Genomic DNA, 57,671 nt, shown 5'->3' with positions numbered 1-57,671 from the left:
GGCCCGCGCCGCGAGTTCGAAGTGCGCAATTTTGCTGGCGACAAACCCCATATGCGCGGCCTCTTTATCTGGAATGAGACCTGTCGATGAGTGACTACAGCTTCAACCCGGCCCCGGTGCGTCGCGTCGCGATTATCGGCGGCAACCGTATTCCCTTTGCCCGCTCCAACACGGTGTATGCGAACGACAGCAACCAGGATTTACTGGTGGCGGCCCTGCAGGGCTTAATCGACCGCTACAACCTGCACGGCCAGCGCCTGGGGGAGTTTGCCGCGGGTGCGGTGATCAAACACTCGCGGGATTTCAACCTGGCGCGAGAATCCCTGCTGTCGACCACCTTGTCTCCCGATACACCCGCCTACGATGTGCAACAAGCCTGCGGCACGGGGTTGGAAGCCGCGTTGCTGGTGGCCAACAAAATCGCCCTGGGCCAGATCGACGTGGGCATCGCCGGCGGTTCCGATACCACCTCCGATGCACCCATCGGAATCAACGAATCCCTGCGCTATACGTTGCTGTCGGCCAACCGTGCCAAGGGCATGGGCGACAAGTTGAAGGCACTGCTGAAGGTGCGTCCCGGGATGTTTTTCAAACCGCTGCTGCCGCGCAACGGTGAGCCACGTACCGGCCTGTCCATGGGCGAGCACTGCGAAGAAATGGCCAAGCGCTGGAAAATCAAGCGCCTGGCCCAGGATGAGCTGACCCTCACCAGCCACCAACGCCTGGCAGCGGCCTACGCCCGGGGTTTCTTTGATGACTTGATCAGCCCCCATCGCGGCCTGGCCCGTGACAATAACCTGCGTGCCGACGCCAGCCTGGAAAAGCTCGCCGGCTTGTCCCCGGCCTATGACCGGCAGAACGGCACGCTCACTGCGGGCAATTCCACGCCGCTGACCGATGGCGCGTCAGTGGTGCTGTTGGCCAGCGAAGAGTGGGCGGCCGAGAACGGCTGGCCGGTGCTGGCCTACCTGCGCACGGGCGAAACGGCGGCAGTGAACTTCGTCGACGGCACCGAAGGCCTGTTAATGGCCCCGGCCTATGCGGTGCCGCGCATGCTCAAGCGCGAAGGCCTGAGCTTTGCGGATTTTGATTTCTTCGAGATCCATGAAGCGTTTGCCGCGCAGGTGCTGTGCACGCTCAAGGCCTGGGAAGACGCCGATTATTGCCGGGAGCGTCTAGGCTTGGACGCACCCCTGGGCGCTATCGAGCGCAGCAAGATGAACGTCAACGGGGGCTCGCTCGGTTGCGGCCATCCCTTTGCTGCCACCGGTGGCCGGCAATTGGCTGCCTTGGCCAAGACCATCCACGAGAACGGCGGTGGCCGTGGCCTGATTTCAATTTGCGCGGCCGGCGGCTTGGGCATTACCGCCATCGTCGAAAAGTAGCTCTATCAAAAACAACAACAAGGAGACTGCCATGAACGCTGTAAGCCTGGTACAAACCGAACGGATCTGGTTGAACGCTTACTTGCCAGGCGTTCCGGCCGACATTGATGCCGGTATCGAGGACTACCCGTCGTTGCGCGAGGTGTTCCTGGAGCACCTGGAGAAGTTTCGCGAGCGGGTCGCCTACGTCAGCATCGGCACCGAAATGACCTACGCCGACTGGAAAGTGCAGGGCGTTGCCTTTGCTGCCTGGCTGCAGGGCCAGGGCGTGAAGAAGGGCGACCGTGTGGCGTTGATGATGCCCAACTGCTTGCAGTACCCAATCTGCCTGTTGGGCACGATCATGGCCGGTGCGGTGGTGGTCAACGTCAACCCGTTGTACACCGCCCATGAGCTCAAGCATTTGCTCAAGGACAGCGGTGCCGAAACGGTGGTGATCTTCGAGAACTTCGCGCACACCCTGGAAAAAGTCGTGGCCGGCAGCAGCGTCAAGCGCGTGGTGGTGGCGGCTATCGGCGACTTGCTGGGCACCTTCAAGGGCGCGGCGATGAACTTCATCCTGCGCCGGGTGCAAAAGCAGGTGCCGGCCTTCAACCTGCGCGGTTCGGTGCGCTTCAATCAGGTACTGAAAGAGGGGCGCGCGCTCAACCATTTTCCGGTGGCCATGGCCCTGGATGACCTGGCCTTCTTGCAATACACCGGCGGCACCACCGGCGATGCCAAGGGAGTGATGCTCAGCCACCGCAACATCATCGCCAACCTGCTGCAAGCCAAGGCCTGGGTCGGTGACCAACTGGACCAGGACCAGCAGGAAACCAACGTCACCTTACTGCCGCTGTACCACATCTTTTCCCTGACGGTGAATTGCCTGATGTTCATGTGCCTGGGCGGGCGCAACATCCTGATCGCCAATCCGCGAGACGTGAAGCGCGTACAGATGATCCTGCGCAAGGAACGCTTCAACGGCATCGCCGGGGTCAACACCTTGTTCAACGGGCTGCTGGAAAACAAGGAATTCTGTGCGCGGGACTTTTCGGCGTTGCGCATGGTCATCGCGGGCGGCATGGCGACCCACACGGCAGTGGCCAAGCGTTGGAAGGAAGTCACCGGGTTGCCGATCATCGAAGGCTACGGCCTCACCGAGTGCTCGCCGGTGGTGAGCATCAGCCCGATCAACATTGCGCGCATGCGCGAGATGGAATTCACCGGCAGCATTGGCGTGCCCTTGCCGTCGACCTGGGTGCGCTTTGTGCGCGAGGACGGCGAACTGGCCGAGATTGGCGAACAGGGCGAGCTGCAAGTGCGTGGCCCGCAGGTGATGCAGGGCTACTGGAAACGCCCGGAAGCCACCGCCGAGGTGCTGGATGCCGAGGGCTGGTTGTCCACGGGGGATATCGGGGTGATGGACGAGCGCGGGTTCATCCGCCTGGTGGACCGCAAGAAGGACATGATCCTGGTCTCCGGTTTCAACGTGTACCCCAACGAGATCGAAGACGTGGTGGCGTTGCACCCGGGGGTGGGTGAAGTGGCGGCGATTGGCGTGGAAGATGCGGTGACCGGCGAGAAGGTCAAGATTATCGTGGTGCGCAAGGACCCGAACCTGACCCAGGAACAGATCCTCGCCCATTGTCGGGAATACCTGACAGGGTACAAGTTGCCCAAGTATGTGGAGTTTCGCACGACCGAGTTGCCCAAGACGACCGTGGGCAAGGTGTTGAGAAGAGCCCTGCGCTGATAGACCGCGTCAATGTCTCGAGAGATTGACGCGGCGTTGCCCACGGGTATCAGTCCCTATAAAAGAACAACCTGTGGGCCATGGCGGATGGGATTTTGCTTCGCCAGACGGCGATCACCTTGGCGCTGTTGTTCCGGTATTGCGCCAACTGTGCCTTGAACCCGATATTACGTTGATCGGCGCGTTTCAAATGCCCACTGGTATAGGCGGTTTTTGCAACCGTCAAGCTGGTGTAGTGAAAGTGGGCATACCACAGCACGTATCCGGTATCGCTGTCGCGGATTGCATATTCGCTGAGAAAGTCTTTGGCGTTTGTCGGTTCGCGTTCCTTTACCAGCCCGATGTTCACCGCTTTTTCGTGCCACAAATAGTCCACGATAGCCACCGTAGGCGCCTGCTTTTTGTAGCCCGTGATGCGGTATTGCTTGCCGGCAGCCTTCATTTGCACTGCTAGGGTTCGCCATTGATTGGCCGTAAGGGTCGTTTGATTGGAGGGGGCGGTGTGTTCCAGTTCTGTGGCCAGCGCCTCAAGCTTATCTGCCTCTGTCGTCAGCATGAATTCCCAATCTTTCGGCACCTTTTCGTCCCGCAGGATTTCGTCACGGTCCATTTGATTGAGTTCACGCTGTATCGTGCTTTCAATGCTCTCGCGCTTGGCTGCGACATCCTGTGCTGCGCTGGTGATTGCCCTGGCCGAACGAGCCAGTCTGGGCGGCGGCGTTTGAGTCGGGCCCTCTTCGATTTCCACGTAAACACCTTCTTCGGCATGTTCGTGGAATCGCTCGATCACTTCGCCGTTGGAGGGGTCGACAATTTCGATGAGTTGCGCGGTATCTCCTGGTGCAGCCTCTCGCAGATCGCCGACCAACGTGCCGCGGCTGCGCGTTTTGAATACCCGCTTGGTGGCGGGCTTTTGCCTGATGGCTTTGGGCGGTTGGTAGATAACCTTGTCTTCTTCGCTGTCTATGATCAGTGTTTTCAGGTCATTTTCGGCGCTTGCTCGGCCTTGCGTGATGTTGTCCAGAAAATCATCCAGGTACTGCGTACGAATGCAGGTCGGGTTCAGCCGCTTGAGGTTCTGCCCAATATGCTCGGCAGCGGTATAGCGGTCCACGACGGACCCGAGCACATCGATTCGCTCGGTCGTGCTGTAGCCGCGGCTGGTGGTCATCTCTATGTGAGCCGAAATGGTCGGGCGTAAGCGTATTTGCTCAAATAGATGGAAGAACAACGCTTCGATACTGTTTTGTGCGAGAGGAACACTGCGGTCAAGGCTGAGTTCTTGAACAATATCGATGCCCATTAAGCGTGTATTGTCCGGCAGATATTTTTCCGGCTGCGATAGCCGTGCAACCAGGTCGTCCCGGAAGCTCTTGCCGAAGGCTGATGCTCGGGCCATCTCGTCGAGGAGTTGTTCCTGGATGATTGACACGGCAACGATTTGATCATGGTAGGCGCGTGAGGTTTTCAGATCTTCCATCAACGCCTTGTAGTCTTCAGGCTCTCCCTGTTCGAGTTTGTCGTAAGCGATCGTGAATCGTTGTGTTGCGCTCATTCCACGACTGAACACCCCCGAACCCAGGCCGAAATGGGCCAGTTGGGTTCGCAGCGTGTCTTGCTGATCCCACAGGGCAAAAAAGTGAGTCGTGTGCTCGCGGTCATTGTTGGTTTGATGGTCGACAGCCTTGATGTCGTTAATCACGCTGATGACGTCCCTGTACGCCTGGGTCGCCTTGGCCGACTTCTCCCGGTAATCGATCAGGCTGATGCTGTAGAACGATCGCTGTTCCTGTGTCCTGTTCAGCTCCAACTGATAAGTGGGCGCTATCCGGGATTTCTGCTCAGTGGTTGCCGCATTCCAGATCGCCCAAGTACGCGTCAGCTTGCCGTTTTGTGTGGTGTATTGGGTTCTCGCGGTGTTTAAGGTGGCCAACGCGACAGTTTCATCGGTCACGCATTGCACAAGTGTTTGTTGCAGCTCGGCCTTACGGCTATTCAGCGCAGCGACCCTTTCGGCGTTGGCCTTACGCGCCTCGGCCACGCGGTTCTTTCGTCCACCGCCTATCAGTCGCAACCCTTCGTCGAGCGTCCAGTGCCCTTGGCCGTCGGTCCTAAGCTTGATCCCCGGGCGGTCAGGGTGCTCAGGGTGAACCACATACGCCTCGCCAAAACCGGGCACCACACTGACTTGAAACAGCCGGCCCCTGACGCTGGCGTGCCAGGTTGCGCCGATACGGTAAAGGCCTTTGAACGGACCGGTTGCTGTCGGCGGGGGTGGGTTTTCGGGCCAGTTGACGCGTATCTTGAGCAGCTGCTCAAACAGCCGCGCGCGTGAGGCTTCGCGGGCGGTGGACAGGTTGAAGTCAATCAGCGTGTGACCACTGCCGGGTGGCTGTGAAGGCAGGCCGACAGAGCCTTGCCGAACACGGGGTGGCGTGGCCTGCTGCGTTTGCGAGGTGCGGCGCAGGGGGGCAAGTGCCACCGGGCGTTGTCGGGTCTCACTCAGAGGGCGACTCGTTACGCTCGCGCCGGCATGTACCAACACCAGGCCGAGATTCAATAAAAGGTCGACCCATGCGAGTTCCCGCGCTTGCGGATCACTGCTTTCCAACGCCGGAATATCCTGCGCCAGCCCTGAGGCGATTTGCAGCATCCAACCCACCAGCATGGCGGGGCCCCTCAATAAAGGCAGCAGCAACGTATTGAACAGTAGGCCGGCGCCTTCCAGGAGGCTGGCCCAGCGGCTTTCGCGGTTGGACACCGATTGGCGGTCAGCCACTTCAACCAAGGTCCTGGCGTAGCTGCCGAACAGATACTGCATCAGGTTTCCCCTGCTCAGCGATTGCAACACCTCGGGCTGCGTCCCGCATTTTGCCAAGGTCACAGGCTCGGGGATTTCCGGGGTATCGAACTCCATGCCGATGCCGATTCGCACGTAATGGGGTTGCTGAAACCCGCCGTTGTCGTACACCGCCCGGGCACCGTCCGATAGCCACGTCAGCGCGCTTGCCTGCAGTGCTCCGGGTAAGGCGATGGCTTGCATCAACGCCTCGCGGGTGCTGAATTGCATGAGTACCGGTAAATACTGTGGGCGATAGAGAATCACCGGGCCGGTGGTACAGCCTTGCTCTTCGATCAAGAACATATCGGTCACGTGATCGGGCGCCGCGCCTGGCTTTCTCAAGAACCCCAGCGTGTGGATGACGATGTCTTTGTCGTCCACTCTACGGTCCGCCGCCGTGCTTTTGACCACCGCCGCCACCCTTCGATAACCTTCCCATGTCATCCCCGACTGCTGCCTTACGGCCAACTCCAGCGCGGTCATCGGCAAGTGAACGCGCAGCTGTTGGGCAAACAGGTTTTCGCGCTCACGCGACTCCTTTTCGTCGTTAAAAAATAGACGTTCAAGCAAGGCCGGGTAGACCGCTCCGATGTCAGCCCGAGTAACCAGGCCTTCGACATACTCGGGCGTGAGCCACGTAGCGAGTGCCTGGCCGTCCAGACTGCGCAGGGTCAGGCGACCGTTGGGTTTTCCTGACAGATTTTTCAGTGCCAGGTCCGTCAGCGTCATCCTCACGTGTTCGATGTAGCTGCTACCGATGTCTCCCACCGGTACCGCATAGGTCAGCTCCAACGCGTCAACGTTGTAGGTTGGCCCGGCGGGGTGATCCGCAACCATCAACGCCTGCAGCGTTTTGGCCGCAAAGGAACGAAGCCCGTCAATGCCCTCGAGGAAGCTGCGACCGTGGGTGCGCTTCTTGATGTTGGCTAATTCCACCAGATGACGGGAGTACGCACTGCGTTCGGCGGGTGTACCTTGCGCAAGCCAGTCGGGTAACGCCGCTTGCAGTTGGGTGAATGGCAGCGATGCACCGATAGGTACATTGAGTAATAGCGGGGCGGGGTCCATGACTCGGTCGTAAAGCGCCTCCAGTGCCTCTATGCCAACCTTGGCCGGCAGGTGCAGGGCTGCCAGGTTTTCAAGTTGCTGATTTAAAATCAGTGCTGCTTGGGTGTCGAAAATATTGCCGTCAGGTTCGAAGCGTTTCCACACGATCTGTTCAGCTTGATAGCGGCTTTTTATGGCGTTCGACCAGGCGCCGCCGAATGCATCGACGGTCGGGTAGGTACGGATGTTGCCTGATACGCCGCAAGAAACTACGCAGGTGCCTTGGACGAGCAGCAATTCGCTTGCCTGAACGCTGACCCGCAGATCGCCCTGAATAAGCGTGGTTTCCAGGGTGTACGCATGAATGGTTTCACCCGATAGGTTGAGCGTGCCGCGCTCGCGATTGTCGGGGTAATCCAGCACGTTGTTGAGGAGTTGCAGGTGTTCGTCGGTCAGGTCACTGCTGCGCTGGACGCTGTTGCGCAATGAGGTGCGCAGCAGGTCGCCCATCCACTGCCAGCGACTGATTCCTGTGCTGCCGTTTTGTTGCCAGAAGTCCGCCAGCGCGCTCTGCAATTCAATGAATAGAACGACGGGGAGTTCGTTGATCAGCGCGGCGATCACGTGGATGTCGATTGGCTCGTTGTTGACGGTGATGCGTTTTTGCGGTGTGCCGCTGTTGCACAGGTAATACTCAGACGCGTGCTTGTCCGAGAAATCGGCGGGCACACCGGTTGCCAGAAAATCAAGGGCAACGTCGATCAAAGGTTTGAGGTTCCAGGCTCCAGGGCGGCTGGGTTCCGCCACGCGCAAGGTGGCAGTGTCTACTGGCAGGGCCGGGAATTTTTCCTGAATACTCTCGTGCAACCGCTGGGACACGACTGAGCGAAGCGTCGGTCGCGCGGTGAATTGGGTATTGACCGCTTGGGCCAGTACCTTGCTCCAAGGGAGCGGGGAGGAAATGGTAGCCACAGGTTTAGTCCTTCTGAGGGAGGTGTTCAGGCCATGCCTGATCGCACCCTCAGAAAACCCTATGTTCGTACCCTGGAGGCGGTACTGGAGTAGTTCGTCTTGCCGGCGCACTCAAATGCTTTCAAGTGCGCCAAAGCAAGCGCGTTTAGAGCGAGTCCACGCTGACCCAGCGCTCTTCCTTCGCGGCGACACGAATCGCCGTCGCCAATCGCTCCACCGCCCAGGCGACTTCAAAGTCAGTGCCATCCCTGCCTTGCCCCGCCAGCGCCATGATCAATTCCTGAACCTCCAGGGTCTTCAACTCGTTGTAACCCAACTGATGCCCCGCCGCCGGGCTGAACGCCGCGTAGCCGGGCAGGGCGGGACCGGCGAGCAGGCGCTGGAAGCCGTCTTGGCCGACACGGCACAGGCGCAGTTCATTCAAGCGCTCCTGATCGAAGGCCAAGGTGCCCCGGGTGCCGCTGATCTCGAAACTCAGGTGGTTCTTGTAGCCATGCTTGAGCCAACTGCTGCTCACCGTGCCGCGGGCGCCATTGGCGAAGCGCAGCAAGGCGTGCACTTGGTCGTCCACGGCGATGGACTTAAGCTCGGCGCTGCCTTTAACGGCCGGGCGTTGGGCATGCACGGTTTGTGTATCGGCGCACACGCTGACCACATCTCCCACCAGGTAACGCGCCATCGACAGTAAGTGGCTGCCCAAGTCTGCAAGAGCGCCGCCGGCGTGTCCGACTTCGCAACGCCACGACCAAGGTGAGGCCGGGTCGGCCATGAAGTCTTCGCTGAACTCACCCTGGAAGCTGATGATTTCGCCCAGGTCGCCGTTGGCGATCATTTGCTTGGCCAATACGATCATCGGGTTGTGCTGATAGTTGTAACCCACCCGCGTGACCACCCCGGCTGCGCTGGCGGCGCGGCGCATGGCGTCGGCTTGTTCCAGGCTGACGGCCAGGGGTTTTTCGCAGTACACCGCTTTGCCCGCGGCAATGGCGGCCATGGCCATGGGGTAGTGCAAATGGTTGGGCGTGGTAATGGCCACGACGTCTACAGTAGGGTCGTTGACCAACGCTTGCCAGTCGCCATGGGCCTGGGCAAACCCCCAGGCTGTGGCGCAGCGCTGGGCGCGCTCGGTGTCGGCATCGGCCAGGGCGGCCAGCCTGAGGGATACTGGCAGTTCGAACACCGCCCGGGCGTTGTTGAACGCCAACGCATGGGCGCGGCCCATGAAGCCTGTACCGATCAGGCCGATTCCGAGTTCACGCATAGCCGTGGTCCTTTGAATTATTGTTTTCAAGAACGCTATTAATGGAATAAAAATTCCCATAATTCAATAGATAGAATAAAAATTCATTTGCGTTCGCTGATCAGCGTGACGAATGCCGCTATATTCAGCTGCGGATGAATTGCCATCAGTTAACAAAAGATAACGTAGCGCCGATTGTCAGACGATTCCAAAGCCCGATAGGATGGCCGCAGCTTCCTCCAGGCGCTCTAGGTTGCAGGTTTCACGGCCCAGGAAGGCAGGCAATAACAATAATAAATGGGAGAAAGGTCTATGAGTGAGCCTGTCATGGGTTGGGTTGTTTGCCGCCCACGCGCCGCACGCAGGGTTGCGTTGCTGGCCACAGCGCTCTCGCTGCTTGGCGCCGTCGCGTTGCCGACCGCCGTCCAGGCCGCCAGCGATACCCCCGCCGCAGCTGTGTTTGCGATTGAATCCCCCAAGGCCGCCAAGGGCCTGATGATCGACGTGGTCCACGCAGGCAAGCGCCTGGTGGCGGTCGGTGATCGCGGGCATATCCTCTATTCCGATGACCAGGGCGCAACCTGGACCCAAGCCAAGGTGCCCACCCGCCAACTGCTCACCGCCGTGTTTTTTGTCGATGACAAACAAGGCTGGGCCGTGGGCCATGATGCGCAAATCCTTGCCAGCACCGACGGCGGCGCCACCTGGACCCAGCAATACCAAGACCTCAAGCGCGAAGCCCCCTTGCTCGATATCTGGTTCAACGACGCCAGCCACGGCCTGGCCGTGGGTGCCTATGGCGCGTTGATCGAAACCACCGACGGCGGCAAAACCTGGGAAGACGTCAGCGACCGCCTCGACAACGAAGACCAGTTCCACCTCAACGCCATCGCTCACATCAAGGACGCCGGCCTGTTTATCGTGGGCGAGCAGGGCAGCATGTTCCGCTCCCGCGACGACGGCCAGACCTGGGAAAAACTCGAAGGCCCCTACGAGGGCTCGTTGTTTGGCGTGATCGGCACGGCGCAAGCGCAAACCCTGCTGGCGTATGGCTTGCGCGGCAACCTCTACCGTTCCACGGATTTCGGCAGCACCTGGGAGCAAGTTGAGCTGAACGCGGCGCGGGGAGCGCTGGAGTTTGGCTTGTCGGGCGCCACGTTGTTGGATGACGGCGCCATTGTCGTCGTCGGCAACGGCGGCAGTGTGGTGGTCAGCCACGACGACGGGGTGACGTTCAGCGTGTTCAACCGGCCGGACCGCATTTCACTTTCGTCCGTTACGGCGGCAGGCAATGGCAACTTGATTCTGGCCGGGCAGGGTGGCGTTCGCGTGGCCACGCCGACCGGCGCCGAACCGACAAAACAATAAGAAGGCGGGGAAAGAATGAGCAGTCATCACAACGATAAAGCGACCTTTCTTGAGCGCCTGATCTTCAACAACCGCCCGGCAGTGATCGTCATCTGCCTGCTGGTGAGTATCTTTCTGTTCTGGCAGGCGACGTTGATTCGCCCGTCCACCAGCTTTGAAAAGATGATCCCCCTCAAGCACCCCTTCATCGAGAAGATGATGGAGCACCGCAATGACCTGGCGAACCTGGGCAACACCGTGCGCATCTCGGTGGAGGCCAAGGACGGCGACATCTTCACCAAGGAGTACATGGAGACCCTGCGTCAGATCAACGACGAGGTGTTCTACATCAACGGCGTCGACCGCTCGGGTCTCAAGTCACTGTGGAGCCCCAGCGTGCGCTGGACCGAAGTGACGGAGGAAGGCTTCGCGGGTGGCGAGGTGATCCCGCAGAGCTACAACGGTTCGCCGGAAAGCCTCGATCAACTGCGCAACAACGTGCTTAAGTCCGGCCAGGTCGGGCGCCTGGTGGCCAACGACTTCAAGTCGAGCATCGTCGATATCCCACTGCTGGAGTCCTACCCGGACCCGCAGGACCAGGGCAAGTTGCTCGCCCTGGACTATCAGAAGTTTTCCCACGAGCTTGAGGACAAGATCCGCACCAAGTTCCAGGAACAGAACCCCAACGTACAGATCCACATCGTCGGTTTTGCCAAGAAAGTCGGCGACCTGATCGATGGCCTGATCATGGTGGTGCTGTTTTTTGGCGTTGCTTTCGTGATCACCCTGGTGCTGCTGTACTGGTTCACCTGGTGCATCCGCAGCACCATCGCTGTATTGATCACCACACTGGTGGCGGTGGTCTGGCAGTTGGGGCTGATGCACGCTGCCGGTTTCGGGCTGGACCCGTACTCGATGCTGGTGCCGTTCCTGATCTTCGCCATCGGTATCTCCCACGGCGTGCAGAAGATCAACGGTATCGCCCTGCAATCCAGTGACGCCGATAACGCGTTGACGGCTGCGCGGCGCACATTCCGCCAGTTGTTCCTGCCCGGGATGATCGCGATCCTGGCCGATGCCGTGGGTTTTATCACCCTGCTGATCATCGACATCGGCGTGATCCGCGAACTGGCCATCGGCGCCTCCATCGGTGTGGCGGTGATTGTGTTCACCAACCTGATCCTGCTGCCAGTGGCGATTTCCTACGTCGGCATCAGCAAACGCGCCATCGAGCGCAGCAAGAAGGACGCACACCGCGAACACGGCTTCTGGCGCCTGTTGTCGAAGTTTGCCAGCCCGAAAGTCGCCCCGGTCTCGATCTTCCTGGCCCTGATCGCTTTCGGCGGCGGCCTCTGGTACAGCCAGAACCTCAAGATCGGCGACCTCGACCAGGGCGCGCCGGAACTGCGCCCGGACTCGCGCTACAACAAGGACAACAACTTCATCATCAGCAACTACTCCACCAGTTCCGACGTGCTGGTGGTGATGGTCAAGACCAAGGCTGAAGGCTGCTCGCGCTATGAGGCCATGGCGCCCATCGATCAGTTGATGTGGAAGATGCAGAACACCGAGGGTGTGCAGTCGGCCATCTCGCTGGTGACCGTGTCCAAGCAGATGATCAAGGGCATGAACGAGGGCAACCTGAAATGGGAAACCCTGTCGCGCAACCCTGATGTGCTGAACAACTCCATCGCTCGCGCTGACGGCCTTTACAACAACAATTGTTCGCTGGCGCCGGTGCTGGTGTTCCTCAACGACCACAAGGCCGAAACCCTCGACCGCGCGGTGCACGCGGTGCAGGACTTCGCCAAGGAGAACAACAAGGACGGCCTGGAATTCATCCTGGCTGCCGGCAACGCCGGGATTGAAGCGGCCACCAACGAGGTGATCAAGGAATCGGAACTGACCATCCTGATCCTGGTGTACCTGTGTGTAGCCACCATGTGCATGATCACCTTCCGTTCCTGGGCGGCCACCCTGTGCATCGTGCTGCCATTGGTGCTGACCTCGGTGCTGGGCAACGCACTGATGGCGTTCATGGGCATCGGCGTCAAGGTGGCGACCTTGCCGGTGGTGGCCCTGGGCGTAGGGATTGGCGTGGACTACGGCATCTACATCTACAGTCGCCTGGAAAGCTTCCTGCGTGCCGGTCTGCCGCTGCAAGAAGCGTACTACCAGACGCTCAAGTCCACCGGTAAAGCCGTATTGTTCACGGGCCTGTGCCTGGCGATCGGCGTGTGCACCTGGATCTTCTCGGCCATCAAGTTCCAGGCTGACATGGGCCTGATGCTGACCTTCATGTTGCTGTGGAACATGTTCGGTGCGCTGTGGCTGCTGCCGGCACTGGCGCGGTTCCTGATCAAGCCGGAGAAGTTGGCGGGGCAGAAGGGCAATTCGCTCTTCGCGCACTGATCGATTTAGACCATTGCCGCAAGGCACGGCGGGGGAATTGACCTATCATGTGTCTTTTCCCCCGCAGTGACTTCACATCATGACCGACGCAGCACCAGACCTGAGCAAAGCCCTTAACGACAGCGACATGCTGATCATCAACGGGCTGCACGCCTTCGACTTCACGTTTGACCAGCATCTGCTGATCGAAAGCATGGATGGCCGGGAACTCAAGCGTTGGAAGTTCAGTCCAGAACAACTGAATGCCGCCACCTTTGACGACAGCTTGCAGAGCTGGCTCTTGAACAACGAAGACGGGGAGCACCGTCTAGTCTGTTTGAGCGCGATCAAGGGCGACAATAACAACGACGAGGACGAAGCGGATGATGATGCGTAAATTCTGGCCCCTGCTGATGGCGGGCAGTGTCGGTGCCATGTCGGTGCAAGCAGCCCCGGCTGACACCTACGAATTGCTGGTAGGCAGTTACACCGCCGGTACCAGCGAAGGGATCTACCGCCTGCAATTCGACAGCCGCACCGGGCAGTTCAGCGGCAAGCCGGTGCTGGCGGCCAAGGCGGCCAACCCGTCGTGGCTGACGATCTCCAAGGACCAGAAGCACCTGTTTGTGGTCAACGAGAACGGCCCGGGCCAGAAAGACCCGGTGGGGCGCGTCAGCAGTTACAGCATCGACCCGCAGAACCACCAACTCACCCTGATCAACCAGGTGCAGAGCCTGGGCAATGAACCCACGCACTCCAGCGTGGCTGCCGATGGGCGTTACCTGTTCGTCGCCAACTATTCGGTACTGGAAGACCCGGGCGGCAGCCTGGCGATCCTGCCGCTCGACGCCAATGGCAAGTTGTCGGCGCCGGTGCAGTTGAGCGGGCACCCGGCCAGCCGCGTGAACCCTGAGCGCCAGGCGTCCAACCATGTGCACTCGGTGGTGTCTTCGCCAGACGGCAAGTACGTGTTTGTGCAGGACCTGGGCGCGGACAAGGTGTTTGCCTACCGTTACGACCCCAAGGCCAACCATGAACTGCCGCTGACCCCGGCCAACCCGGCGTCGGTGCAACTGCCCCCAGGCAGCGGCCCTCGTCATCTGTTGTTCAGCGCCGATGGCAAGCATGCCTGGTTGACCACCGAGATGAGCGCGCAGGTGGCGGTGTTCGATTACCAAGACGGCAAGCTCAGCCAGACCCAACTGGTGGACTTCGCCGCTGGCCAGCCGGTGTCCGACAAGGCCGGTGCGGCGTTGCATGCCTCCAGTGACGGCAAGTTCCTGTACGTGAGCAACCGTGGCACCGCCAACCAGATGCTGGTGTTCAGTATCGATCCGGCCACTGGGCACCTCAAGGAGCTGCAGCGCCGCACCGTGGAAGGCGACCACCCGCGCGAGTTCAGCCTGGACCCGAGCGGCAAGTTTTTGCTGATCGCCAACCAGAAAAGCAATGAAATCGTGGTGGTCGAACGTGACCCCAAGACCGGCTTGCTCGGCAAAACCGTGCAGAAATTGGCCATCGATGCGCCCAGCGACCTCAAGTTCCTGGTGCGTCAGTAAGCCGCAGGCCCCGTATTGCGGGGCCTGACCCTTTCTATTAATTCCATTAATAGCGGCTACTGTTTCAAAGCATTTCTAAGGTTCAACCCTCGGGCGTAAGTTTGGTTCCAAGGCCTTCACCGGCCACTCAACCAGACGAACACAAGGGTTACCGACATGAATTTGAATCTCTTCTCGATCATCGCCGCTTCCGCCGTTTCCGCCACTGTTGCCCTGCCTGCCGCCGCCAGCGTGGAAGTCACCGGTAAAAAATCCAGCACCAGCGCCTACACCCAGAAATACCTGCAACAAAGCGCCAACTTCTACGCTGCCCTGGATCACAAAACCCAGCAGTGAGCTAAACATCACCTGAATCAAAAGTGGGAGCTGGCTTGTCGGATCGCCGCACCGCTGCGATGCAGACACCTCGGTGTGTCAGTCATACCGAGGTGGGGCCATAGCAGGCAAGCCAGCTCCCACAGTTGTCAGGGTTTAGCCATTACCGCCATGAACAATGGCGACGTCAGAAAGCGCTCAAGCCAAGCCTGTAACCGCTTATACGAAGTTCCGGCAAACCACACTCGATCCACATGGGCATACTGACGCACGAAGGGCGCCAGTGCAGCATCCGCCAGGGTCAGGTGGTTGGCCACCAGGTAATCCCGCTCAGCCAGCAAGCCCTCCAGCTTTTGCAAGAACACCTCGCCCCCGGCCCGATAATGTTCCATCGGCTGCTCGGGGTAGCGCTCGGCGTACTTGTATCGATTCAAGTAATACTTGAAGTGCTGGTCGTTCTCGGCGATCAACGCCAATATCGCCGGGTCGCCTTGCAGCAACCAGTTATCCGGATCGTGCTGGGCCAAGGCCCACTGCATGATCTCCAGGCTTTCTTCGATCACTCGCCCGTCGACGCTCAACACCGGCACCGTGCCCTTGGGCGACAGCGCCAGCATCTCGGCCGGCTTGGCCTTGAGGCTCACCTCGACGATACGCACCGGCACGCCCGAGTAACGCAAGGCCAGCCGCGCGCGCATCGCATAGGGGCAGCGCCGGAACGAATACAGCAGCGCCTCGCTCACTTGACCTCCAGGGTGCTCAGGCCATTGCCTTGGCGTTTGACCTGGATCTGCACCGGGATGCGCTCGTGCATTTCCTGCACGTGGGAAATCACCGCGACCTTGCGGCCCTGGGCCTGCAAACCGTCCAGCGCGTCCATGGCCAACTGCAGCGATTCCGGGTCCAGGCTGCCGAAGCCTTCATCGATAAACAGCGACTCGATCTTCAACGTGCTCGACGCCATCGACGCCAGGCCCAGGGCCAGCGCCAGCGACACCAGGAAGGTTTCACCGCCGGACAGCGAATGCACCGAGCGCAGTTCATCGCCCATCTCCGTGTCCATCACCAACAAACCGAGCATGCTGCCGCCGCGCTTGAGGCGGTAACGCCGCACCAGCTGGCGCAGTTGCACGTTGGCGTGGTGCACCAGCAGGTCGAGGTTGTAGGCCTGGGCGATCTTGCGGAACGTATCGCCGGTGGCTGAACCGATCAACGCATTCAGGCGTGCCCAGCGTTGCCACTCGTCGTAGGCCTGGGTGATCTGTTCGGCGAAGGCCTGGTTGGCATCCTGGCGGCGCTGGTCTTCGGATTGGCGCGCGCGCAGCTCGGCAACGAGTTTTTCGCTGTCGGCCAACTGCTGGTTGAGGCTGGCCAGGGCGCTGTCCAGTGCCTCGGCGTCGAGGTTGCCATTGTGCTGGGCCTGATGCTGAGCCAGCAGATGCTCGCGTTCTTGCAGCAGGACCTTGGCCTGCTCGACGGTTTTTTCGCTGTGTTGCAGTTGCTGGCGCAACTGGCTCACCTGGGTGTCGTCGTAGGCCAACAAGCGGTCCAGGCCGGCGTCGTCGAGTTCCGGATGCAGGGCTCGCCACTCGCTGAGGCGGCTGGCGAGGGTGTGTTGTTCGGCTTGCAAACCCTGCTCACGCTCCTGCTGGGCCTTGAGGTCGGCCGCCAGCTGGATCAGTGCGTTGTGGATCTCTTGCAGCTGTTTACTGGCATCGGTTTCGCTTTGGCGTGAGCCGGTGACGGCCTGATCCAGCTGGTGTTGCCACTGTTCGGCACTGGCGTGCTCGCCGAGCAACCCGCTGAGCGTAGCCTGCGCTGCCTGTTGCTCGGCCGCCAGGTCGCTGACCTGTTGAACCAGCGTGTCGCGTAGCTGTTGGCGATGCTGTTGGTGGGTCTGTTCTTTCTCGATGGCCTGCTGGCGTTCTTGCCGCTCGGCCAGCTCGTCGCGTTGGTGGCCCAGCTGTTCAAGGCGCTGGCTGACCTGCTGGTCCAACTGCATGAAGGTCGCGGCCGGCTCGGTGCGCAAGCCTTCCAGGGTATGCGCAGGCAGCAGGCTGGCGAAGGCGTTCAGTTCCTCGTCCAGGCGTTCGCGGTCGTTGGCCAATTCGCGTTGCTGGTCCACCAGCAATTGGCGCGCCTGTTGGCTGGCTTCCTGGGCGGCCTGCAGTTGTTGCTGCAGGCGGCCAGCGTTCTGTTGCAGGTTGAGCAGGGCACCTTGGCGTTGTTCGTCCTGGGTGATGCGCTGGGTCAGTTGGCCCAGTTGCTGGTCCAGCCAGGCGCTGCGTTTGGCTGCGTCCTGGTCGAACAAGGCCGCGGACAACGGGTGCGCATCCAGGCTTGGCTTGAGGGCTTGCTGTTGCGTCGCCAGCTGTTCCTGTTGTTGCAGGTATTCCTTTTGCTGGGCGATCAGACCGCCCACTTCACCGCGCAGCTCGGTGAGTTTTTCCTTGAGAATGTCGACGGCCTTCTGCGCCGAGGCCTCTTCGGTTTCGTCATGACGATCCAGGCTTTGCAACAGGGCTTCGGGCTGGTGGTACGGGTGCTCGTGGCTGCCGCACACCGGGCACGGCTGGTCGTCCTGCAACTGTTCGCGCAATTCTTCGACGCTGGCGCTGCGAGCCAGGCGCTGGCGTTCCAGCAGCTGTTTGGTCACGCTCAGCGTTTGTTCGGCAACGGCCAATTCGGCTTTGGTTTGCAGGCCGGTCTGGTTCAGTTGCTCACGCTGCTGTTGGGCATCGGTGAGTTTTTGCGTCAGCGTGGCGCCTTGCTGGTCCAGCTGTTGCTGGCTGTCCCACAGGCGCGTCAGGTCTTCGAAGGCGCGCTGCTGTTTGCGATTGTCCTGCAACAGGCTGGCGAGCAATTGGATCTGCTCGGCCACCGCATGGGGTTCAGCGCCGGCTTCCTGGTACAGCAAGTCCAGGGCTTCGCGTTGCGCGGTGAACTGCTCGGCGGCGCGGGTGGCGCGTTCTTCCAGTTGCGGCAGTTCGGCGTGGCCTTTGTTCAGGCGATTGCCGATCAACATCAGCTGTTGCAGGCGGTCGCGGTAAGCGCTCCAGGCATCGCTCAGCGGGGCGAGTTCGGCGCTGTGCTCTAGCTCAGTCGCCAGGCGTTGCAAGCGTTCTGCGACCTGGTTCTGTTTGTCCAGCAGGCCTGTGAGCTGAGCCTGACCTTCGGTGCAGGCGTTTTCCTGCTGCTGTTTTTCTTCGGAGCGCTTGGCTAATTCGGTGGTTAAGCGGGTGAGGGTGCTTTGCTCTTCAAATGCCTGGCGCAGCAAAGGCCCGGCATCGGTCTGGTTTTTCAGAGCTGCGGCCAAGGCGGTTTGCGCGTTGGCTTGTTGTTGCTGAGCCTGTTCCTGTGCGGTATGCAGTTCAGCTTGTTGCTGGATGTGCGATTGAATCTGCACGGCCAACGGGGCGAGTAAGCCGCCGAGTTCTGCCTGGCGCGCAAACTGGTGGCGTTGCGGCGCCAACTGGTCCAGGCGGGTCAGGTCTTCGCGTTGCTGGCCCTGGTTCTCCCATTCGGCTTGCGCGCGCTGCAGTTGTTCGGTGGCAGCCAGCTGGCGTTCCTGCCAGTCGCGCAATTCCTTGAGCCAGGTGTGTTGAAGCTCCAGCTGTTTGAGCTGGGCTTGCTGGGTCTTGAGCTGCTGCTGCGCAGCGTCAAACTGCTGATCCAACTCGGCGCGTGCTTCGGGTGCCAGGGGAACCACGCCAACCGCCTGGTCCTGCAACTGCTTGTGTACGTCACGGGCCTCTTTAGCCTTGTCGAAGGCACGCCGGCCGAGCTGAGTGTAAAGGGCGGTGTCGGTGAGCTTCTCCAGCAGTTCGCTGCGCTCGTTGTCGTTGGCCTTGAGGAAGGCACTGAACTCGCTTTGCGCCAGCAACACCGCACGGGTGAATTGCTCGAAATTCAGCCCCAGGGCCAATTCCAGCTGGGTCTTGTATTCGGTTTTCTGGCTGGCCAGCAGTTGCTCGCTGTCCAGGTCGATCAGGCTCTGGCGGCTGTTCTGCAACTTGCCGCTGGCCTTGTCACGGGCGCGGTTGGCTTCCCAGCGCGCGCGGTAGCGCTTGCCGCTGACACCGACAAAATCCACCTCGGCATACCCGCCACCGGTGCCGCGACGCAGCAACGTACGTGGGTCGCCGATGGAAATATCGCTGTCGGCATCCGGCATTTTCGCCTGGCCGGTATCGCCCAGGCGCGGCACAGCGCCGAACAGCGCCAGGCACAGGGCGTCCAGCAGGGTACTTTTGCCCGCGCCGGTCGGCCCGGTAATGGCAAACAACCCGGCACTGGCCAGGGGCTCGGCGGTGAAATCGATCTCGAACGGGCCGGCCAGGGAGGCCAGGTTCTTCAGGCGAATGGCGAGGATCTTCATGGCTGTTCACCCTCCTGTTGCACTTCCTGGAGCAGCACGGCGAAGTCCTTCAAGGTCTGTTCGTCTACTTCGCTGCCGTAGCTGTCCTGCCAGGCACGGCTGAACAGTTCCTGGGGCGTGAGCTGGTCAAGTTCGACCAGGCGATCTTCGCCTTCCTCCTCACGGCTGCCCTTGCCGGCGTACTCGGCCGCGATGCGCACCAGGCGCACCGCCTTGCCTTGCAGGGCGGTTTCGATCTGCTGGCGCAGGTCGGGTTGCGGCTCGTCGAGGCGCACACGCACTTCCAGCCAGGGGTGACGCTGGGTTTCGGCGAGCAGGTCGATGTCCGGCAACTCGGCAAGCTGCGCGAGAATTTCCGCCAGGGGCGCGGCCTCCAGGCGTTGCAGGTCGACCGAGCGCGGGATCAAAATCGGTTCGACACCCACCAGGGCTTGGCCCTGGAACGTCACGTCAAGAATCTGATGCTTGTAGCCGATTTCGGAAAAAGACAGCGGGATTGGCGAGCCGCTGTAACGAATGCGCTCTTCGCCGTTGACCTTTTGCGGCTTGTGCAAATGGCCGAGGGCAACGTACGCCACGCTTCTGTCGAACAGCTTGGCGGGCAGTGCCTCGGCATTGCCGATGACCAAGCTGCGCTCGGAGTCTTCCGACACCGACCCACCGGCCATGTGCGCATGGCTGATGGCAATCAGCGCTTGGCCTTTCTTGCGCTTGGCGTTGGCGGCCGCGATCAGCCATTCATGCACCTGGCCGATACCCTGCAGGTAGTCGTCACCCAGCTGAGCACCGGTGACTTCCGCCGGGCGCAAAAAGGGCAGCGCCAGGCACCAGGCGGCGATCTTGCCCTTGGCATCCGGCAGGGGAATCAGCAGGCGCTCGGCATCCAGTTGGCCGTCATCCAGCCACAACACACGGCCCAGCGCGTGGGTGCGCAGGCGGCGCATCAGCGGCGCGGGCAGTTCAATGCGGGAGCCGGAATCGTGGTTGCCGGCGATCATCACGATGGTCAGCTTGGGGTTCTGTTCGTGGGCGCTGATGATGAAGTCATACAGCCGCTCCTGGGCTTTGAGCGGCGGGTTGACCGTGTCAAAGATATCGCCGGCGATCAGCAGCACATCCGGCAACTGGGCCTTGAGCTGGCCCAGCAGCCATTCGAGAAAACAGGCGTGTTCGAAGTCGCGTTCCTGGCCGTGAAGATTTTGGCCCAGGTGCCAGTCGGAGGTGTGAAACAGACGCAAGGCGAACTCCGTGGAATAGATGAAAAGGAGGGGAGTTTACCTGTGTGGGAGCTGGCTTGCCTGCGATGGTGGTGTGTCAGTCGAAAAATCTGCTGGATGACACACCGCTATCGCAGGCAAGCCAGCTCCCACAGGGGTTACGCGGTGTGCAGGCAGTCCAGTGCGCGATCTGCAAGGGTTTTGGCGTTGATGATCGAATGCTCGGAGGCACCTGCCAGGTGGCGCTGGTCGCCCGTAAGCCCCTGAGTGACAGCACCCGCGGTGGCCGCTGCGCAGCGCAAGAGGTCGCAGATTTGGGTCAGGGCGTCTTCGAAGCTGAGGTTTGGATGCACGCTGAACGCGGGTTGAGAAGCGGGTTGCAGGTAGTGGCGCAGGGCGCGGTCGAAGATTTTACGGTCGGGGACAAAACGGGGTGGGTCGGGGACGATTTTGTTCATGAATGAAACTCCTACTAAGTGGGGGAGCCATCCTGTGCCGTTTCCACACGACAGATTAGGTGGCAGCCATACGCGGGGTGGAAAACCGAGTAGTAGGACTCGGCCAGACCGAAGTCTGCCCGCGCACAGCCGCCATTGAGCGTTTCATACGATCATGACGCCTACTAGTTCCCAGGTTTCCACACCCGATCGCTGATATGCAGCGACGGAGCGAAGGCTAGCCAGTGGTCAGAGCAGGCGCAAGGCCGTGGGATTGTCTAGGAAACTTCCCTCAAATTAAAGGGATATGGATTGCTGGCCTTTAACAACGCATTTTGCCCAAGCGATGGTAATCCAATGTGGGAGCGGGCTTGCTCGCGAAGGCGGTGGTTCAGTCAGTTCATCTTTATCTGACACACCGCCTTCGCGAGCAAGCCCGCTCCCACATGTTGATTGTGTGGTGTCAGGGATATCGTGGTTATTTGGGGTACAGCGGCGGCAAGCTGGTGGTGTCGGTGGCCGGGTCTGCTTCGCGTTCGGCCATGGGGATGGCTTTTACCGCGCGCCACAGCTCTTCGCCCAGCCAGTACTGGCCGCTTTCGCTGTACAGCGCGCCGTTGAGCCCATCCAGCGCATCCGACAGCGGCACAAACCGCGCCGCCATGTCGGCAAGGGTTTCCGGTTGCTGGCGGGCCCAGGCATCCAGGGCTTGGCGTGTCGCCTGAGGGTCGTTGGCCTGGGTGGCGCGTTTGAGGTCGTCGAGCAGCGTGCGTGGGCTCGGGCCGGTCTGCGCGGCACGTTGCACGGCCGGTTGCCGGCGCGCACGCCACCACAGGCCGAAACCCAGCAGCGTGGTGCAGGCCAGGATCAACGTGCTCAGTTGCCACAGCCACAGGCGCTCATCGTCCGGCGCAGTGATCACCGTGGGCGTGGCGGGGGTGTCCACCACCAGGCTCGGGTTGGTGGCCACTTGCAGCGTACGGGCGGGCAGGGTGGTGCGTTCGAGGTGGTCTTCGTGGGTGTTCCACCACACCACTTCCACGGCCGGCAGTTCAACTGCACCCGCCCGGGTCGGCACCAGGGCTTCACGCTCTTCGCGGCTGCCGATCAGGCCGCGGTCATTGTTCTGGTTACCGAGCACCGGCTGGTCAGGGTAGCGGCGCAGGCCATTGATGTCGCTGCTGGGCAGGGCCGGCAACTGCGCACTGGACAGCCCCTCGGCCTTGACCGTGAGGTTGCGGGTCAGCGAGTCACCGACCTGCACATGTTCAGGCTCCGGGTTCCAGCCTTCGGTGAGGCTCAGGCTGCGCGCCGGCAGCCAAGGCGCGTCGGCCGGGTAGAGGGCCGGCTTGGGTTTGACCGTCAGCGCCAGTTCGGCAGAGCTCACGTGGATCAGCTTGCCTGGCTTGGTCCCTTGCAGCGTGTTCTCCTGAGGCGGGCGCGACTCCACCAGCGTCGCGCTGAAGGTCTGCGCCGGAATCACCAGGGCCCCGCTGTGTTGCGGGTAGATCGCGTAGCGGGTTTCGATCACGCCGTGGCGGATGCTGTTGATGACTTTCTCGTAGGTGCGCGACTCACCCAATTGCTCGATGCGCGCATCGGGGATCTGCAGCGGCGTCAGGCTGCTGTCGTCATACAGCGACACCGAGTGATACACACGCACGGTCAGCAGCGCCTGGGCTTGCACGTACACCGAGCTTTGGTCGAGGTTGGCCTCGATGAACACCGGGGCCAGTTCGGCGGCGGTGTCCTGGCTGGTGGTCTCCACCACTTGCAGGGTGATGGGCTGGGTCTTGAGTTCGCCGACTTGCAGTGGCGGGATCACCACGCTGCCGTTTTCCTTGGGCAGCAGGGTGATGATCCAGCGCGTGGTCGCGTGGTTGTCGCCGCCCAGGGTGGTGAGCTGGTTGATCTGGCGCGTGCCGCTGACTTCAAACTGCGCGTCCAGGGGCGTCAGATCCGGTTTGCCGAACTGGGTCACGTCGCTGGATTCCACCGTCAGCTCCACCGTTTCCCCTGAATTGAGGCGGCTGCGGTCGACGCTGGCGACCAGGTTCGCCGCCTGGGCGTGGCCTGCCGTTAACGCGAGCAGAAGCAGTAGGGTGGGGCGGCGCATCATCGAGTCTTGTCCTGATGTTGTTGCTGTTCGTACCAGAATTTGCGGCGCAGCAGTTCGCCAGGGTTGTCCGGAATCTCCCGCAGCCATTGTTCCAGGGCCTGGCGGTGTTCGCCGTCGATGCTGGCATCGGCAGGGCGCAGGGGCGGGGTGGTGGTTTGCTCATCGCCCAACTCGCTGCCGGGTACTTCGTTACCGCCTGCCTGGGGTGTGGCGTTCGTCTGGGTGTCGCCGGCCTGCGCTTCGTCCTGGCCCTGTGATGACGGTTCTGCGCCAGTGGCACTTTGCCCGGTTGCGCCGGGTTGCGCAGTTTGGCCGGGTTGCGTGGTTTCGTCATCCTCGTTTTTTGCAGGCGTGGGCGGCTCGGGTTGCGCCTGTTCCTGCAGCAGGGTTTCCACCAACGCCTTGTTTTTCAGGGCCGGTTGCAGGTCGGGCTGGGCTTCCAGGGCTTGCTCGTAAGCATCGATGGCGGCCTCCAGCTCACCGGCCTTGGCCAGGGCATTACCCCGATTGTAGTGGGAATAGGCGTCGTTGCCCTCGGCAAAGCGTTTGATCGCCTCGGCGTAGTTGCCCGCTTCGTACAGCGCCACGCCCTGCCATTGCGGGTCCTCGAAGTGCTCGGCCGCTTCGGCCGGGCGTTTTTGCTTGAGCAGGTACTGGCCCTGCTGGTCCGGACGCAGCCACAGGTCTTGCAGCTCAAAGGCATAGCTGGGTTGCGGCGCGCCGAGCAGCAGCAACGGCAGGCAGAACAACCAGCCCCGGCGCCCGGCGCAGGCGGCCAGCAGCAACAGTGGCAGCAGCAGCCAATAGCCTTGGTCGGCCCAGGTGTCCAGGTGCAGCAACTGGCCGTCGTTGCGCAGGCTTTGCGGACCGTCGAGCATGCCAAGTTGGCGCAGGTCTTTGTCGTCCAGGCGTGCTGCTCGGTAGCGACCGCCCATCTCACTGGCGAAGGCCTTGAGGGTCGGGCTGTCGAGGCGTGGCACCAGAATCGCGCCTTGTTCGTCCTTGAGGAATTCGCCGCTTTCCTGGGTGACGGGCGTGCCTTCGCGGCTGCCGATGCCGAGGATCGACAGGCTTGGCGCTTGGCCACTTTGCAGCAGCAGGCGAATGCCCTGGCGTTCCTGTTTGGACAGCGACGAGCCCACCAGCAACAAGCGCCCCTGGCCCAGGCCGCCTTGCTTGAGCAGGCCCAGGGCTTTCTCGACGGCCAGGTCGGCACGATGGCCAGGCTGCGGCATGATTGAGGGGCGCAGGGCTTCGAGCAGGTTGCGGCTGGTGGCCAGGTCGTCCGACAGCGGCACCAGCGTGTGAGCGCTGCCGGCGTACACCACGATGGCGGTGGGGGCGTTGTCCCGCGCCTGCAGCAAGTCATACAGTTTGCGTCGCGCTTGTTCCAGACGGTTGGGCGGGCTGTCGGTGGCGAGCATTTCCGGGGTCAGTTCCAGCAGCACCACCAACGGGTCTGAAGGTTTTTGGCTGGACTGTTCCACCCGTTGCCAGCTCGGCCCGAGCAGCGCCAGCACGGCCAGCAGCCACGCGATACCCAGCACCACCCACGGCGATTTGCTTTCGCGGCCGTTGCCACCACTGAGCAATACCGCGTGAAAGGCCGGTGGCAGGATCATCTGCCAGCGCCCGGCGCGTTTCTGCCGGTGCCACAGTTGCCACAGCAGCCAGCCGAGCAAGGGCAGCAGCAACAGCCACCAAGGGCGGAACAGGTGCGGCCACAGGTCGATCATCGACGCCTCCGCAAGCGCAGGCGTTTGAGGCGTTGGCGCCATTCCGGGTGCTGTTGCAGAAAATGGCCCTTGCTCGAAAGTTTGTTGAACAGCCGTTGCAGCGCGTTGTTCGGCCAGCGCTCCTGGATCACCAACAGCATGCTCAGCACCAACGCCAGGGCCAGTGGTGCGCTGTACAGCGCCTGGGCCGGACGGGCCTGGGTGGGTTGCTGGGCGACGGGTTCGAGCTTGTCGAGGGTTTCCTTGATCTGCTGCAGTTCTTCGCCGTCACGGGCACGGAAGTAACGCCCGCCCGTGGCGTCGGCAATGGCCTTCAAGGCGGGTTCGTCGAGGTCCAGGCTCGGGTTCACGCCAAGGATGCCCAGGGAGCCGGTCTGCTCGGGGTCGGCGCCGATGCCGATCGGGTAGATCTTCACGCCTTCTTCAGCCGCCAGGCGGGCGGCGGTCAGTGGGTCGATCTGCCCGGCATTGTTGGCGCCGTCGGTGACCAGGATCAACACCCGGCTCTGCGCCGGACGCTGGCGCAGGCGTTTCAGGGCCAGGCCGATGGCATCACCGATGGCGGTGTTCTTGCCGGCGATGCCGATGCGCGCTTCGTCCAACCAGGCGCGCACGGTGCGGCGGTCGAAGGTCAACGGGGCTTGCAGGTAGGCCTGGCTGCCAAACAGGATCAGGCCTACGCGATCACCTTCGCGCTCTTCGAGGAAGTCGCCCAGCAAGTGCTTGACCAGCGACAGGCGGCTCACATCGTCGTCCTGCCAGTGCATGTCGGGGAAATCCATGGAGCCGGACACGTCCACCGCCACCAGCAAGTCGCGGCCACTGGCGGCAATCGGCAGGGGTTCACCGAGCCATTCCGGGCGCGCTGCGGCGGTCAACAGCAGCAGCCACAGCACCACAAACGGTGCCTGTTGGCGCCAGCCGGGCAGGTTCACGCGGGCGCGGCGGCGGGCCAGGCCTTCGAGGTCGCTGAGGTAGCTGACTTTCAGCGCCGGTTCGCCGCTGTCGGCCACCGGCAGTACGAGCCGCATCAACCACGGCAAGGGCAACAGGACGAAGATCCACGGCCAGGCGAACTCAAACATGTTTGCGAATCCAGGTGTCGACGGCCTGGGTGAGGCCGGCGATGGCCTTGTCGTCCAGTTTGCATTCGGGTTTGTAGGCGCCTTCCACCAGCACCATCCAGCGCGTCAGGCCCGCCGCCGGGCAGCGGTTGTCGAGGAAGGCCAGCCATTTGCGCCCGTTGAGGGTATGGCTCTGGCTGTAAGGGTAGTCATTGCGACACAAGCGCTTGAGCAGGCCGTTGAGTTGCTGCAGCCACGCGCCGGCGGGCGCGCCATCGTAAGGCTTGGGCATCAGCGCCAGTTCGGCGAGGGCAGCGATGCGCAACGGGTCCAGGGGCTGTTCGGCGCGGGCCACTGGGCGCCGGGATGGCAGGAAGCGGCGCAGCGACCACAGGCCCCAACCCAACAGCGGGATCACCAGCAGCAACAGCCACCAGCCCGGCGCAGGCGGCCAGAAGCCGATGGCCGGCGGCGCGATCAGCGGTTGCAGTTGGTCGAGGCTGCTCATTGCTTTTTAACCGGACGTTGCGGGTTGAGGTATTCGCGCAGTTGCTCGACCATTTCGCTCTGGGTGCTCAAGGGCATCAGCAGGACTCGCAGTTTCTGCGCAAGCAGTTCCCAGCGTGCAATGCGTGCTTCGGCCTGGGCCTTGTAGGCCTGGCGCAAATCGAAGTTCAGCGTGTCCAGTTCCAGCTGTGCGCCTCTTTCCGCGAAGCGAAGCAGCCCGGCGGCGGGGAGGGCGTGGTCCAGCGGGTCGGAGATGGGCAGCAGCAACAGGTCGCAATGGCGTGACAAAAGACTCAGCTGTTGCTCGGCACCTTCGGTGAGGGCGCGCTCATCACAGATCACAATCACCAGGCTGCCCGGGCGCAGCACTTCGCGGCCCCGGCGCAAGGCCATGCCCAGCGCGTCGGCTTCGGGGCGGCTCTCGGTGTTCAGGCTCTGGTTCACGCGCACCAGGCGGTTGAGCAGTTGCAGCAGGCTTTGCTTACTGCGCCGGGGTTTGATTTCGTAGTGCTCGCTGTCGCCGAACACCAGCCCGCCGACGCGGTCGTTGTGCCCCAGGGCAGCCCAGCCGATCAGGCTGGCGGCCTGGGCGGCGAGCACCGACTTGAACATCTGCCCGGAGCCGAAAAACAGCCGGCAGCTTTGTTCCACCATGATGAAGATCGGCCGTTCGCGCTCTTCGTGGAACAGCTTGGTGTGGGGCTCCTGGGTGCGTGCGGTGACGCGCCAGTCGATGGTGCGCACGTCGTCCCCGGCCTGGTAGACCCGCACCTGGTCAAAGTCGACGCCGCGCCCGCGCAGTTTGGAGTGGTGCAGGCCGATCAACGGGCTGCGTTGGCTTGGGGTGGAAAACAGCTGCACTTCGCGCACGCGATGGCGCATCTCGATCAATTCGCTGAGGGTGACGCGGATACCATCGCTTGCGTTCATGGGGATCAAGCGACGGCAACGACGTCGAGAATGCGCTGCACCACACGGTCCTGGTCAACACCGGCCGCTTCGGCCTCGAACGACAGAATGATGCGGTGACGCAGCACGTCGAACAGCACCGCCTGGATGTCTTCCGGGCTAACAAAATCGCGACCGGCCAGCCACGCGTGGGCGCGGGCGCAGCGGTCGAGGGCGATGGAACCCCGTGGGCTGGCGCCGTAGGCAATCCACTCGGCCATTTCCGGGTCGAACTTGGCCGGCGTGCGGGTGGCCATGACCAGTTGCACCAGGTATTCCTCCACCGCGTCAGCCATGTACAGGCCAAGGATTTCCTTGCGGGCGGCGAAGATGGCTTGCTGGCTGACGCGGCGCTCGGGCTTGGTTTCACCGTTGAGGGCTTCACCACGGGCCTGTTGCAGGATGCGTCGCTCGACGGCAGCGTCCGGGAAGCCGATTTTCACGTGCATTAGGAAACGGTCGAGCTGGGCTTCGGGCAGTGGGTAGGTGCCTTCCTGCTCGATAGGGTTTTGCGTGGCCATCACCAGGAACAGCGGTGACAGGTCGTAAGTGCTGCGCCCCACGCTGACCTGACGCTCGGCCATGGCTTCGAGCAACGCGGATTGCACCTTGGCGGGGGCGCGGTTGATTTCGTCCGCCAACACCAGGTTGTGGAAGATCGGCCCTTGCTGGAACACGAAGCTGCCGGTTTCCGGGCGGTAGATCTCGGTGCCGGTAATGTCGGCGGGCAACAGGTCGGGGGTGAACTGGATACGATGGAACTGCGCTTCAATGCCTTCGGCCAACTCTTTGATGGCCTTGGTCTTGGCCAGGCCCGGGGCGCCTTCGACCAGCATGTGGCCGTCGGCGAGCAGGGCGATCAACAGGCGATCGATGAGTTTTTCCTGGCCGAGAATCTGCGTAGAAAGAAAGGTTCGCAGCGCAAGCAGCGCTTCACGATGTTCCATCGATGACGGTTCCTGGAGAGATGAGCCCGGGTGTCGATCAAAAACACCGGGCTTGGGAGGCTTACTTTAATGCATCGAAGGGGGTGGCGACTAACGGCGCGCGGAGTATTTTTAGGAAAAATTGTAGGAATAGTGTGTGGGCACCCGCAATTGTTGTAGTGAGCGGGCTCGCCCCGCGCCAGCAGCGCCGCGATCCAAAACCCCACACCTCGGTCTCCCTGAAACACCGCAACGCCCCAATTGGGGCGGCTTCGCCACCCGGCGCGGGGCAACCCCGTTCACTACAAGCAATGGGGGCGCGTCAGGTGCGAATGTAGGTGCCGGTGCCCTTGAGGATGTTTTGCAGGGTTTCTTCCACTTCGGCCAGGTCCGAGGCAGCGGTGGCATGGGTGATCTCCAACCGGTCCTTGCCGCCCAGTGCGTCGGCATCGCCGGCTGCCAGTTCTACCAGCAGTGTTGTGGTGCTCAGGGTGATCTTCAGCCCGTCCAGGGTCGACGGCTCGTAGTCCCAGGTCAGCTCCACTTCTTCTTCGTCCGGGTAACGGCTCAGCATGAACATCTCGCCGTTCTTGCCATGGCAGCAGAGCATGGCCATGTTGTCTTCTTCTTCGTCGCATGGGGTGGCCATCAGGGCGTCGGTTTTCAGTTGCAGCATGGGCAATCCTGTCTGGGATAAGGCGTAATGCGGGCGATTGTGCCATTGGCGCGAATTTTGTGCTGCATCCTGTGTCAGACCTCTGGCATGACCTTAAGGTGACTATCAGTCATTTTCGGTACTCGTGGCCGTGAAAGATGCCAGTTTTTTCACCACAAATTCAGGGTTGCGAGAGTCGCAACCCCAAGCCTGCGTACCGATGACCGAATATGTCGCAGCGTCGCAAGCAGCTGTCTTCCTACACTCGTTAAGCTGCGCAACGGATGTGCTCTGTGCCGGGAGTCTGACCTGCCCGTCGTACCGTCGCCTGGCGTGGGGTGCATCTCATGGAAGTTGTATGTGACCTGACTGTCTTGTCCAGCTTCACCCACCTGTCACTCCGATTCGCTATGGTTAACGTGCGAACAGAGCTGACGGTCTCCCCGCAAGGGGATAACACGCGACGCTTTCATCAATAACAAGCCCAAGCGGAGTACCACAGATGGCGTTCTTCACCGCAGCCAGCAAGGCCGACTTCCAGCATCAACTGCAAGCGGCACTGGCGCAGCACATCAGTGAACAGGCACTGCCACAAGTGGCGCTGTTCGCTGAACAATTCTTCGGCATCATTTCCCTCGACGAACTGACCCAACGTCGCCTTTCCGACCTGGCCGGTTGCACCCTCTCTGCGTGGCGCCTGCTTGAGCGCTTTGATCACACCCAACCGCAAGTGCGGGTCTACAACCCCGATTACGAACGTCATGGCTGGCAGTCGACCCACACCGCGGTCGAAGTGCTGCACCATGACCTGCCATTCCTGGTGGATTCGGTGCGTACCGAGCTGAACCGTCGCGGCTACAGCATCCACACCCTGCAAACTACCGTGCTCAGCGTGCGCCGTGGCGCCAAAGGCGAGTTGCTGGAAATCCTGCCCAAAGGCACCCAGGGCGAGGGGATCCAGCAAGAATCGCTGATGTACCTGGAAATCGACCGCTGCGCCAACGCCGCCGAATTGAACGTGCTGAGCAAAGAGCTTGAGCAGGTACTGGGCGAAGTGCGCGTGGCAGTGGCCGATTTCGAACCGATGAAAGCCAAGGTCCAGGACCTGCTGGCCGGTATCGACGCCAGCCAGTTCGCCATCGACGGCGAAGAAAAAGCCGAGATCAAGAGCTTCCTGGAATGGCTGGTGGGCAACCACTTCACCTTCCTCGGCTATGAAGAGTTTGTGGTACGTGACGAGGCGGATGGCGGTCATATCGAATATGACGCCGGTTCGTTCCTCGGCCTGACCAAATTGCTGCGTGCCGGCCTCACCGCCGAAGACACCCGCATCGAAGACTACGCCGTGGCTTACCTGCGTGAACCGACCGTGCTGTCGTTCGCCAAGGCTGCGCACCCAAGCCGCGTCCACCGCCCGGCGTATCCGGACTACGTGTCGATCCGTGAGATCAGCGCCGACGGCAAGGTCATCAAGGAACACCGTTTCATGGGCCTTTACACCTCCTCGGTGTATGGCGAAAGCGTGCGAGTGATCCCGTACATCCGTCGCAAGGTCGCGGAAATCGAGCGCCGCTCGGGCTTCCAGGCCAAGGCTCACCTGGGCAAGGAACTGGCGCAGGTGGTTGAAGTACTGCCACGTGACGATCTGTTCCAGACCCCGGTCGACGAGCTGTTCAGCACCGTGATGTCGATCGTGCAGATCCAGGAGCGCAACAAGATCCGCGTGTTCCTGCGCAAGGACCCGTACGGCCGTTTCTGCTACTGCCTGGCCTACGTGCCACGCGACATCTACTCCACCGAAGTGCGCCAGAAGATCCAGCAAGTGCTGATGGATCGCCTGAAGGCGTCGGACTGCGAGTTCTGGACCTTCTTCTCCGAGTCCGTGCTGGCCCGTGTGCAACTGATTCTGCGGGTCGACCCGAAGAACCGCCTCGACATCGACCCGCTGCAGCTGGAAAAAGAAGTGGTGCAGGCCTGCCGCAGCTGGCAGGACGACTACTCGAGCCTGGTGATTGAAAGCTTCGGCGAAGCCCAGGGCACCAACGTGCTGGCCGACTTCCCGAAAGGTTTCCCAGCCGGCTACCGCGAGCGCTTCGCCGCGCATTCGGCCGTGGTCGACATGCAGCACCTCAACAGCCTGACCGAAGCCAACCCGTTGGTGATGAGCTTCTACCAGCCGCTGGGCCAGGTTTCCGGCCAGCGCGAGCTGCATTGCAAGCTCTACCACGCCGACACCCCGCTGGCCTTGTCCGACGTGCTGCCGATCCTGGAAAACCTCGGCCTGCGTGTGCTGGGTGAGTTCCCGTATCGCCTGCGTCACGCCAATGGCCGTGAGTTCTGGATCCATGACTTTGCGTTCATCGCCGCCGAAGGCGTGAACCTGGATATCCAGCAGCTCAACGACACCCTGCAGGACGCGTTCGTGCACATCGTGCATGGCGACGCCGAGAACGATGCGTTCAACCGCCTGGTACTCACCGCCGGCCTGCCGTGGCGCGACGTGGCGCTGCTGCGTGCCTACGCCCGTTACCTCAAGCAGATCCGCCTGGGCTTCGACCTGGGTTACATCGCCAGCACCCTGAACAACCACACCGACATCGCCCGCGAGTTGACCCGGTTGTTCAAGACCCGTTTCTACCTGGCGCGCAAGCTCACCAGCGAAGACCTGGAAGACAAGCAGCAGCGCCTGGAGCAAGCGATCCTCACGGCACTGGACGACGTTCAGGTGCTCAACGAAGACCGCATCCTGCGTCGCTACCTGGACCTGATCAAGGCCACCCTGCGCACCAACTTCTACCAGACCGACGCCAACGGTCAGAACAAGTCGTACTTCAGCTTCAAGTTCGACCCGCGCGCCATCCCCGAGCTGCCTAAGCCAGTGCCGAAGTTTGAAATCTTCGTCTACTCGCCACGTGTCGAAGGCGTGCACCTGCGTTTCGGCAACGTTGCCCGTGGCGGCCTGCGCTGGTCCGACCGTGAAGAAGACTTCCGTACCGAAGTGCTCGGCCTGGTAAAAGCCCAGCAAGTGAAGAACTCGGTCATCGTGCCAGTAGGTGCGAAGGGCGGCTTCCTGCCGCGTCGCCTGCCTCTGGGCGGCAGCCGGGACGAGATCGCGGCCGAGGGCATCGCCTGCTACCGCATCTTCATCTCTGGCCTGTTGGACATCACCGACAACCTGAAGGACGGCGCCCTGGTGCCACCGGCCAACGTCGTGCGTCATGACGACGATGACCCGTACCTGGTCGTCGCGGCGGACAAGGGCACCGCAACCTTCTCCGACATCGCCAACGGCATTGCCATCGACTACGGCTTCTGGCTGGGTGATGCGTTCGCTTCCGGTGGTTCGGCCGGTTACGACCACAAGAAAATGGGCATCACCGCCAAGGGCGCGTGGGTCGGCGTGCAGCGTCACTTCCGTGAGCGCGGTATCAACGTGCAGGAAGACAGCATCACCGTGGTGGGCGTCGGCGACATGGCCGGTGACGTGTTCGGTAACGGCCTGTTGATGTCCGACAAGCTGCAATTGGTCGCGGCCTTCAACCACCTGCACATCTTCATCGACCCGAACCCGAACCCGGCCACCAGCTTCGTCGAGCGCCAGCGCATGTTCGAGCTGCCGCGTTCGGCCTGGACCGACTACGACACCAGCATCATGTCCGAAGGCGGCGGTATCTTCTCGCGCAGCGCGAAGAGCATTGCCATCTCGCCGCAGATGAAAGAGCGCTTCGACATCTCGGCCGACAAGCTGACCCCGACCGAACTGCTGAACGCCTTGCTCAAGGCACCGGTGGACCTGTTGTGGAACGGCGGTATCGGTACCTACGTCAAGGCCAGCAGCGAAAGCCATGCCGACGTGGGCGACAAGGCCAACGACGCCCTGCGCGTCAATGGCAACGAGCTGCGCTGCAAGGTGGTGGGCGAGGGCGGTAACCTCGGCATGACCCAACTGGGTCGTGTGGAGTTCGGCCTCAATGGCGGCGGTTCCAACACCGACTTCATCGACAACGCCGGTGGCGTGGACTGCTCCGACCACGAAGTGAACATCAAGATCCTGCTCAACGAAGTGGTGCAGGCCGGTGACATGACCGACAAGCAACGCAACCAGTTGCTGGCGAGCATGACCGACGAAGTCGGCAACCTGGTGTTGGGCAACAACTACAAGCAGACCCAGGCACTGTCCTTGGCGGCGCGCCGTGCCTACGAGCGTGCGGCCGAGTACAAGCGCCTGATGAGCGACCTGGAAGGCCGTGGCAAGCTGGACCGCGCCATCGAGTACCTGCCGACCGAGGAGCAGCTCACCGAGCGCGCCGCGACCGGCAAGGGCCTGACCCGTCCGGAATTGTCGGTGCTGATCTCGTACAGCAAGATCGACCTCAAGGAAGCGCTGCTCAAGTCGCTGGTGCCGGATGACGACTACCTGACCCGTGACATGGAGACCGCGTTCCCACCGAGCCTGGTGGCCAAGTTCGGCGAGGCCATGCGTCGTCACCGTCTGAAACGCGAGATCGTCAGCACCCAGATCGCTAACGACCTGGTCAACCACATGGGCATCACCTTCGTTCAACGGCTCAAAGAGTCGACCGGCATGAGCCCGGCGAACGTGGCGGGTGCCTATGTGATCGTGCGCGACATCTTCCACCTCCCGCACTGGTTCCGTCAGATCGAAGCCCTGGACCACCAGGTTTCCGCTGACGTTCAACTGGAGCTGATGGACGAGCTGATGCGCCTGGGCCGTCGTGCTACGCGCTGGTTCCTGCGCAGCCGCCGCAACGAGCAGGACGCTGGCCGTGACACCGCGCACTTCGGTCCGCACCTGGCAGCGTTGGGCCTCAAGCTCGACGAGCTGCTGGAAGGCCCGACCCGCGAAGGCTGGCAGAACCGCTACGGCAAATACACCGAAGCCGGTGTGCCTGAGCTGTTGGCACGCATGGTTGCCGGTACCACGCACCTGTACACCTTGCTGCCGATCATCGAGGCCGCTGACGTGACTGGGCACGACGCCGCCGAAGTGGCCAAGGCCTACTTCGCCGTGGGCAGCGCCCTGGACTTGCCATGGTACCTGCAGCAGATCAGCGATCTGCCAGTGGCCAACAACTGGCAGGCCCAGGCTCGCGAAGCCTTCCGCGACGACGTGGACTGGCAGCAACGCGCGATCACCATCTCCGTGCTGCAAATGGCCGATGCGCCGCAAGACATGGAAGCCCGCGTGGCCCTGTGGCTGGAGCAGCACAAGGACATGGCGGAGCGTTGGGTGGCGATGATGGTGGAAATTCGTGCTGCGGTGGGCACGGACTACGCTATGTACGCAGTGGCCAACCGTGAGTTGCTGGACCTGGCGTTGAGCGGTCAGTCGGTGCTGTAACCGGTTTGATCCCTCGGTATAAAACAAAAGCCCCCGCCTCGTAAGATGCGGGGGCTTTTTGTTGGCGCGCTATTGATCAGGCAAAGAGGGGCAAATGTGGGAGCGGGCTTGCTCGCGAATGCGGTGGGTCAGTCACGGATGTGTGGTCTGATCCGGCGCATTCGCGAGCAAGCCCGCTCCCACGGTTTGATCTCCATTTGTCAGGGGATCAGTGGTGTTTGAGCAATTTCGATTCCAGGTGGTCGAGGTGTTGGGTCATCAAGGTGACAGCGGCGGTGGCGTCGCGTTGCTCCAGTGCATCCACAATCGCCATGTGTTCCTGCCATGCACAGTAAGTGCAGGCTTTCGCCTCGTACTGGGCAATGACCAATGACGTCAACGGCACCAGGCTGTTGAGGAACTGTGCCAGCGGGGCATTCCGCGCCATCGCCGCCAGTTGCAGATGAAATTCCCCGGACAACCGAATCGCCGGGCCGCGCTGGTCCCGTTCGATGCACTCGCGCTCGCGGGCAATCAGCTCACGCAGCTGGCGCACCTGGGCGGGTGTGGCGTGCACGCAGGCCAATTGCACCACGGTGATTTCCGTCAGGCGCCGCGCTTCCAGAATTTGTCGGGTCTGCTGCGTGTCCGGCGCCGCCACCTGGGCGCGCTGGTTGGGGCGCAGGATAATCACCTGCTGGTGGGACAGCTTTGCCAATACACGGCGGATCACACTGCGGCTCACGCCAAAAATCTCGCCCAGGCCTTCTTCGGTAAAACGGCTGGCCGGCGCGATGCGTTGTTCGAGGATGGCGTCAAACAGGCGCGGGTAGATGTCATCCACCGACGGCTTTTTACCGGCGATCAAGCGCAGGGCAGGGAAGATAGGGTCGCGTTGCAACGCGTAAGCAGTCATGGCCAGTCTCCAATAAATCAGCTGCCCAGATGGTCGTCCGGGATGTTCAAGCGGATGCCCATGCGCAGGCCTTCCTGAAGGATGTGCCGCCGCATCTCGGCGCTGGCCAGGGCGCTGTTCTTGTTGCGGATGGCGCGCACCACGGCTTCGTTTTCCTGCAAGCGTTCCGCCAGGTGTTCGGGGGAGTTGCGCAGCACCTGGGCGCTTTGCTTGAGGGCGTTGCTGGTCTGTTGCACTACGTTCTGGAAGATCGGGTTGGAGGTCAGGGCAAACAGTTCCTCGTGAAAGTCGATATAGGCATTCATGCCGGCTTCGGCGTCTTCAGCATCGAGGGCTTCGCGCATGTCCATGAGCGTGAGGCGCAACTGGCCGACTTCCTTGCTGCTGATGGACTGGGCCACCAGGCCGACGATGAAGGGCTCGAGGGTGTAGCGCAGTTGCAGGATGTCTTCGAGGCTGGCGTCAGCGACGGCGTCGCTCGATTGCGGCTCGTTGACGCTGGTTTCCAGCACCACCACGCCTTTGCCTGGCATGGAGCGCACCAGGCCGAGGGTTTCCAGCACGATCACGGCTTCGCGCAGGCTCGGGCGGCTGATGCCCATCTGTTCGGCCAGTTCGCGCTGGCCGGGCAGCATTTCGCCACGCCGCCACTGGCCACGCGCCAGGGCGGCGCGCAGTTTTTCTACCACTGAATTGACGACGGTTGAGGTGCTGATCACGTCTATGGCTCCTAGCTATATGCCTTACATGTGTAGGCGCCGGCTTGCCGGCGATGGCGGTCTCAAGGGCCCATCGCTGGCAAGCCAGCGCCTACAGGTGGTGTACCGATCAGAACTCCTGGTGGGCCGGCAGTACCGGTTTCTTGGCCTGGAAGGCATAGCCTTGTTGGCCGTCGAGTACCTTGTTGGCCCGCTGGATATCGATGTCTTTTTCCCAGCGTGCGATCGCCACGGTGGCTACGCAGTTGCCGATCAGGTTGGTCAGCGCGCGACCGATGCCCATGAACCAATCCACCGCCAGCACCAGCACCAGGCCTACCACCGGAATGGCCGGGATCGCCGTGAGCGTCGCCGCCAGGATCACCAGCGCCGAGCCAGGAATACCGTGGGCCCCTTTGGAGGTAATTAGCGACACCAGCAGGATCGTCAGCAAATCGGTCATCGACAGCGGCGTGCCGGTGGCGTTGGCAATGAACACAATGGCCAGGGTCAGGTAGATGGAGAACCCGTCGAGGTTGAACGAATACCCCGTCGGAATCACCAGGCCCACGGTGGAGCTGCCGATGCCCAGGTGCTCCAGTTTACGCATGATCTGTGGCAGCACGGCGTCGGAGGAGGCGGTGCCCATCACGATCAGCAGTTCTTCGCGCAGGTACTTGAGCAGCGGCAACATGCGCAGGCCCGACAGGCGCATCACCAGGCCCAGGATCAGCCCGACAAAGGCAAAGCAGGTCAGGTAGAACAGGCCCACCAGGCTGCCCAGGTGTTGCAGGGAGTCCAGGCCGTAGGTGCTGGTGGTGAAGGCGATCGCGCCGAACACGCCAATCGGCGCCAGGCGCACGATCATGCCCATGATGCGGAAGATGATATGGCTCAGTTCGTTGATCAGGCGCGAAATGCCCGATGCCGCTTCGCCCACCAGGTTCAGCGCGCTGCCGAACAGCACCGAGAACAACAGCACTTGCAGCACGTTGTTGTCGGCGAAGGCACCGATCACCGAGTTGGGGATCAGGTCCATCAGGAACTGGCTGGTGCCGCGAATGTGCTGGCCCTTGTCGGCCAGTTCATTGAGGCCTGCGGACGACAGCTGCTCCAGGTGGATATTGGCGCCTTGGCCGATGCCGGTGCTGAAGGCCATCACCAGGCCGATCACCAGGGCGACGGTGGTGAGCACTTCAAAGTAGATCACCGACTTGAGGCCGATACGCCCGACTTTTTTCAGGTCGCCAGCACCGGAAATGCCGCTGACCACCACGCAGAACACGATCAGGCCGATCAGCATCTTGATCAGCTTGATAAAGCCGTCACCCAGGGGTTTGAGTTGTGAGGAGAATTCGGGAAGGGCCAGGCCGCAGACTATGCCTAGCATCAGGCCAATCACGACTTGCAGGAAAATCGAACGCGAGCACCATCTGAGCATGGGAGGGATCTCTATTCGGTGCCCTGGTGGTTCCAGGGCTTAATTGTTGTGGTCTTACCGGTAAGTCCAGTGCGGGGCCAGTCTACGCCGGGTTTTTTTGAAATCACAAGTAAATATTCAGGGGTTGACCGGTCCCGGTCTGACCAGTTGGTCGGTGAGGGTGATGCTTGAGCGGTTGGCGGGCTCAAATTTTTTTCGCTTATCATCCACGGCTGAGCAGATGAGGTGATGGATGGACAAACCAGGGCTGACAACGGACGAAAACGGGCGCACCCATTGCACCTGGCGCACGGCGGCACCGCAGTACCCGCCATATCACGATCACGAGTGGGGCGTGCCGGTAGGGGACGACACCTTGTTGTACGAGAAGATCTGCCTGGAAGGCTTTCAGGCGGGCATGGCGTGGATCACCATCCTGCGCAAGCGCGAGCAATTCCGGGCGGCGTTCGACGGCTTTGATTTTCGCCGGGTGGCGCAGTACGGCGAGGCGGATATCGAACGCTTGATGAGAGACCCCGGCATCGTGCGCAACCGGGCCAAGATCGTGTCTACCATCAACAATGCGCGGCGGGCGTGTGAGCTGGTGGATGAGACGGGTTCGTTGGCGCGCTGGTTGTGGGCGTTCGAGCCCAGTGATGAGGAGCGTCCGGCCGTGGTGGACATGGCCTATTGGACGGGTAATCCGACGTCACCGGCCTCGGTGCGCCTCTCCAAAGCCTTGAAGAAACGCGGTTGGACCTATGTGGGGCCGACCACGATGTATGCGCTGATGCAGGCGATGGGCATGGTCAATGATCACCTCGAAGGCTGCGTGTGTCGCGAGCAGATCGAAAACCTGCGCCGCCAGTTCAAACGCCCCTGACAGCCCACGCTCAAACCTGTAGGAGCCCGGCTTGCCGGCGATGGCGGTGTATCAGTGACAGAAGTTTCGGCTGATACACCGCTATCGCAGGCAAGCCAGTTCCCACAGGTTTGTGTGGGGCGGGTTATTTGGGCAGGGGCGTCAACACCTCGGCCTTGTCATCCAGCACCATCACCACCAGCAATTTCGCCGGTTGTGTCTGGCTGGCGTTGCTCGATTCAAAGTGCCGGGAGCCGGCGGGTTCATAGAAGGTTTCGCCAACCTGGTAGGTTTTTGCCGGCTCGTCATTCACCCGCGAGGTGATCGCGCCTTGCAGCACATACGCCACGGCAGTGCCGGTGTGGCTATGGGGCACAGTGGCCTGGCCGGGGGCGTAGTCGACGGTGAGCATGATGGTTTTCTTGCCCGGCACGTTAGTCAGGGCGTGCTCTTGCAGGACCTTGATCGACTCCTGGTTGTACACCGGTTCGTGGGCAAAGGCGCTGAGGGAGGCGAGCATCAGGGAGGCGGCGAGCAGTCGTTTCATGGCGAAGTTTCCGAGTGGTTCGAGACCTTTTCACCCTACGCCGCAAGGCCTGGGCGACCAATAACCAATCCAGGCTAAGAGTAGGAGACCATTGCTTCAGTGGTCGAAATCCAGGGAGCGGGCCAGGTGTTCACGGGTCAGTTCGATAAACCCTTGCAAGGCCGGTAACGCGAAGTGTGCGCTGAGCTGTTCGCCACTGATCCAGCGACCCGTGACGATCCACAGATCGGCGTCCATCAGGTCGCGCTGCACCCCGTAATCCAGGCAACCGGGGGCGGTGCGCACCGCGTCGGCTATCTGCTGCAGACGCTCGCCCAGTTCCGCTGAGCGCCCGGCGGCCGCACGGATATGGACGGTATTGAAGGCACAGGCTGGCATGGCGATGGTCTCCGAGGTCGGGGGTCAGTGCACAGGCTAGAGCCTGACGAAGCCAGGACCAATGACCAATCCGCCGGAAAATCCGCTAGCCAATCTGCTGGAGGATATCGCGCACCTTGTCCAGCGCCGGGTCGATGTCCAGGGTTTCGATGGCACCAAAGCCGATAATCAAACCTGGGCGTACCGGCGCATCATGGAAAAATACATCCAAGGGGTACAAACCCACTTCTACCCGGCGCGCCAGTTCCATCAGCAGCGGGATATCCATGGGCACCTTGCACAGCGCCGCCATGTGGAAGCCTGCCACCGTCGGCACTGCCTCGAACCACGGCGACAGGTCAGCCGCCAGGCGTTGCAGGATGCGCTCGCGGCGCCCGGCATACACCGTGTGGCAGCGGCGGATATGCTTGAGCAGGTAGCCCTCGCTGATGAATTTGGCCAGGGCCCATTGGGGCAGGGTGGAGCTATGCTGGTCGGTCAGTTGCTTGGCCTTGAGCACGGCGCCGTAAATCGCTGAAGGCAGTACGGCGTAACCCAGGCGCAGCTCCGGCAACAGGGTTTTGGAGAACGTGCCGACATAGGTCACCACGCCTCGGGTATCCATGCTTTGCAGGGAGTCGGTGGGGCGGCCTTCGTAGCGGAACTCGCTGTCGTAGTCGTCTTCGATGATGATTGCGCCCAACGCGAAGGCGCGGGCCAGCAACGCCTCGCGACGTGCCAGGCTCATGGGCATGCCGAGGGGGAACTGATGGGACGGCGTCACGTAGATCAGCCGTGTGCCGTCGGGAATCTTGTCCACCTCGATGCCCTGTTCATCCACCGGGACGCTGGCCACCTGCGCGCCCATCGCCATGAACAACTGGCGCGCCGGGCTGTAGCCGGGGTCTTCCATGGCGACAAGCGTACCCGGTGCCAACACCACGCGGGCGATCAGGTCCAGGGCTTGCTGGGCGCCGTTGGTGACCACGATGTTGTCGGCGCGGCATTTGACCCCACGAGAAAACGCGATATGCCCGGCAATGGCTTCGCGCAGCGCCGGCAAACCTTCGGGCTGGCTGTAGAAACCGCTGTTCTGGGCGATACGGCGCAAGGCGTCCTGGGTGCAACGACGCCATTCATCCTGGGGGAACTGGTTGCGGCTGGTGGCGCCGCCGATAAATTCGTAGCGCAGCGTGCTGTCACGGGTGGGGTGACGCATGGGCGAGGGCAGCGCCGCCCATTTGCCCAGGTTGGCGGCGCACGCCAGGTCGGTCGCGGTTTGCACGCGTTCGGCCTGGGGCGCATGGGCATTGACGAAGGTGCCTCGGCCGGTCTTGCCCACCAGCAGGCCTTCGTAGGTGAGGGTGGCGTAGGTATCGGAGACGGTCTTGCGCGACACGCCCAGTTGCTCGGCCAGCAGGCGGCTGGGGGGCAATTGCGCACCTGCGGCCAGACGCCCGGAGCCAATGGCTTCACGCAGTTGCTGGTACAACTGTTCGGCCAGGTCCTTGCGGCCGTTGATCACCACGTGCAGTTCCATGTTTTATCCTGAGGCGCTGAATCTGCCCCAAGGTTACTCGCTCGCGCAGCGCCCTCAAAATGGTCTCTCGATAATCCGGTCGATTGGCTATAGGGCTGGTGCCACCAGGGCTTTAGGCTGGGTTGTCATCGCACCGGCCGCACGAGAACCGCCCATGGAACCCCGCCTGGATTACTACACCGCCTCACCGCAAGCGCTCAAGGGCATGTTGATGCTGGAAGCCGCCACCTTCGGGCTGTCCATCGAGAAACCGTTGCTGGAACTGATCAAGATCCGCGTCTCGCAGCTCAACCACTGCGGGTTTTGCACGGACATGCACTCAATGGCTGCGCGTCAACGGGGGGAGAGCGAGCGCCGTTTGTTCGCGCTGTGCGTATGGCGCGATTCGCCGTTTTTCAACGGGCGGGAGAAGGCCGCGTTGGCCTGGTGCGAGTCGGTGGCAATGCTCCCGACCTCAAGCGTTTCGGATGAACTCTACGCGGCGGTGCGCGCAGAATTCAGCGAGCAGGAACTGGTCGATCTGACCATGGCGGTGTCCAGCATCAGTGGCTGGAACCGCCTCGCGGTGAGTTTTCGGCAACAACCGCCAAACACATGAGTACACCGCCGATCAAAAATGTGGGCGCGGGCTTGCCCTCATTCCGAGTAGTGAGCGGGCTTACCCCGCGCCGGGTGGCGCAGCCGCCCTAATTCAGTCGCCGCGCTCTTCCAGACAGAACTCCGTTGTCTGGTTTGGGGCGGCTGCGCCACCCGGCGCGGGGCAAGCCCGCTCACTACAAAGCCTGGCCGCCCCTTGGTTCCTTAACTGACCATTGAGTTGGGTGATGCCCGCATTATCAGGACAAGAAACCACCGTCCACATTCAGCGACACGCCCGTGGTGTAGCTGGACGCATCACTGGCCAGGAACAACACCGCGCCGGCCATTTCGCTGGGGTCGGCCACACGCTTGAGGGGAATCTGCGCCAGGGCCATCTTCAGGATCGAGTCGTTCTTGACCAGTGCCGAGGCGAACTTGGTGTCGGTCAGGCCCGGCAGCAGGGCATTGCAACGAATGCCGAACGCCGCGCACTCCTTGGCGAACACCTTGGTCATGTTGATCACCGCGGCCTTGGTCACCGAGTAAATGCCCTGGAACACGCCTGGTGAGATTCCGTTGATCGACGCCACGTTGATGATGCTGCCGCCGCCGTTCTCGCGCATCAGTTTGCCGGCTTCCACCGACATGAAGAAGTAGCCGCGAATGTTCACGTCAACGGTCTTCTGGAACGCACCGAGGTCGGTGTCCAGCACGTTGCAGAACTGTGGGTTGGTGGCCGCATTGTTGACCAGGATATCCAGGCGCCCGAACTGCTCGCGGATACCGGCGAACACCTGGGTGATCTGTTCCATTTCACCGATGTGGCAGGCCACGGCGGTGGCTTTGCCGCCGTCGGCGATGATCGCATCGGCCACATGCTGGCAGCCTTCCAGTTTGCGGCTGGACACGATCACATGGGCGCCTTGCTGGGCCAGCAATTTAGCGATGGCTTCACCGATGCCACGGCTGGCGCCGGAAACGAAAGCGATCTTGCCGTCGAGGTCGAACAGGTGGGTCTTGGACATAGCGGTTCCTTAAAGGGACGATTTGCTGATGACGTTCAGGCTCATCTGCTCCAGCAGCGTGTTCATGTGAATGAACTGCGCAAAGCGTTTGTCCTGGGTCTGGCCATGGAAGAAGCGGTAGTAGATCTGCTGCACGATGCCGGCCAGGCGGAACAGGCCGTAGGTGTAGTAGAAGTCGAAATTGTCGATCTGGATGCCCGAGCGCTCGGCGTAATAGTCGACGAACTGGCGACGGGTGAGCATGCCGGGCGCGTTGCTTGGCTGGCGGCGCATCAGTTGCACCGGCGCCGGGTCTGCCGCTTCGATCCAGTAGGCGAGGGTGTTGCCCAGGTCCATCAGCGGATCGCCGAGGGTGGTCAACTCCCAATCGAGTACGCCGATGATCTGCATCGGGTTGTGCGGGTCGAGGATCACGTTATCGAAGCGGTAGTCGTTGTGCACGATGCTGGAGGTCGGGTGGTCGGCCGGCATCTTGTCGTTGAGCCAGGCGCGTACGGCTTCCCAGCGCGGCGCATCGGGGGTCAGGGCTTTCTCGTAGCGGTCGCTCCAGCCACGGATCTGACGTTCCACGTAGCCTTCCGGCTTGCCCAGGTCGGCCAGGCCGCAGGCGGTGTAATCCACCTGATGCAATTCCACGAACTTGTCGATGAAGCTTTTGCACAGGGCCTCGGTCTTGGCCGCATCCAGGCCCAGTTCGGCCGGCAGGTCGGAACGCAAAATGATGCCGTTGACCCGCTCCATCACATAGAACTCGGCGCCGATCAACGACTCATCGGTGCAATGCACGTAGGCTTTGGGGCAATACGGGAAGCCGTCCTTGAGCTGATTGAGAATGCGGTATTCGCGGCCCATGTCGTGGGCTGACTTGGCCTTGTGGCCAAAGGGCGGGCGGCGCAGCACGAATTCCTGGCCCGGGTATTCCAGCAGGTAGGTCAGGTTCGACGCGCCGCCGGGGAACTGGCTGATTTTAGGCGTGCCGCTCAGGCCCGGGATATGGGCCTTGAGGTAGGGATCGATCAGGCTGGCATCAAGTTCTTCGCCTGGGCGAATCTGGGTCGATTGGTCGTTAAGCGCCATGCTTATCCCTTCTGCTTATTCTAAAGGCCTCGGACTATTTCCTAATCTAATGCGCGCAGCCGCCAGGCGACAAGGTCGGGGCGGCTTAATAGGTTAGCGTGTTGGATGATGATCAGCGTGCCTGATCGGTCATTTAGTGGGCGGGGGCAGGGCGACCGGCGTGAGTACCGGGCGGCCGGCGAAGTATTCCACCAGGTTGTCGGCGACGCGCTGCACGGTGTCATGGGCCGCTTCCGGCGACAGGCCGGCGACGTGGGAGGTGAGCACGGTATTGCTCAGCTTCTTGAGCGCGTCGGGCACCTTGGGCTCATCGTCGAACACGTCCAGTGCGGCGCCGCCGATCCGGCGCTGCTCCAGTGCCGCCACCAGGTCGGCGGTGACCACCACACTGCCACGGCCGATGTTCACCAGGTAGCCGTTGGGCCCCAAGGCGTCGAGGGCGTGGCGATCGATCAGGTGACGGGTGCTTGCACCCCCGGGGGTGGCCAGGATCAGGAAGTCCGAGGTGCGCGCCAGTTCCACGGCGGTTGCGCAATAGGTGTAGTCCACGTCATCGCGGGGCTGGCGGTTGTGATAACTCACCTCCATGCCGAACCCGAGGGAGGCGCGCTTGGCGATTTCCATGCCTACCGCACCCAGGCCGAGGATGCCCAGTTGCTTGCCGCCCAAGGAAGGGCGCATCACCTTGGGCCATTCGCTGCGGCGCACGGCGGCGTCTGTCTGAGGGATACCGCGCACCAGCGACAGCAGCAGCGCCATGGCGTGGTCGGCCACCGACGGCGCGTTCACCCCGGCGCCGTTGGTCACGACAATCCCACGGTTGCTCGCGGCTTGCAGGTCCACGTGCTCATAACCGGCGCCGATCACGCAAATGATCTCCAGCAACGGCAAGGCGGCGATTTCCTCGGCATACAACCCCAGTGGGCCACGGGTCAGCACCGCCTTGATCTGCCCACCATGGGTCTTGATCGCCTGGGCGCGTTCGGCAGGCGTCGGCGCCAGAATCACGTGAAAGTCATTGCTCTCGATGATTTGCAGGTATTCGTTGATGGTTTCAACCAGGACCAGAACTGTGGTGGACATCGGAAGGCTCTTCCTGAAGGGTTTGAGTGGGGCAGTATGCGTGATTTGTAAGACGGAGCGTTTTGTTGGGATAGAAAATTTTCTTCTTTCGTAAGGCCTGTCTGAATTTCAAAACCGTCCGTCCAGGGTGGGTGTACTGAGCCAGACTTTGTCGACTTTCCCACCAGCAGAGACGACATGGATGCTTGTTCCTGCCACACCCGAAGAGATCAAATGGACGCCATACGGTTACAAACACGGCCCCTCAACGCTTGTCCCCTGGAGAACGGTCATCGCCGGTACAGTGGTCGGCCCGGCCAAATACCGGCCCGGCATCGCTATTGAAAAGCTGGAACGAGAGGCCTCTAAAAATGGAGTGCCCACCACCAACGGAAAACCCTGGAAAGTGATGGAATGCCAGCATTGCATCGGAGCCAGTCATGGAAAACTCAGCCGCTGGGTGCGAGTAGAACTCAGTGCAGGTGCCATTCATGGCCACCCGATTTCTGAACAGGAACTCATGAGGTTAACAAATTGATCGCGTTCAACTTTAGCGGTGGCACAGTCACCCATGACGATCTGTCACTGCTGCAGGACATTGCGGTGGCAAAACAAACCGACTTGCTGAAAGAAGATATGCTCCAGGTGGAGTTTGCCGGTGGGCTACTGCTGGATGTGGGGTGGTACCCTGAGTTTGATGCTTCGGGTGGTTTCCGGATAAATGTCATCAAGAATTTCGACTGGGATCGTCCGGTCGTGGCATTGACGGCACACGAAACCGCAGAGCTTGTAGAACAACTGAACGTAGCGCAGGACGCCATCAATGGCGAACTGCGCAAGACCTCGGCTTTTTAGTCGGCGGTAGCCACGGCCGAACGCCAGACATCCACCGCTTTGACCTGCTTCACAAATGCTCCCGCCAGCGTCGCATTGTGATGGTCGATGATCGCCTTCGCGGACAGTGCCTGGGTGTCCATGCAGGTATGGCCATCCTCCGGCAACACCACCGAAAACCCCAGCTCAACTGCCACCCGGCACGTGGTGTCGACACAGAACTGCGTTTTCATCCCCACGATCACCAACTCATCGACGTTTGCTGCCGCCAGGCGCTCCGCCAGGTCGGTGCCCAGGAAGCAGCTGGGGCGGGTTTTGTTGAACAGATAATCCCGTGCTTCATCGACCTCAAGGCCAGGCCACAGCTGCCAGAACGCGCTGCCCGCTTCGATGGGCGAGCCGGCCGGGCCGGTGTGGCGGGCGACGAAGATCGGTGCGTGGGCGGCGCGGGCGCGCTGAATCAGCAGGTTGATGGTGTCGAGTACGCGCGCTCGTTCGAAGGGTTTTTGCGGGCCGTCGTACAGGCCGACTTGCATGTCAATGATCAGCAGGGCATTAGCCATGGTGGTGCTCCTTGTGGGTGCCAGGTGACGGAGCAATAAAAAGGCCCCGTCCATTGCTGGCGGGGCCTTGGGGTGATTCCGGGGTGTGTCTAGTTCACGCACCCACGGTCACCGCACGACCCGCCATAAGCGGTCGTGGTGGTGGTACGGGTGAGGAACAGCTGGATAAGGTTCATGGCCTGATCATGCGGTGGCGGGTAAGTGGCTGTCAACGCAAGTGTCTGTTTTCTTCTCGGGCAAAAGCGTGTTTCGGGCAGCGTCGAGGAACTCTTCTGATACGCCGCTGCCCCGAGTCGCGCGGGCGAGCACCAAGGCGCCGACCATCATCGCGTAGTCAGCCAGCATGGCCTGGCGACTGTCATCCCGCAGTTGCTCGAAGACGTCCAGCGACTGTTCGACGCCGTTGATGAAGCTGTGCTGCAAGGCGGTGTCGGCAGGTTCATGGCACATGTCCGGGGTGAAGGCCGAGATCGGGCAGCCGTCCCCCGGGTTGTCGCGGTGGTGGGTCGAGAAATACGGGCGCAGGATCGCTTCGCGGGCCGACTGCGTGTCGGCGCTGGCGCTGATCTTTTCTTGCCAGCCGAGGTTTGATTGTTCAAATGCTTTTTGGCACGCCTCGGTGGCCAGGGCTTCCTTGGAGGCAAAGTGCCCGTAAAAACCACCGTGGGTCAGGCCGGCGGCGGCCATCACGTCCGACAGGCTGATGCCATGCAACCCGCGTTCACGGAACAGGCGCGTGGCGGCCTCGACGATGATTTCGCGGTTGAGTTCGGCTTGTTTGCGGGAGACGCGGGGCATGGCGAGGTTCTCGGGATAAAGGCGGGCACTGCGCTAAAAAGTACAGGAATGCCCGGCAATCTAAAATAGATTTGTTGGGGAATGTATTCCCGCAGCGGCGCTGGAGCCGGCGTAAACTGGCGCTTTTAGCCACCCTTGAGCGTCTGCACCGCCTAACCGTTCCTCAGCTAAGTCTTTGCTTATTCAGGAGAATCCCGGACAATCGCGCCCCTGTTATGGTCGGGGCGCTGCCTGTCAGGTTTTTCTGACTCGTCCCGGCTATGGAAATGCGGAGATCCGACCGGATGAATGATCAGGCCAATAGCGTCGACCAACGTTATGAGACGACACCTGCAACCCTCACAAGCTGGAGCCGCCAGGACACCACCTGGATGCTTGGCCTGTTCGGCACCGCCATTGGCGCCGGTACTTTGTTCTTGCCCATCAACGCCGGCCTGGGGGGCTTCTGGCCGCTGCTGATCCTGGCGGTGCTGGCGTTCCCGATGACGTTCTTTGCCCACCGTGGCCTGACCCGTTTCGTCCTGTCCGGCCGTGAAGGCTCCGACATCACTGACGTGGTCGAAGAGCACTTCGGCATCAAGGCCGGCGCGTTGATCACCCTGCTGTACTTCTTTGCGATCTTCCCGATCCTGTTGATCTACAGCGTCGCACTGACCAATACCGTCAGCAGCTTCATGGAGCATCAACTGCACATCATGCCGCCGCCCCGGGCGATCCTGGCGTTTGTGCTGATCCTCGGCCTGCTGGCCGTGGTACGTTGCGGCGAGCAAGTGATCGTCAAGGCCATGAGCCTGATGGTGTATCCGTTTATCGTGGCCTTGCTGTTCCTGGCCGTGTACCTGATCCCCCACTGGACCGGCGGCATCCTCAGCACTGCAAGTGAAGTGCCGGCCCCCTCGGCGCTGCTCAACACCCTGTGGCTGGCCATCCCGGTGATGGTGTTCTCGTTCAACCACTCGCCGATCATCTCGGCGTTCGCGGTGGACCAGAAGCGCCAGTACGGCGCCCACGCCGATGAGCGCAGCTCGCAGATCCTGTCCCGCGCCCATCTATTGATGGTCGTAATGGTGCTGTTCTTCGTGTTCAGCTGCGTGCTGACCCTGTCGCCGGCGCAGTTGGCCGAAGCGAAAGCGCAGAACCTGTCGATCCTGTCCTATCTGGCCAACCACTTCGACAACCCGACCATCGCCTTTGCCGCGCCATTGATCGCGTTCGTGGCGATTGCCAAGTCGTTCCTGGGCCACTACATCGGCGCCAGCGAAGGCCTCAAGGGCCTGGTGGTCAAGACGGGGCGCCGCCCGGCACCCAAGGCGCTGGACCGCATGACCGCAGCCTTCATGCTGGTGGTGTGCTGGATTGTCGCCACGCTTAACCCGAGCATTCTCGGCATGATCGAGACCCTGGGCGGTCCTGTTATCGCGTCGATTCTGTTCCTGATGCCGATGTATGCCATCCGTAAGGTACCGGCCATGGCCAAGTACCGTGGGCAGGCGTCCAACGTGTTTGTCACGGCCGTTGGCTTGGTGGCGATCACCGCGCTGATTTATTCGCTGCTGTCCTGATTCCAGGCGGCAACGACACAGGCCGATTCGCGCATACCGCGAATCGGCCTTTTTTGTGCGCGCAGCACGGGGGCAATCGATTCAAACGGTGGGGGCGGCGGTGCGACGATTCGACTTGCTCGCGAAGGCGGCCTATCAGGCGATTTAGTGTTATTGGATGTACACGGTTCTAATGTGTGGGCTTGCCTGCGATGGCGGCCACTCAACCAACCCACCCCTACCTGACACCTCACATTCCAACTGTGGGAGCGGGCTTGCTCGCGAAGGCGGCCTATCAGGCGATTTAGTGTTATTGGATGTACACGGTTCTAATGTGGGAGCTGGCTTGCCTGCGATGACTGTGGGCTGGGCGCTATAGATTTTTGGTCGGAGTACATATCCGTTGCTGCGGTCACGGCGGCTTAGGGTTCCGCCCTTACGGCGGGCCACTTTTGGCAAACGCCCCAAAAGTAACCAAAAGGTCTTTGCCCCACCACTCGGCACCTCGCCTAGGCTCGGTGTGCCCGAACGAAGGCTTGAATCCGTGGGCCGCCGTCATGGGCCATCCCTGGCCCAGGACGGCTAACCCGGCGTCCTGCCGGGTTGCCCACGGATTCAAGCCTGCGTTCGGCCAGCGTGGTTGACGGGGCGCCTCAGATCAAGATCAAAAGCCAAAGCCAAAGCCAAAGCCAAAGCCAAAGCCAATGGCTGGGGCCGGAGTGTCTGTAGATACCTGCGTTGCAATGAGGGCTAAGCTTGTCGGCTTACAGGTTCCTATTTGGAGTTGTCCATGGCTCGGCCCCGCCCGCAACTGGTCACCGGCAAGCTGGAAAAGCTGCACCCCACGCAACTCACTGTCGGCCTGGCTGAGGTCGCCGCCAAGCGCGAAGCCTGGACCAAGCTCAAGCGCAAGGAGCGCGCCGCTGCGCTGGATAAACACTGGTTCCCCTGCGTGTTGGGGCCGGACGAGCGTTTTTACATCACCGATCACCACCACTTTGGCCTGGCCCTGCTGCTGGAAGAGGTCAAGAGCGTGTCGTTGCTGATGCTCAAGGACTTGTCGTTCGTCGAGCGCAGCACGTTCTGGAATGTCATGGCGTTCAACCAGTGGGTTCACCCTTATGATGCCCGGGGGCTGCGTCGTTCCTACGAGGCTATCCCCCGAAAGATTACCGACTTGCAGGATGATCCCTATCGCAGCCTGGCGGGCCTGCTGCGTACGGCGGGCGGTTACGCCAAGGACGCTACGCCGTTCAGCGAGTTTCTCTGGGCTGATTTTTTCCGCTCCCGTATCGGTAGCGATGTGGTCAGCCAGCCGAGTGCCAAGGTGTTGGCCAAGGCTATGGTCCTGGCGCGCAGCCAGGAAGCACGTTATTTGCCGGGATGGGTAGGGCCGATTGAAAACTGAAACCAATGCCCCTGTTGTTGCATCACCCAACCGTATCCAGGACCTGCTTGCCGGGTTGTCCATTGCCGGGTTGTTGCTGCCCGAAGCGGTGGCGTATTCCAGCATCGCCGCATTGCCACCCCAGGCTGGGGTGATTGCCCTGTTTGCAGGGCTGCTGTGTTACGGCCTGTTCGGCACCAGTCGCTTTGCGATTGTTTCGGCCACCTCGTCTTCGGCGGCGGTATTGGCGGCGGCTACGGCCAGCCTGGCCGGTGGTGATCCGGCGTTGAGGCTGTCCCTGGCGTTCGGCCTGGTGCTGATCACTGCGGTGCTGTTCCTGCTGGCGGGGTTGTTCAAGCTGGGGGGTGTGACGTCGTTCATCGCCAAACCGGTGTTGCGCGGCTTTGCCTTCGGATTGGCGCTGACCATCATCCTCAAGCAGTTGGCCAGCGTGGTCGGCGTGCACCTGACCGACAACAACCTGATCCGCTTCCTGCCGCAATTGCTCGAGCAGTTGCCCCGCTGGAACTGGCCGGCCGCGACGGTGGCCGGGGTGGCGTTGCTGGTGCTGTGGGTGTGTGCGCGGATTCCTCGCTTGCCGGGCGGGCTGTTGGTGGTGCTGCTGGGCATCGTTGCCGGGCAATACCTGGACCTGCAGGCCCACGGCGTTGCCCTGATCGGTTTGATCGATCTGCGCCTGGCGTTGGGGCACTTCCCGGATTTGCCGTTCGCCGACTGGCTGCGGTTGGGCGAACTGGCGTTTGCCTTGGTGATGATCCTGTATGCAGAGTCGTACGGCTCCATCAGCTCGTTTGCGCTTAAACACGGCGATCATGTGTCATCCAACCGCGACCTGCTGGCCTTGGGCGCGGCCAACCTGGTGTCCGGGTTGTTTCACGGCATGCCGGCCGGTGCCGGGTATTCGGCCACCTCGGCCAATGAAGCGGCGGGGGCCAGCTCGCGTCTGTCGGGCATTGTCGCGGCCTTGGTGGTGCTGGTGATCGTGCTGACCGTGCTGCCGTATGTGGCGCTGACCCCGGAGCCTGTGCTGGCTGCCATCGTCGTGTATGCCTTGGCGCGGGGCCTGAGTCTGCAGCCCCTGGGGCGTTATTTCCTGTGGCGGCGCGACCGTTTGCTGGTGGTCTGTGCTGTGGCGGCGGTGCTGGTGTTGGGCGTGCTGGATGGTTTGCTGCTGGCGGTAGCGATCAGCGTGGTGTTGATGCTGCGTCAGATGTCGTCGGCCGACATACAAGTGCTGGGCCGCCTGGGCGATAGCCATGACTTTGTCGACTGCCAGCACCACGCCGATGCGGTGGCAGTGCCCGGTGTGTTGATCGTGCGGCCCAGCGAGGCGCTGTTCTTCGCCAATGCTGAACGTATCCTCGGCGCCGCCTTGCGCTTGATGCGCCAGTCGCCGGTGGACGCAGTGGTGTTGAGCCTGGAAGAGTCGCCGGACCTGGATGGCACCAGTATTGAAGCTCTGGCGGCGTTCTTTGCCCAGGTGCGCGGGGAGGGCAAGCGCCTGGTGCTGGCGCGTGTGCGGCATCCGGCGATGGACGTGTTGCAGGCATTGCCCGAAGCGCAGGCGCCGCAGGTTCAGCTCTGCGCCCTGAGTGTCGATGGTGCCGTGCAACTGGCCAAATCCCAGGCATAAAAAAACGCCGCGTATCGTGGAATACGCGGCGTCCTTTTACGTCAACACACCTTAGGCTTGAATCACCGGGATGTTGGCGCTTGCTGCGATTTTACGGAACTCGGCGATCTGGTCGAAGTTCAGGTAGCGGTAGACGTCACTGGCCATGGTGTCCAGTTTCGCTGCGTAGCCCATGTACTCTTCGACGGTCGGCAGGCGACCCAGAGTGGAAGCAACAGCCGCCAGCTCAGCCGAGGCCAGGTAGACGTTCGCGCCGTCACCCAGGCGGTTCGGGAAGTTACGGGTGGAAGTCGACACAACGGTCGAGTTCGGCTCTACACGTGCCTGGTTACCCATGCACAGCGAGCAGCCCGGCATTTCCATGCGCGCGCCAGCCTTGCCGTAGATGCCGTAGTAGCCTTCTTCGGTCAGTTGGTGAGCGTCCATCTTGGTCGGCGGCGACAGCCACAGACGGGTTGGCAGCTGACCCTTGACCTGCTCCAGCAGCTTACCGGCAGCGCGGAAGTGACCGATGTTGGTCATGCACGAACCGATGAACACTTCGTCGATCTTCTCGCCTGCAACGCTCGACAGCAGACGGGCATCGTCCGGGTCGTTCGGTGCGCAGAGGATAGGCTCGTTGATTTCCGCCAGGTCGATCTCGATGATTTCGGCGTATTCCGCGTCGGCATCGGCTTCCATCAGCTCAGGGTTCTTGACCCAGGCTTCCATCGCTTGAGCACGACGTTCCAGGGTACGTGCATCACCGTAGCCTTCACCGATCATCCAGCGCAGCAGGGTGATGTTGGAGTTCAGGTACTCGGTGATGGACTCTTTGGACAGCTTGATGGTGCAACCGGCAGCCGAACGTTCCGCCGAGGCGTCGGACAGTTCGAACGCTTGCTCCAGCGTCAGGTCGTTCAGGCCTTCGATCTCCAGGATGCGGCCGGAGAAGGCGTTCTTCTTGCCTTTCTTCTCTACGGTCAGCAGGCCCGACTGGATCGCGTAGTAAGGAATGGCATGAACCAGGTCACGCAGGGTGATGCCAGGTTTCATCTTGCCTTTGAAGCGCACCAGGATCGATTCCGGCATGTCCAGTGGCATCACGCCAGTGGCTGCGGCGAACGCGACCAGGCCAGAACCGGCCGGGAACGAGATGCCCATCGGGAAACGGGTGTGGGAGTCACCACCGGTACCCACGGTGTCCGGCAGCAGCATGCGGTTCAGCCAGCTGTGGATGATGCCGTCGCCTGGACGCAGCGATACACCGCCACGGGTCATGATGAAGTCAGGCAGGGTGTGGTGGGTGGTCACGTCGATCGGCTTTGGATAGGCCGCGGTGTGGCAGAAGGACTGCATCACCAGGTCGGTCGAGAAGCCCAGGCACGCCAAGTCTTTCAGTTCGTCACGGGTCATCGGACCGGTGGTGTCCTGGGAACCCACGGTGGTCATCTTCGGCTCGCAGTAGGTGCCAGGACGAACGCCTTTGCCTTCCGGCAGGCCGCACGCCTTGCCCACCATTTTCTGTGCCAGGGTGTAGCCCTTGCCAGTGTCGACAGGTGCTTCAGGCAGCTTGAACAGGTCGGTTGGGCCCAGGCCCAGTTCGGCACGTGCCTTGTCGGTCAGGCCGCGACCGATGATCAGCGGGATACGGCCGCCGGCACGGACTTCGTCCAACAGCACCGGGGTCTTCATTTCGAAGGTGGTGATGACTTCGTCGGTGCCGTGTTTGCAGACTTTGCCAGCATGCGGGTACAGGTCGATCACGTCGCCCATGTTCATGTTGGTAACGTCGAATTCGATTGGCAGTGCGCCCGCATCTTCCATGGTGTTGTAGAAGATTGGAGCGATCTTGCTGCCGAAGCAGAAGCCGCCGGCGCGCTTGTTCGGCACGTATGGCACGTCGTCGCCGAAGAACCACAGCACGGAGTTGGTGGCCGATTTACGCGACGAACCGGTACCGACCACGTCGCCCACGTAGGCGATCGGGAAGCCTTGGCCGCGCATTTCTTCGATCTGCTTCATCGGGCCGGTCTTGCCTTGCTCGTCCGGCACGATGCCTTCGCGCGCCATTTTCAGCATGGCCAGGGCGTGCAGCGGGATGTCCGGGCGGGACCAGGCGTCAGGCGCAGGGGACAGGTCGTCGGTGTTGGTTTCGCCGGTGACCTTGAAGACGCGCAGGCTGATCTTGTCGGCCAGGGTAGGGCGGTTGCGGAACCACTCGCCGTCAGCCCAGGACTGGATCACGGCTTTGGCGTGTTCGTTGCCGTTACGGGCTTTTTCAGCCACGTCGTGGAACGCATCGAACATCAGCAGGGTGTGCTTGAGTTGGGCGGCGGCGACAGGAGCCAGGGTGGCGTCGTCCAGCAGCTCGACCAGGGTCACGATGTTGTAGCCGCCTTGCATGGTGCCAAGCAGTTCAACGGCGCGCTGTTTGCTGATCAGGGGGGAAGTGGCTTCGCCCTTGGCCAGGGCAGACAGGAAACCGGCCTTGACGTAGGCAGCTTCGTCAACACCTGGTGGAATGCGGTTGGTGATCAGGTCAACGAGGAATTCTTCTTCGCCAGCCGGAGGATTTTTCAGCAGCTCGACCAGGCCTGCGGTTTGTTCGGCGTTAAGCGGCTGGGGAACGATACCCAGTGCTGCACGCTCTTCGATATGTTTGCGGTAGGCTTCAAGCACAGTTATTACCCTCATCAGTGGTCCCACGGGACGCTCATCCAGAAATGAACGGCACGCATGCGCTCGGGGGCTTTTTGGGCCGCAAAGCCAGCGCTGCCGGCATTCCTCACAGAAGCTGCTTTCAAAGTTTTACGCCTGCAGAGCGGAGCTGATGAGGGTTGGCGCTGGCTATTTACCGCGTAAATAACCGTCGCCAACACCGCTCTGAAGGAACGACTGTGCTCGTGACGCTTTGAAAACAGCTTCCAATGGACTATTGGCGCCTTACAAGGCCGGATGATTCTACGGCAAAAAATTTCTAAAGGTAAGTTGCCTAACCAAGTTTGCGGGGTGATAGCCGTTAGACAAAGGGCTAACATGGCGCATTGTTTCGCTGATCGGCGTGTTGTTGCCCATGTCCAACCAAACCATCAAGACCCCCTGCGTCGGCCTGTGCTCCACGGTTTACGGCGATCTGGTGTGCCGTGGCTGCAAGCGCTTCCATCACGAGGTGATCCAGTGGAATGGCTATAACGAGGAAGAAAAACGAGCGGTCTGGCTGCGCCTGGAGCAACTGCTGGTGCAGGTGATGGCCGGCAAACTGGAGGTGTTCGACCCCAAGGCCCTGCGCGGGCAGTTGGAGCAACGCAAGATCCGCTTTGTGCCGCACCAGTCCGAGTACTGCTGGGCCTACCAGTTGATCGCCCGGGGCGCGCGGGTGATTTCCAACCTGGAGGCCTATGGCATGGTGCTATTGCCGGAGTTTCGCGGGTGGACGTTGCCGGATTTGCGCGATGCCATTGATCGAGAGTTCTTCATCCTCTCCGAGGCGCATTACCAGCGCTACATCGCCCCCGGGTTTCTCAAGGATGTATTTTCCACCTGACACCACACGAAACACCTGTGAGAGCTTCACGGTTTGAAAGGGCAGTGTCAGGGCTTGCTGGCCAGTTCTTCCAGATGATCCATCAACTCCTGCGGCTTGAGCACCAACACATCGCTTTCCAGCGTATCCAGCACGACCTCTGCGGTGTTGCCGATCAATGCCCCGGAAATACCCGTGCGGCCCACGGTGCCGATGATAGTGACCGCCGCCTGCAGCGTGTGGGCGAGATGCGGTATCAACACGTCCGCCGGCCCTTCCTCGATATGCAGATGTTTGTCATCCACATCGAACTCCGCCTGAAACGCCCTGCATTGCTCGCGATAACGCGCCTCGATGGTTTCCTTGAGCTGGAAGGTCGGGTCGGCCGCTGACAGCATCGGCGACGGGTGGGCGCTGATCACATGCAGCTGCGCCTTGGCCAAATGCGCGATATCGAAACCGTGATCGATGATCGAATTATGCAGTGAGCGGTGTTCACCGTCGTTGTTGCCCACGTCGATGGCCGCCAGGATCACCCGGCCCGCCCACGGTGTGGCGGTCTTGACCAACAGCACCGCAGTCGGGCAATAACGCAGCAACTTCCAATCCGCAGGCGTCAGCAGGGCCTTTTTCAGCGCGCTGTCAGGGAAGTGCTGCTTGATCACCAGCCCGCAGCCCTCGGCCTGCTGCACATCGATGATGGTTTCATGCAGGCTGTCATTCCAGGCCTGCTCGGTGGTGACGCTGTAGCCGTCCTCCTGCAAACCGGCCTTGAGCAGGCTTAGCAGCGCCGAGTGCTCGTGTTTCTTGTCGCACACCAGTAAATGCAAGTGCGCGCCGGTGACCCCGGCGATCAGCTTGGCACGCTTGAGGGCCAGGCTTTCCGAATGCTCGGGCTCGATGACCACCAGGAGGCTGCGGATGGCTTGCATGGTCGGGAACTCCAAGAAGAGGGTGGGCGTGCAACAACTATAGTTGCTGCCACGCTGCCGTCATGTTGATGCACATCAAGGGCGGTGGCTGGTGGTCTGCGGCGTGGTCGGTATAATCGGTGCCCTTTTGTGATCCTTTTGCCCGTGAGCCCGATGAACCTGCCCGAAATCCACGAATTCCTCGGCTGCCGCACCCCCGACGCCTGGGTCCAGGCCGCACTGGCCGATCAGGAAACCCTGCTGATCGACCACAAGAACTGCGAATTCAAAGCGGCCAGCACCGCCCTGAGCCTGATTGCCAAGTACTACAGCCATGTCGACCTGATCAACATGATGTCGCGCCTTGCCCGGGAAGAACTGGTGCACCACGAACAAGTCATGCGCCTGATGAAAAAACGCAAAATCGAGCTGCGCCAACTGAATGCCGGGCGTTATGCCTCGGGTTTGCGCAAAGTGGTGCGCACCCATGAACCGGTCAAATTGGTGGACACGCTGGTGGTAGGCGCGTTCATCGAAGCGCGCAGTTGCGAGCGTTTCGAAGCACTGGTGCCGCATTTGGACGAAGAACTCGGCAAGTTCTACTTCGGCTTGCTGAAAAGCGAAGCCCGGCACTTCCAGGGCTACCTGAAACTGGCCTACCAGTACGGTGACGCCAAGGATGTCGCCCAAGTGATCGAGCGGGTGAGGGCGGCCGAGCAGGAGCTGATCGAGTCACCCGACGTCGAGTTCCGCTTTCACAGTGGCGTGCCAGCCTGACGCCACGGCCACGCCGATCAGCGCGGTGATTCCGGTCAGCAGCAGGATCACCGTCTGCGTGCCCAGGGGCGCCGCCAACACGGCAATCAGCAAACCGGCCAATGGCTGGGCCAGGTTGTTGAACAGGGTGATCACGCCCACCGTCTTGCCAAAATCCTGCACCGGGATCACCCGTTGCCGGGTGCTGCGCATGTACACGTTGAACATCTTGTCGAAGCCGGTCACCAGCAGGAACCCCAGGGTGTAGGCCCAGAGATTGGGGCTGATCGCCATGATCAGCGCGCCCACGGCAATCATCGAATACGACAGGCCGCCCAGCACCTTCAGGGGCAATGTGGCGCGCGCCAGGTAAAACAGGATGGCGATGGTTACCCCGGCACCGGCCGCCTGCAGCACGGCATAGCCATCCTTGCCCGCGCCAAACTGGCCGGTGACCATCGCCGCCGAAGTCGCCAGGGTCACGCCGATGATCAGGTTCACGCCCACCGCCAGGGTGATCACGCGTTTCAACTCCGCCAGGTTGCGGATATGCCCCAGCGCCGTGCGCAGCGGCTGCAGCCAGATATCCCGATGCTGCACAAAGACTTGCAGGTTCACCGTGCTGTTGCGTTGCCACACGCGCATCGCCACGTCGGCCATCACAAACAACCCGGCCACCCCCAGTACCACGAGGTGCCAAGGCCACACCTCCAGCATCAGCGCCGCCACCAGCGGGCCCAGCACCAGCCCGCTCTGGTCGGCGATTTGCGAGTAGGACAGGGTCTTGGCATAGCTGTATTGCGAGAATACATGGGGCATCAGCACTTCTCGGGCCATGATGCCCTGGGTGGTCAACACCCCGCACAGCGCCGAGAGCAGCACGATCCAGTGGATACCCTCGAACAGGCCGTACAGCGTCACCGCCATCACGCAGGCCAGTGCCCGATACACCTGGCTGATATGCAGGATGCGCGCGGGCGGGTACTTGTCGCACAATGCCCCGCACACCGGAAATGCCAGGTAGCGCGGCAGTGACTCGACAAAAAATGCCAGGCCGGCCCAGGAAACGCTCCCGGTACTCTGGAACACGATCAACGGCACGATAAACAGCAGAATCTGGTCTGCCAGTCGCGACAAAAACAGCGAAACAAAGAACGCCTGGTAATCCTTGCGCATACAACTCCCTGTGAATGGCGTTAAAGAGTGCGGGGTATTTGTTAAAAACTCTTAAAAGCATGAAGCTTCGTCGGCGCGTAATGGCCAACCGCTTCTGTGCACCGGCTTGCCACCTATAATGCGCACACTTCAATTCGCGCATCCACACTGAGAATTTATGGAAAACCTGGGTCTGGGCAAGGTTCTGCTCGTCGAGGACGATGAAAAGCTGGCGGGGCTGATCGCGCACTTTCTGTCGCAACACGGTTTCGAGGTGCGTGTGGTGCACCGGGGCGATGAAGCCTTGGCAGCGTTTCTCGATT

At 61.5% G+C, this 57,671-nt stretch carries 46 protein-coding genes (2 of these 46 only partly in view); 19 read left to right on the top strand and 27 right to left on the bottom strand.

Features of this window, described 5'->3' with window-relative positions; all coding sequences use genetic code 11:
- The 3 genes in view from M2394_RS03500 to M2394_RS03490 are tightly spaced (at most 31 nt apart) and all read left to right on the top strand, a layout consistent with a single transcriptional unit that may run on beyond the window.
- On the top strand, positions 1 to 90 hold the final stretch of the coding sequence (locus M2394_RS03500) for a MaoC/PaaZ C-terminal domain-containing protein (RefSeq protein ID WP_259171642.1). 801 nt of this gene lie to the left of the window's left edge; 90 of the gene's 891 nt are visible here — the last part of the coding sequence; its start codon lies beyond the left edge, outside the window; it ends in the stop codon at positions 88 to 90.
- A complete protein-coding gene (locus M2394_RS03495; protein ID WP_259171641.1) occupies positions 87 to 1,385 on the top strand; it encodes an acetyl-CoA C-acetyltransferase in 1,299 nt (432 codons plus the stop codon). The genes M2394_RS03500 and M2394_RS03495 overlap by 4 nt, the downstream gene beginning before the upstream one ends.
- A gap of 31 nt (positions 1,386 to 1,416) precedes the next feature.
- Positions 1,417 to 3,120 carry an AMP-binding protein gene (locus M2394_RS03490; RefSeq protein WP_259171640.1) on the top strand — a complete coding sequence of 568 codons (1,704 nt, stop codon included), beginning with the start codon at positions 1,417 to 1,419 and terminating at the stop codon, positions 3,118 to 3,120.
- A gap of 49 nt (positions 3,121 to 3,169) precedes the next feature.
- On the opposite strand, the gene M2394_RS03485 is transcribed toward M2394_RS03490, so the two are convergent.
- Together M2394_RS03485 and M2394_RS03480 are read right to left on the bottom strand one after the other, a co-directional pair.
- Entirely contained in the window at positions 3,170 to 7,981 is a 4,812-nt protein-coding gene (locus M2394_RS03485) for a dermonecrotic toxin domain-containing protein (RefSeq protein ID WP_259171639.1), read from the bottom strand.
- Positions 7,982 to 8,126: 145 nt separating this feature from the next.
- Entirely contained in the window at positions 8,127 to 9,242 is a 1,116-nt protein-coding gene (locus tag M2394_RS03480) for a Gfo/Idh/MocA family protein (RefSeq protein ID WP_259171638.1), read from the bottom strand.
- Between the two features lie 306 nt (positions 9,243 to 9,548).
- On the opposite strand from M2394_RS03480, the gene M2394_RS03475 reads away from it, so the two are divergent.
- The 5 genes from M2394_RS03475 to M2394_RS03455 all read left to right on the top strand — a co-directional run bounded on the left by M2394_RS03475 (position 9,549) and on the right by M2394_RS03455 (position 14,854).
- Positions 9,549 to 10,589: a YCF48-related protein gene (locus tag M2394_RS03475; RefSeq protein ID WP_178922493.1), complete on the top strand. Its 1,041-nt coding sequence runs from the start codon at positions 9,549 to 9,551 to the stop codon at positions 10,587 to 10,589.
- A gap of 15 nt (positions 10,590 to 10,604) precedes the next feature.
- Positions 10,605 to 12,980 (top strand): RND family transporter, encoded by a 2,376-nt coding sequence (locus M2394_RS03470; protein WP_178922452.1) that lies wholly within the window; start codon positions 10,605 to 10,607, stop codon positions 12,978 to 12,980.
- A 79-nt stretch (positions 12,981 to 13,059) separates the two neighbouring features.
- On the top strand, positions 13,060 to 13,356 hold the full coding sequence (locus M2394_RS03465) for a DUF5629 family protein (RefSeq protein WP_259171637.1): 297 nt from the start codon (positions 13,060 to 13,062) through the stop codon (positions 13,354 to 13,356).
- Positions 13,343 to 14,518: a lactonase family protein gene (locus M2394_RS03460; RefSeq protein WP_259171636.1), complete on the top strand. Its 1,176-nt coding sequence runs from the start codon at positions 13,343 to 13,345 to the stop codon at positions 14,516 to 14,518. The genes M2394_RS03465 and M2394_RS03460 overlap by 14 nt, the downstream gene beginning before the upstream one ends.
- 156 nt (positions 14,519 to 14,674) lie before the next feature.
- Positions 14,675 to 14,854 (top strand): hypothetical protein, encoded by a 180-nt coding sequence (locus M2394_RS03455; RefSeq protein ID WP_010210027.1) that lies wholly within the window; start codon positions 14,675 to 14,677, stop codon positions 14,852 to 14,854.
- A 128-nt stretch (positions 14,855 to 14,982) separates the two neighbouring features.
- On the opposite strand, the gene M2394_RS03450 is transcribed toward M2394_RS03455, so the two are convergent.
- From M2394_RS03450 to M2394_RS03400, 11 genes are all read right to left on the bottom strand, one after another.
- Positions 14,983 to 15,576, bottom strand: a complete 594-nt coding sequence (locus M2394_RS03450) for a glutathione S-transferase (RefSeq protein ID WP_259171635.1) — start codon at positions 15,574 to 15,576, stop codon at positions 14,983 to 14,985.
- On the bottom strand, positions 15,573 to 19,211 hold the full coding sequence (locus M2394_RS03445) for an AAA family ATPase (RefSeq protein ID WP_259171634.1): 3,639 nt from the start codon (positions 19,209 to 19,211) through the stop codon (positions 15,573 to 15,575). Before M2394_RS03445 ends, M2394_RS03450 begins: the two co-directional genes overlap by 4 nt.
- Positions 19,208 to 20,449 carry an exonuclease SbcCD subunit D C-terminal domain-containing protein gene (locus M2394_RS03440; protein ID WP_178922462.1) on the bottom strand — a complete coding sequence of 414 codons (1,242 nt, stop codon included), beginning with the start codon at positions 20,447 to 20,449 and terminating at the stop codon, positions 19,208 to 19,210. The genes M2394_RS03445 and M2394_RS03440 overlap by 4 nt, the downstream gene beginning before the upstream one ends.
- Positions 20,450 to 20,586: 137 nt before the next feature.
- Positions 20,587 to 20,886, bottom strand: a complete 300-nt coding sequence (locus tag M2394_RS03435) for a DUF6124 family protein (RefSeq protein ID WP_259171633.1) — start codon at positions 20,884 to 20,886, stop codon at positions 20,587 to 20,589.
- Between the two features lie 457 nt (positions 20,887 to 21,343).
- Positions 21,344 to 22,984 (bottom strand): BatD family protein, encoded by a 1,641-nt coding sequence (locus M2394_RS03430; RefSeq protein ID WP_259171632.1) that lies wholly within the window; start codon positions 22,982 to 22,984, stop codon positions 21,344 to 21,346.
- Positions 22,981 to 24,720 (bottom strand): tetratricopeptide repeat protein, encoded by a 1,740-nt coding sequence (locus M2394_RS03425; RefSeq protein ID WP_178922466.1) that lies wholly within the window; start codon positions 24,718 to 24,720, stop codon positions 22,981 to 22,983. The genes M2394_RS03430 and M2394_RS03425 overlap by 4 nt, the downstream gene beginning before the upstream one ends.
- Positions 24,717 to 25,805 carry a VWA domain-containing protein gene (locus M2394_RS03420; protein ID WP_259171631.1) on the bottom strand — a complete coding sequence of 363 codons (1,089 nt, stop codon included), beginning with the start codon at positions 25,803 to 25,805 and terminating at the stop codon, positions 24,717 to 24,719. Before M2394_RS03420 ends, M2394_RS03425 begins: the two co-directional genes overlap by 4 nt.
- Positions 25,798 to 26,292: a DUF4381 domain-containing protein gene (locus tag M2394_RS03415; RefSeq protein ID WP_178922472.1), complete on the bottom strand. Its 495-nt coding sequence runs from the start codon at positions 26,290 to 26,292 to the stop codon at positions 25,798 to 25,800. Before M2394_RS03415 ends, M2394_RS03420 begins: the two co-directional genes overlap by 8 nt.
- Positions 26,289 to 27,221, bottom strand: coding sequence for a DUF58 domain-containing protein (locus M2394_RS03410; protein ID WP_178922474.1), 933 nt, complete (start codon positions 27,219 to 27,221; stop codon positions 26,289 to 26,291). Before M2394_RS03410 ends, M2394_RS03415 begins: the two co-directional genes overlap by 4 nt.
- Before the next feature lie 5 nt (positions 27,222 to 27,226).
- The gene (locus M2394_RS03405) at positions 27,227 to 28,186 is read right to left on the bottom strand and encodes a MoxR family ATPase (protein WP_123718598.1); all 960 of its coding nucleotides are present in this window, start codon (positions 28,184 to 28,186) and stop codon (positions 27,227 to 27,229) included.
- Positions 28,187 to 28,487: 301 nt separating this feature from the next.
- Positions 28,488 to 28,841 carry a hypothetical protein gene (locus tag M2394_RS03400; RefSeq protein WP_259171630.1) on the bottom strand — a complete coding sequence of 118 codons (354 nt, stop codon included), beginning with the start codon at positions 28,839 to 28,841 and terminating at the stop codon, positions 28,488 to 28,490.
- A gap of 481 nt (positions 28,842 to 29,322) precedes the next feature.
- On the opposite strand from M2394_RS03400, the gene M2394_RS03395 reads away from it, so the two are divergent.
- Positions 29,323 to 34,182 carry an NAD-glutamate dehydrogenase gene (locus M2394_RS03395; protein ID WP_259171629.1) on the top strand — a complete coding sequence of 1,620 codons (4,860 nt, stop codon included), beginning with the start codon at positions 29,323 to 29,325 and terminating at the stop codon, positions 34,180 to 34,182.
- Between the two features lie 208 nt (positions 34,183 to 34,390).
- Here M2394_RS03395 and M2394_RS03390 read toward each other — a convergent pair whose 3' ends face one another.
- The 3 genes from M2394_RS03390 to M2394_RS03380 form a co-directional block, all read right to left on the bottom strand.
- Entirely contained in the window at positions 34,391 to 35,077 is a 687-nt protein-coding gene (locus M2394_RS03390) for a GntR family transcriptional regulator (RefSeq protein WP_259171628.1), read from the bottom strand.
- 17 nt (positions 35,078 to 35,094) lie between these two features.
- Entirely contained in the window at positions 35,095 to 35,796 is a 702-nt protein-coding gene (locus M2394_RS03385; RefSeq protein ID WP_178922481.1) for a FadR/GntR family transcriptional regulator, read from the bottom strand.
- A gap of 109 nt (positions 35,797 to 35,905) precedes the next feature.
- Positions 35,906 to 37,231, bottom strand: coding sequence for a C4-dicarboxylate transporter DctA (locus M2394_RS03380; protein ID WP_178922494.1), 1,326 nt, complete (start codon positions 37,229 to 37,231; stop codon positions 35,906 to 35,908).
- Between the two features lie 217 nt (positions 37,232 to 37,448).
- On the opposite strand from M2394_RS03380, the gene M2394_RS03375 reads away from it, so the two are divergent.
- The gene (locus M2394_RS03375) at positions 37,449 to 38,078 is read left to right on the top strand and encodes a DNA-3-methyladenine glycosylase I (protein WP_178922483.1); all 630 of its coding nucleotides are present in this window, start codon (positions 37,449 to 37,451) and stop codon (positions 38,076 to 38,078) included.
- 124 nt (positions 38,079 to 38,202) lie between these two features.
- Here M2394_RS03375 and M2394_RS03370 read toward each other — a convergent pair whose 3' ends face one another.
- From M2394_RS03370 to M2394_RS03360, 3 genes are all read right to left on the bottom strand, one after another.
- Positions 38,203 to 38,604 carry a cupin domain-containing protein gene (locus tag M2394_RS03370; RefSeq protein WP_259171627.1) on the bottom strand — a complete coding sequence of 134 codons (402 nt, stop codon included), beginning with the start codon at positions 38,602 to 38,604 and terminating at the stop codon, positions 38,203 to 38,205.
- Between the two features lie 96 nt (positions 38,605 to 38,700).
- Complete coding sequence (locus M2394_RS03365; RefSeq protein WP_259171626.1) at positions 38,701 to 38,982, bottom strand: putative quinol monooxygenase; 282 nt, start codon at positions 38,980 to 38,982, stop codon at positions 38,701 to 38,703.
- Positions 38,983 to 39,067: 85 nt separating this feature from the next.
- Positions 39,068 to 40,501: a PLP-dependent aminotransferase family protein gene (locus M2394_RS03360; protein WP_259171625.1), complete on the bottom strand. Its 1,434-nt coding sequence runs from the start codon at positions 40,499 to 40,501 to the stop codon at positions 39,068 to 39,070.
- Positions 40,502 to 40,655: 154 nt separating this feature from the next.
- On the opposite strand from M2394_RS03360, the gene M2394_RS03355 reads away from it, so the two are divergent.
- Positions 40,656 to 41,099 (top strand): carboxymuconolactone decarboxylase family protein, encoded by a 444-nt coding sequence (locus M2394_RS03355; RefSeq protein ID WP_178922491.1) that lies wholly within the window; start codon positions 40,656 to 40,658, stop codon positions 41,097 to 41,099.
- A 238-nt stretch (positions 41,100 to 41,337) separates the two neighbouring features.
- Here the strand turns inward: M2394_RS03355 and M2394_RS03350 are convergent, their stop codons facing one another.
- The 3 genes from M2394_RS03350 to M2394_RS03340 form a co-directional block, all read right to left on the bottom strand.
- Positions 41,338 to 42,105, bottom strand: a complete 768-nt coding sequence (locus M2394_RS03350; RefSeq protein ID WP_094952746.1) for an SDR family oxidoreductase — start codon at positions 42,103 to 42,105, stop codon at positions 41,338 to 41,340.
- Between the two features lie 9 nt (positions 42,106 to 42,114).
- Positions 42,115 to 43,182 (bottom strand): phosphotransferase family protein, encoded by a 1,068-nt coding sequence (locus M2394_RS03345; protein WP_259171624.1) that lies wholly within the window; start codon positions 43,180 to 43,182, stop codon positions 42,115 to 42,117.
- 129 nt (positions 43,183 to 43,311) lie between these two features.
- A complete protein-coding gene (locus tag M2394_RS03340; RefSeq protein ID WP_178924728.1) occupies positions 43,312 to 44,265 on the bottom strand; it encodes a 2-hydroxyacid dehydrogenase in 954 nt (317 codons plus the stop codon).
- Positions 44,266 to 44,446: 181 nt separating this feature from the next.
- Here M2394_RS03340 and M2394_RS03335 point away from each other — a divergent pair, with 181 nt between their 5' ends.
- Positions 44,447 to 44,782: a hypothetical protein gene (locus M2394_RS03335; protein WP_259171623.1), complete on the top strand. Its 336-nt coding sequence runs from the start codon at positions 44,447 to 44,449 to the stop codon at positions 44,780 to 44,782.
- Positions 44,779 to 45,099, top strand: a complete 321-nt coding sequence (locus M2394_RS03330; protein ID WP_178924730.1) for a hypothetical protein — start codon at positions 44,779 to 44,781, stop codon at positions 45,097 to 45,099. The genes M2394_RS03335 and M2394_RS03330 overlap by 4 nt, the downstream gene beginning before the upstream one ends.
- Here the strand turns inward: M2394_RS03330 and M2394_RS03325 are convergent.
- Together M2394_RS03325 and M2394_RS03320 are read right to left on the bottom strand one after the other, a co-directional pair.
- Entirely contained in the window at positions 45,096 to 45,641 is a 546-nt protein-coding gene (locus M2394_RS03325) for a cysteine hydrolase family protein (RefSeq protein WP_259171622.1), read from the bottom strand. The two genes, M2394_RS03330 and M2394_RS03325, sit on opposite strands and share 4 nt — an antisense overlap.
- 183 nt (positions 45,642 to 45,824) lie before the next feature.
- Positions 45,825 to 46,439: a TetR/AcrR family transcriptional regulator gene (locus M2394_RS03320; protein ID WP_259171621.1), complete on the bottom strand. Its 615-nt coding sequence runs from the start codon at positions 46,437 to 46,439 to the stop codon at positions 45,825 to 45,827.
- Between the two features lie 284 nt (positions 46,440 to 46,723).
- On the opposite strand from M2394_RS03320, the gene M2394_RS03315 reads away from it, so the two are divergent.
- From M2394_RS03315 to M2394_RS03305, 3 genes are all read left to right on the top strand, one after another.
- Positions 46,724 to 48,001: a serine/threonine transporter gene (locus M2394_RS03315; protein ID WP_178924735.1), complete on the top strand. Its 1,278-nt coding sequence runs from the start codon at positions 46,724 to 46,726 to the stop codon at positions 47,999 to 48,001.
- Between the two features lie 769 nt (positions 48,002 to 48,770).
- Entirely contained in the window at positions 48,771 to 49,388 is a 618-nt protein-coding gene (locus tag M2394_RS03310) for a ParB-like protein (RefSeq protein WP_178924737.1), read from the top strand.
- Positions 49,378 to 51,021, top strand: coding sequence for a SulP family inorganic anion transporter (locus tag M2394_RS03305; protein ID WP_259171620.1), 1,644 nt, complete (start codon positions 49,378 to 49,380; stop codon positions 51,019 to 51,021). Before M2394_RS03310 ends, M2394_RS03305 begins: the two co-directional genes overlap by 11 nt.
- A 51-nt stretch (positions 51,022 to 51,072) precedes the next feature.
- On the opposite strand, the gene acnB is transcribed toward M2394_RS03305, so the two are convergent.
- Positions 51,073 to 53,682 carry a bifunctional aconitate hydratase 2/2-methylisocitrate dehydratase gene (gene acnB, locus M2394_RS03300; RefSeq protein WP_259171710.1) on the bottom strand — a complete coding sequence of 870 codons (2,610 nt, stop codon included), beginning with the start codon at positions 53,680 to 53,682 and terminating at the stop codon, positions 51,073 to 51,075.
- Positions 53,683 to 54,076: 394 nt separating this feature from the next.
- Between acnB and M2394_RS03295 the strand changes: the two genes are divergently transcribed.
- Complete coding sequence (locus M2394_RS03295) at positions 54,077 to 54,547, top strand: DUF1289 domain-containing protein (protein ID WP_178924741.1); 471 nt, start codon at positions 54,077 to 54,079, stop codon at positions 54,545 to 54,547.
- Between the two features lie 47 nt (positions 54,548 to 54,594).
- On the opposite strand, the gene M2394_RS03290 is transcribed toward M2394_RS03295, so the two are convergent.
- Positions 54,595 to 55,458, bottom strand: a complete 864-nt coding sequence (locus M2394_RS03290) for a universal stress protein (RefSeq protein WP_178924743.1) — start codon at positions 55,456 to 55,458, stop codon at positions 54,595 to 54,597.
- Between the two features lie 153 nt (positions 55,459 to 55,611).
- Here M2394_RS03290 and M2394_RS03285 point away from each other — a divergent pair, with 153 nt between their 5' ends.
- Positions 55,612 to 56,214 (top strand): tRNA-(ms[2]io[6]A)-hydroxylase, encoded by a 603-nt coding sequence (locus tag M2394_RS03285; RefSeq protein WP_105697059.1) that lies wholly within the window; start codon positions 55,612 to 55,614, stop codon positions 56,212 to 56,214.
- Here the strand turns inward: M2394_RS03285 and M2394_RS03280 are convergent.
- Positions 56,170 to 57,369, bottom strand: coding sequence for an MFS transporter (locus M2394_RS03280; RefSeq protein WP_259171618.1), 1,200 nt, complete (start codon positions 57,367 to 57,369; stop codon positions 56,170 to 56,172). The genes M2394_RS03285 and M2394_RS03280 overlap by 45 nt on opposite strands.
- Before the next feature lie 157 nt (positions 57,370 to 57,526).
- On the opposite strand from M2394_RS03280, the gene M2394_RS03275 reads away from it, so the two are divergent.
- Positions 57,527 to 57,671: the 5' portion of a response regulator gene (locus tag M2394_RS03275; protein ID WP_178924747.1), read on the top strand. The gene runs 563 nt beyond the window's last position; 145 of the gene's 708 nt are visible here — the first part of the coding sequence; the start codon lies at positions 57,527 to 57,529; its stop codon lies off the right edge, out of view.

It is taken from the genome of Pseudomonas sp. BIGb0164 (assembly GCF_024810135.1).
Taxonomy (GTDB): Bacteria; Pseudomonadota; Gammaproteobacteria; order Pseudomonadales; family Pseudomonadaceae; genus Aquipseudomonas.
This window is presented reverse-complemented; position numbering and strand designations above follow the sequence as displayed.

Excerpts from the sequence above, each read along its gene's own strand:
- M2394_RS03495 (WP_259171641.1), top strand. The coding sequence starts at position 87 with ATGAGTGACTACAGCTTCAACCCGGCCCCGGTGCGTCGCGTCGCGATT.
- M2394_RS03490 (WP_259171640.1), top strand. The coding sequence starts at position 1,417 with ATGAACGCTGTAAGCCTGGTACAAACCGAACGGATCTGGTTGAACGCT.
- M2394_RS03480 (WP_259171638.1), bottom strand. The coding sequence starts at position 9,242 with ATGCGTGAACTCGGAATCGGCCTGATCGGTACAGGCTTCATGGGCCGC.
- M2394_RS03475 (WP_178922493.1), top strand. The coding sequence starts at position 9,549 with ATGGGTTGGGTTGTTTGCCGCCCACGCGCCGCACGCAGGGTTGCGTTG.
- M2394_RS03470 (WP_178922452.1), top strand. The coding sequence starts at position 10,605 with ATGAGCAGTCATCACAACGATAAAGCGACCTTTCTTGAGCGCCTGATC.
- M2394_RS03465 (WP_259171637.1), top strand. The coding sequence starts at position 13,060 with ATGACCGACGCAGCACCAGACCTGAGCAAAGCCCTTAACGACAGCGAC.
- M2394_RS03460 (WP_259171636.1), top strand. The coding sequence starts at position 13,343 with ATGATGATGCGTAAATTCTGGCCCCTGCTGATGGCGGGCAGTGTCGGT.
- M2394_RS03455 (WP_010210027.1), top strand. The coding sequence starts at position 14,675 with ATGAATTTGAATCTCTTCTCGATCATCGCCGCTTCCGCCGTTTCCGCC.
- M2394_RS03445 (WP_259171634.1), bottom strand. The coding sequence starts at position 19,211 with ATGAAGATCCTCGCCATTCGCCTGAAGAACCTGGCCTCCCTGGCCGGC.
- M2394_RS03435 (WP_259171633.1), bottom strand. The coding sequence starts at position 20,886 with ATGAACAAAATCGTCCCCGACCCACCCCGTTTTGTCCCCGACCGTAAA.
- M2394_RS03430 (WP_259171632.1), bottom strand. The coding sequence starts at position 22,984 with ATGATGCGCCGCCCCACCCTACTGCTTCTGCTCGCGTTAACGGCAGGC.
- M2394_RS03425 (WP_178922466.1), bottom strand. The coding sequence starts at position 24,720 with ATGATCGACCTGTGGCCGCACCTGTTCCGCCCTTGGTGGCTGTTGCTG.
- M2394_RS03420 (WP_259171631.1), bottom strand. The coding sequence starts at position 25,805 with ATGTTTGAGTTCGCCTGGCCGTGGATCTTCGTCCTGTTGCCCTTGCCG.
- M2394_RS03415 (WP_178922472.1), bottom strand. The coding sequence starts at position 26,292 with ATGAGCAGCCTCGACCAACTGCAACCGCTGATCGCGCCGCCGGCCATC.
- M2394_RS03410 (WP_178922474.1), bottom strand. The coding sequence starts at position 27,221 with ATGAACGCAAGCGATGGTATCCGCGTCACCCTCAGCGAATTGATCGAG.
- M2394_RS03405 (WP_123718598.1), bottom strand. The coding sequence starts at position 28,186 with ATGGAACATCGTGAAGCGCTGCTTGCGCTGCGAACCTTTCTTTCTACG.
- M2394_RS03400 (WP_259171630.1), bottom strand. The coding sequence starts at position 28,841 with ATGCTGCAACTGAAAACCGACGCCCTGATGGCCACCCCATGCGACGAA.
- M2394_RS03395 (WP_259171629.1), top strand. The coding sequence starts at position 29,323 with ATGGCGTTCTTCACCGCAGCCAGCAAGGCCGACTTCCAGCATCAACTG.
- M2394_RS03390 (WP_259171628.1), bottom strand. The coding sequence starts at position 35,077 with ATGACTGCTTACGCGTTGCAACGCGACCCTATCTTCCCTGCCCTGCGC.
- M2394_RS03375 (WP_178922483.1), top strand. The coding sequence starts at position 37,449 with ATGGACAAACCAGGGCTGACAACGGACGAAAACGGGCGCACCCATTGC.
- M2394_RS03370 (WP_259171627.1), bottom strand. The coding sequence starts at position 38,604 with ATGAAACGACTGCTCGCCGCCTCCCTGATGCTCGCCTCCCTCAGCGCC.
- M2394_RS03365 (WP_259171626.1), bottom strand. The coding sequence starts at position 38,982 with ATGCCAGCCTGTGCCTTCAATACCGTCCATATCCGTGCGGCCGCCGGG.
- M2394_RS03360 (WP_259171625.1), bottom strand. The coding sequence starts at position 40,501 with ATGGAACTGCACGTGGTGATCAACGGCCGCAAGGACCTGGCCGAACAG.
- M2394_RS03355 (WP_178922491.1), top strand. The coding sequence starts at position 40,656 with ATGGAACCCCGCCTGGATTACTACACCGCCTCACCGCAAGCGCTCAAG.
- M2394_RS03350 (WP_094952746.1), bottom strand. The coding sequence starts at position 42,105 with ATGTCCAAGACCCACCTGTTCGACCTCGACGGCAAGATCGCTTTCGTT.
- M2394_RS03345 (WP_259171624.1), bottom strand. The coding sequence starts at position 43,182 with ATGGCGCTTAACGACCAATCGACCCAGATTCGCCCAGGCGAAGAACTT.
- M2394_RS03340 (WP_178924728.1), bottom strand. The coding sequence starts at position 44,265 with ATGTCCACCACAGTTCTGGTCCTGGTTGAAACCATCAACGAATACCTG.
- M2394_RS03335 (WP_259171623.1), top strand. The coding sequence starts at position 44,447 with ATGCTTGTTCCTGCCACACCCGAAGAGATCAAATGGACGCCATACGGT.
- M2394_RS03325 (WP_259171622.1), bottom strand. The coding sequence starts at position 45,641 with ATGGCTAATGCCCTGCTGATCATTGACATGCAAGTCGGCCTGTACGAC.
- M2394_RS03320 (WP_259171621.1), bottom strand. The coding sequence starts at position 46,439 with ATGCCCCGCGTCTCCCGCAAACAAGCCGAACTCAACCGCGAAATCATC.
- M2394_RS03315 (WP_178924735.1), top strand. The coding sequence starts at position 46,724 with ATGAATGATCAGGCCAATAGCGTCGACCAACGTTATGAGACGACACCT.
- M2394_RS03310 (WP_178924737.1), top strand. The coding sequence starts at position 48,771 with ATGGCTCGGCCCCGCCCGCAACTGGTCACCGGCAAGCTGGAAAAGCTG.
- M2394_RS03295 (WP_178924741.1), top strand. The coding sequence starts at position 54,077 with ATGTCCAACCAAACCATCAAGACCCCCTGCGTCGGCCTGTGCTCCACG.
- M2394_RS03290 (WP_178924743.1), bottom strand. The coding sequence starts at position 55,458 with ATGCAAGCCATCCGCAGCCTCCTGGTGGTCATCGAGCCCGAGCATTCG.
- M2394_RS03285 (WP_105697059.1), top strand. The coding sequence starts at position 55,612 with ATGAACCTGCCCGAAATCCACGAATTCCTCGGCTGCCGCACCCCCGAC.
- M2394_RS03280 (WP_259171618.1), bottom strand. The coding sequence starts at position 57,369 with ATGCGCAAGGATTACCAGGCGTTCTTTGTTTCGCTGTTTTTGTCGCGA.